The 54675-nt window shown below is 55.4% G+C and carries 50 protein-coding genes and 1 pseudogene (1 of these 51 running past the window's edge); 39 read left to right on the forward strand and 12 right to left on the reverse strand.

Going from position 1 to position 54675, the window contains the following annotated elements:
* The 25 genes and pseudogenes from mnmE to RTI28_RS19750 all read left to right on the forward strand — a co-directional run.
* Positions 1–529 carry the end of a tRNA uridine-5-carboxymethylaminomethyl(34) synthesis GTPase MnmE gene (gene mnmE / locus RTI28_RS19630; RefSeq protein WP_316921988.1) on the forward strand. It extends 842 nt beyond the left edge of the window, so 529 of the gene's 1371 nt are visible here — the last part of the coding sequence; its start codon lies beyond the left edge, outside the window; it ends in the stop codon at positions 527–529.
* 520 nt (positions 530–1049) lie between these two features.
* On the forward strand, positions 1050–2942 hold the full coding sequence (mnmG, locus tag RTI28_RS19635; RefSeq protein ID WP_316921989.1) for a tRNA uridine-5-carboxymethylaminomethyl(34) synthesis enzyme MnmG: 1893 nt from the start codon (positions 1050–1052) through the stop codon (positions 2940–2942).
* Positions 2939–3583, forward strand: a complete 645-nt coding sequence (rsmG, locus tag RTI28_RS19640) for a 16S rRNA (guanine(527)-N(7))-methyltransferase RsmG (RefSeq protein WP_316921990.1) — start codon at positions 2939–2941, stop codon at positions 3581–3583. Before mnmG ends, rsmG begins: the two co-directional genes overlap by 4 nt.
* Before the next feature lie 18 nt (positions 3584–3601).
* Positions 3602–4393, forward strand: a complete 792-nt coding sequence (locus tag RTI28_RS19645; protein ID WP_042121653.1) for a ParA family protein — start codon at positions 3602–3604, stop codon at positions 4391–4393.
* A 9-nt stretch (positions 4394–4402) separates the two neighbouring features.
* Entirely contained in the window at positions 4403–5275 is an 873-nt protein-coding gene (locus RTI28_RS19650) for a ParB/RepB/Spo0J family partition protein (RefSeq protein ID WP_316921991.1), read from the forward strand.
* A gap of 149 nt (positions 5276–5424) precedes the next feature.
* A complete protein-coding gene (locus RTI28_RS19655; RefSeq protein ID WP_009402534.1) occupies positions 5425–5832 on the forward strand; it encodes a F0F1 ATP synthase subunit I in 408 nt (135 codons plus the stop codon).
* 16 nt (positions 5833–5848) lie between these two features.
* On the forward strand, positions 5849–6718 hold the full coding sequence (gene atpB / locus RTI28_RS19660; protein ID WP_316921992.1) for a F0F1 ATP synthase subunit A: 870 nt from the start codon (positions 5849–5851) through the stop codon (positions 6716–6718).
* 145 nt (positions 6719–6863) lie between these two features.
* Positions 6864–7121, forward strand: coding sequence for a F0F1 ATP synthase subunit C (gene atpE / locus RTI28_RS19665; protein WP_003097235.1), 258 nt, complete (start codon positions 6864–6866; stop codon positions 7119–7121).
* A gap of 57 nt (positions 7122–7178) precedes the next feature.
* On the forward strand, positions 7179–7649 hold the full coding sequence (locus RTI28_RS19670; RefSeq protein ID WP_028942553.1) for a F0F1 ATP synthase subunit B: 471 nt from the start codon (positions 7179–7181) through the stop codon (positions 7647–7649).
* Positions 7650–7661: 12 nt separating this feature from the next.
* Positions 7662–8198, forward strand: a complete 537-nt coding sequence (locus RTI28_RS19675) for a F0F1 ATP synthase subunit delta (protein WP_042121650.1) — start codon at positions 7662–7664, stop codon at positions 8196–8198.
* A gap of 21 nt (positions 8199–8219) precedes the next feature.
* Positions 8220–9764, forward strand: coding sequence for a F0F1 ATP synthase subunit alpha (atpA, locus tag RTI28_RS19680; RefSeq protein ID WP_316921993.1), 1545 nt, complete (start codon positions 8220–8222; stop codon positions 9762–9764).
* Between the two features lie 50 nt (positions 9765–9814).
* Entirely contained in the window at positions 9815–10675 is an 861-nt protein-coding gene (atpG, locus tag RTI28_RS19685) for a F0F1 ATP synthase subunit gamma (protein WP_316921994.1), read from the forward strand.
* A gap of 27 nt (positions 10676–10702) precedes the next feature.
* Entirely contained in the window at positions 10703–12079 is a 1377-nt protein-coding gene (atpD, locus tag RTI28_RS19690) for a F0F1 ATP synthase subunit beta (RefSeq protein ID WP_316921995.1), read from the forward strand.
* A gap of 44 nt (positions 12080–12123) precedes the next feature.
* Positions 12124–12543 carry a F0F1 ATP synthase subunit epsilon gene (locus tag RTI28_RS19695; protein WP_316921996.1) on the forward strand — a complete coding sequence of 140 codons (420 nt, stop codon included), beginning with the start codon at positions 12124–12126 and terminating at the stop codon, positions 12541–12543.
* 123 nt (positions 12544–12666) lie between these two features.
* Positions 12667–14034 carry a bifunctional UDP-N-acetylglucosamine diphosphorylase/glucosamine-1-phosphate N-acetyltransferase GlmU gene (gene glmU / locus RTI28_RS19700; RefSeq protein ID WP_316921997.1) on the forward strand — a complete coding sequence of 456 codons (1368 nt, stop codon included), beginning with the start codon at positions 12667–12669 and terminating at the stop codon, positions 14032–14034.
* 195 nt (positions 14035–14229) lie between these two features.
* Positions 14230–15006: a DeoR/GlpR family DNA-binding transcription regulator gene (locus tag RTI28_RS19705; protein ID WP_316921998.1), complete on the forward strand. Its 777-nt coding sequence runs from the start codon at positions 14230–14232 to the stop codon at positions 15004–15006.
* A 3-nt stretch (positions 15007–15009) separates the two neighbouring features.
* Positions 15010–16845 (forward strand): glutamine--fructose-6-phosphate transaminase (isomerizing), encoded by a 1836-nt coding sequence (glmS, locus tag RTI28_RS19710; protein WP_316921999.1) that lies wholly within the window; start codon positions 15010–15012, stop codon positions 16843–16845.
* Between the two features lie 283 nt (positions 16846–17128).
* Positions 17129–17983 carry a TnsA endonuclease N-terminal domain-containing protein gene (locus tag RTI28_RS19715; RefSeq protein WP_037061886.1) on the forward strand — a complete coding sequence of 285 codons (855 nt, stop codon included), beginning with the start codon at positions 17129–17131 and terminating at the stop codon, positions 17981–17983.
* On the forward strand, positions 17980–20148 hold the full coding sequence (locus RTI28_RS19720; protein WP_043860658.1) for a Mu transposase C-terminal domain-containing protein: 2169 nt from the start codon (positions 17980–17982) through the stop codon (positions 20146–20148). Before RTI28_RS19715 ends, RTI28_RS19720 begins: the two co-directional genes overlap by 4 nt.
* Complete coding sequence (locus tag RTI28_RS19725; protein WP_009405347.1) at positions 20145–21614, forward strand: ATP-binding protein; 1470 nt, start codon at positions 20145–20147, stop codon at positions 21612–21614. Before RTI28_RS19720 ends, RTI28_RS19725 begins: the two co-directional genes overlap by 4 nt.
* Before the next feature lie 15 nt (positions 21615–21629).
* Positions 21630–23321: a TnsD family Tn7-like transposition protein gene (locus tag RTI28_RS19730; RefSeq protein WP_075804325.1), complete on the forward strand. Its 1692-nt coding sequence runs from the start codon at positions 21630–21632 to the stop codon at positions 23319–23321.
* 102 nt (positions 23322–23423) lie between these two features.
* Positions 23424–23792 carry a histone-like nucleoid-structuring protein, MvaT/MvaU family gene (locus RTI28_RS19735; protein ID WP_009405343.1) on the forward strand — a complete coding sequence of 123 codons (369 nt, stop codon included), beginning with the start codon at positions 23424–23426 and terminating at the stop codon, positions 23790–23792.
* A gap of 324 nt (positions 23793–24116) precedes the next feature.
* Complete coding sequence (locus RTI28_RS19740) at positions 24117–24935, forward strand: hypothetical protein (RefSeq protein WP_009405342.1); 819 nt, start codon at positions 24117–24119, stop codon at positions 24933–24935.
* A gap of 322 nt (positions 24936–25257) precedes the next feature.
* Positions 25258–25680, forward strand: a pseudogene (locus RTI28_RS19745) (TniQ family protein); the annotation flags it as partial.
* 405 nt (positions 25681–26085) lie between these two features.
* Positions 26086–26925 carry a transposase gene (locus RTI28_RS19750; protein WP_082405802.1) on the forward strand — a complete coding sequence of 280 codons (840 nt, stop codon included), beginning with the start codon at positions 26086–26088 and terminating at the stop codon, positions 26923–26925.
* A gap of 51 nt (positions 26926–26976) precedes the next feature.
* Here RTI28_RS19750 and RTI28_RS19755 read toward each other — a convergent pair whose 3' ends face one another.
* Entirely contained in the window at positions 26977–27114 is a 138-nt protein-coding gene (locus RTI28_RS19755) for a hypothetical protein (protein WP_009405341.1), read from the reverse strand.
* On the opposite strand from RTI28_RS19755, the gene RTI28_RS19760 reads away from it, so the two are divergent.
* Positions 27113–27709, forward strand: a complete 597-nt coding sequence (locus RTI28_RS19760) for a TraX family protein (RefSeq protein WP_009405340.1) — start codon at positions 27113–27115, stop codon at positions 27707–27709. The two genes, RTI28_RS19755 and RTI28_RS19760, sit on opposite strands and share 2 nt — an antisense overlap.
* A gap of 72 nt (positions 27710–27781) precedes the next feature.
* On the opposite strand, the gene RTI28_RS30420 is transcribed toward RTI28_RS19760, so the two are convergent.
* Positions 27782–27913 (reverse strand): YHYH domain-containing protein, encoded by a 132-nt coding sequence (locus tag RTI28_RS30420; RefSeq protein WP_095158879.1) that lies wholly within the window; start codon positions 27911–27913, stop codon positions 27782–27784.
* Positions 27914–28115: 202 nt separating this feature from the next.
* On the opposite strand from RTI28_RS30420, the gene RTI28_RS19765 reads away from it, so the two are divergent.
* Positions 28116–28328: a hypothetical protein gene (locus RTI28_RS19765; RefSeq protein WP_037061891.1), complete on the forward strand. Its 213-nt coding sequence runs from the start codon at positions 28116–28118 to the stop codon at positions 28326–28328.
* A 54-nt stretch (positions 28329–28382) separates the two neighbouring features.
* Positions 28383–29468, forward strand: a complete 1086-nt coding sequence (locus RTI28_RS19770) for an IS630 family transposase (RefSeq protein ID WP_043859632.1) — start codon at positions 28383–28385, stop codon at positions 29466–29468.
* A gap of 258 nt (positions 29469–29726) precedes the next feature.
* Here RTI28_RS19770 and RTI28_RS19775 read toward each other — a convergent pair whose 3' ends face one another.
* Positions 29727–30590: a DUF5677 domain-containing protein gene (locus RTI28_RS19775; protein WP_009395008.1), complete on the reverse strand. Its 864-nt coding sequence runs from the start codon at positions 30588–30590 to the stop codon at positions 29727–29729.
* A 298-nt stretch (positions 30591–30888) separates the two neighbouring features.
* Between RTI28_RS19775 and RTI28_RS19780 the strand changes: the two genes are divergently transcribed.
* A complete protein-coding gene (locus RTI28_RS19780) occupies positions 30889–31323 on the forward strand; it encodes a hypothetical protein (RefSeq protein WP_037058650.1) in 435 nt (144 codons plus the stop codon).
* A gap of 399 nt (positions 31324–31722) precedes the next feature.
* On the opposite strand, the gene RTI28_RS19785 is transcribed toward RTI28_RS19780, so the two are convergent.
* Together RTI28_RS19785 and RTI28_RS19790 are read right to left on the reverse strand one after the other, a co-directional pair.
* On the reverse strand, positions 31723–32397 hold the full coding sequence (locus tag RTI28_RS19785; RefSeq protein WP_009395004.1) for a heavy metal response regulator transcription factor: 675 nt from the start codon (positions 32395–32397) through the stop codon (positions 31723–31725).
* Positions 32398–32883: 486 nt separating this feature from the next.
* Positions 32884–34227: an OprD family porin gene (locus tag RTI28_RS19790; RefSeq protein WP_009395002.1), complete on the reverse strand. Its 1344-nt coding sequence runs from the start codon at positions 34225–34227 to the stop codon at positions 32884–32886.
* Positions 34228–34632: 405 nt separating this feature from the next.
* On the opposite strand from RTI28_RS19790, the gene RTI28_RS19795 reads away from it, so the two are divergent.
* From RTI28_RS19795 to RTI28_RS19815, 5 genes are all read left to right on the forward strand, one after another.
* On the forward strand, positions 34633–35904 hold the full coding sequence (locus RTI28_RS19795) for a TolC family protein (protein WP_143502135.1): 1272 nt from the start codon (positions 34633–34635) through the stop codon (positions 35902–35904).
* Between the two features lie 66 nt (positions 35905–35970).
* Positions 35971–37221, forward strand: coding sequence for an efflux RND transporter periplasmic adaptor subunit (locus RTI28_RS19800; RefSeq protein WP_009394999.1), 1251 nt, complete (start codon positions 35971–35973; stop codon positions 37219–37221).
* 24 nt (positions 37222–37245) lie between these two features.
* On the forward strand, positions 37246–40407 hold the full coding sequence (locus RTI28_RS19805) for a CusA/CzcA family heavy metal efflux RND transporter (RefSeq protein ID WP_009394998.1): 3162 nt from the start codon (positions 37246–37248) through the stop codon (positions 40405–40407).
* A 155-nt stretch (positions 40408–40562) separates the two neighbouring features.
* The gene (locus RTI28_RS19810) at positions 40563–40886 is read left to right on the forward strand and encodes a DUF2790 domain-containing protein (RefSeq protein WP_009394997.1); all 324 of its coding nucleotides are present in this window, start codon (positions 40563–40565) and stop codon (positions 40884–40886) included.
* Between the two features lie 199 nt (positions 40887–41085).
* Positions 41086–43083 carry a heavy metal translocating P-type ATPase gene (locus RTI28_RS19815; RefSeq protein ID WP_037058648.1) on the forward strand — a complete coding sequence of 666 codons (1998 nt, stop codon included), beginning with the start codon at positions 41086–41088 and terminating at the stop codon, positions 43081–43083.
* A 65-nt stretch (positions 43084–43148) separates the two neighbouring features.
* Here RTI28_RS19815 and RTI28_RS19820 read toward each other — a convergent pair whose 3' ends face one another.
* Together RTI28_RS19820 and RTI28_RS19825 are read right to left on the reverse strand one after the other, a co-directional pair.
* Complete coding sequence (locus tag RTI28_RS19820) at positions 43149–44456, reverse strand: OprO/OprP family phosphate-selective porin (RefSeq protein WP_009394993.1); 1308 nt, start codon at positions 44454–44456, stop codon at positions 43149–43151.
* A gap of 210 nt (positions 44457–44666) precedes the next feature.
* Positions 44667–45635: a LysR family transcriptional regulator gene (locus RTI28_RS19825; protein ID WP_037058644.1), complete on the reverse strand. Its 969-nt coding sequence runs from the start codon at positions 45633–45635 to the stop codon at positions 44667–44669.
* A gap of 259 nt (positions 45636–45894) precedes the next feature.
* Here RTI28_RS19825 and RTI28_RS19830 point away from each other — a divergent pair, with 259 nt between their 5' ends.
* From RTI28_RS19830 to RTI28_RS19840, 3 genes are read left to right on the forward strand one after another with little or no spacing between them, the layout of a single operon-like run.
* Positions 45895–46314: a GtrA family protein gene (locus RTI28_RS19830; RefSeq protein ID WP_009394988.1), complete on the forward strand. Its 420-nt coding sequence runs from the start codon at positions 45895–45897 to the stop codon at positions 46312–46314.
* A complete protein-coding gene (locus RTI28_RS19835; RefSeq protein WP_009394987.1) occupies positions 46280–47263 on the forward strand; it encodes a glycosyltransferase family 2 protein in 984 nt (327 codons plus the stop codon). Before RTI28_RS19830 ends, RTI28_RS19835 begins: the two co-directional genes overlap by 35 nt.
* Positions 47257–48711 carry an ArnT family glycosyltransferase gene (locus RTI28_RS19840; protein WP_009394985.1) on the forward strand — a complete coding sequence of 485 codons (1455 nt, stop codon included), beginning with the start codon at positions 47257–47259 and terminating at the stop codon, positions 48709–48711. Before RTI28_RS19835 ends, RTI28_RS19840 begins: the two co-directional genes overlap by 7 nt.
* An 82-nt stretch (positions 48712–48793) precedes the next feature.
* On the opposite strand, the gene RTI28_RS19845 is transcribed toward RTI28_RS19840, so the two are convergent.
* Positions 48794–49015, reverse strand: a complete 222-nt coding sequence (locus RTI28_RS19845) for a hypothetical protein (protein WP_009394983.1) — start codon at positions 49013–49015, stop codon at positions 48794–48796.
* Between the two features lie 267 nt (positions 49016–49282).
* Between RTI28_RS19845 and RTI28_RS19850 the strand changes: the two genes are divergently transcribed.
* Positions 49283–49870, forward strand: a complete 588-nt coding sequence (locus tag RTI28_RS19850) for a hypothetical protein (RefSeq protein WP_009394982.1) — start codon at positions 49283–49285, stop codon at positions 49868–49870.
* A gap of 47 nt (positions 49871–49917) precedes the next feature.
* On the opposite strand, the gene RTI28_RS19855 is transcribed toward RTI28_RS19850, so the two are convergent.
* Together RTI28_RS19855 and RTI28_RS19860 are read right to left on the reverse strand one after the other, a co-directional pair.
* On the reverse strand, positions 49918–51345 hold the full coding sequence (locus RTI28_RS19855) for a heavy metal sensor histidine kinase (protein WP_009394978.1): 1428 nt from the start codon (positions 51343–51345) through the stop codon (positions 49918–49920).
* Entirely contained in the window at positions 51342–52016 is a 675-nt protein-coding gene (locus tag RTI28_RS19860) for a heavy metal response regulator transcription factor (protein ID WP_009394976.1), read from the reverse strand. Before RTI28_RS19860 ends, RTI28_RS19855 begins: the two co-directional genes overlap by 4 nt.
* A gap of 661 nt (positions 52017–52677) precedes the next feature.
* Here RTI28_RS19860 and RTI28_RS19865 point away from each other — a divergent pair.
* Positions 52678–53004 carry a DUF2790 domain-containing protein gene (locus tag RTI28_RS19865; protein ID WP_009394973.1) on the forward strand — a complete coding sequence of 109 codons (327 nt, stop codon included), beginning with the start codon at positions 52678–52680 and terminating at the stop codon, positions 53002–53004.
* A 116-nt stretch (positions 53005–53120) separates the two neighbouring features.
* On the opposite strand, the gene RTI28_RS19870 is transcribed toward RTI28_RS19865, so the two are convergent.
* Together RTI28_RS19870 and RTI28_RS30425 are read right to left on the reverse strand one after the other, a co-directional pair.
* Positions 53121–54026: a cation diffusion facilitator family transporter gene (locus tag RTI28_RS19870; protein ID WP_037058636.1), complete on the reverse strand. Its 906-nt coding sequence runs from the start codon at positions 54024–54026 to the stop codon at positions 53121–53123.
* 54 nt (positions 54027–54080) lie between these two features.
* Entirely contained in the window at positions 54081–54473 is a 393-nt protein-coding gene (locus tag RTI28_RS30425; RefSeq protein ID WP_080604706.1) for a zinc ribbon domain-containing protein, read from the reverse strand.
* Positions 54474–54675 lie beyond the last annotated feature (202 nt).

Genomic DNA, 54675 nt, shown 5'->3' on the forward strand with positions numbered 1-54675 from the left:
GGAAAAGATCGGTGTGGAACGCGCGCTGAAGGCGATCGGCGAGGCGGACCGGGTCCTGCTGGTGGTGGATGCCACCGCGCCGGAAGCCGCCGACCCGTTCGCCCTGTGGCCGGAATTCCTCGACCAGCGCCCGCGACCGGACAAGGTCACCCTGATTCGCAACAAGGCCGACCTCACCGGTGAGTCCATCGCCATGGAGGAAAGCGAGGATGGCCATGTCACCATCACCCTCAGCGCCAAGGCTCCCGACATGGGCCTGAACCTGCTACGCGAGCACCTGAAGGCCTGCATGGGTTACGAACAGACCGCGGAAAGCGGCTTCAGCGCCCGTCGGCGTCACCTGGAAGCCTTGCGTCAGGCCAGCGCCAGCCTGGAGCACGGCCGTGAACAGCTGACCCTGGCCGGCGCTGGCGAGCTGCTGGCCGAGGATCTGCGTCAGGCGCAGCAGGCCCTGGGTGAAATCACCGGCGCGTTCAGTTCCGACGACCTCCTGGGTCGCATCTTCTCCAGCTTCTGCATCGGCAAGTAAGCGTTCTTATCCACAGCCGGGCCTGATCTGACAGGCTCGGTTGTCACATCCCGCAGCAAATCTCCCTTTTCCACACGCGAAACCTCCGGCTTGGGTCCGGGGCTTGCGCCTGTCCGCTTGTCCACGGATCGGTGAAATAAGCCCTGTGGAAAACCCGCCTTCAGCTCCGTTGATAACTACCCTTCGAGACTGGAGATAAATCCGCCTGTGGGTAAACAGTATTTTAATCCACAGGCTTAAGGCGCTTATCCAGACCCCTCATGGCCAGTGAGTAACAGGGTTATGAATCTCTGTACACAGCGTAAAACAAGGGCTGTATAACCTTATCCACAGAAGGTCGGGAGACTAAGAATAAACATAAAAACAAAGCTTTTATAAATCTTCCTTTCGTTATTTCTATTGCCGGCCATTCATCCACAGGCTGGTTAAATTTTGTGCAAAAGGTTCCTTTAGGAGGGGGGAAGTCCCTATACTTGGCAGCTATCCCTTTTTTATTCCCGAAACAGGCACGAGGTGCGTGGTGGATTTCCCTTCCCGTTTTGAAGTGATCGTCATCGGCGGCGGCCATGCCGGTACCGAGGCTGCGCTTGCATCAGCACGCATGGGCGTGAAAACCCTGCTGTTGACCCATAACGTGGAAACCCTCGGGCACATGAGCTGCAACCCGGCCATCGGTGGCATCGGCAAGAGCCACCTGGTCAAGGAAATCGATGCACTGGGCGGTGCGATGGCACTGGCCACCGACAAGAGCGGTATCCAGTTCCGCGTTCTGAACAACCGCAAAGGCCCGGCGGTACGCGCTACCCGTGCGCAGGCCGACCGCGCCATCTACAAGGCGGTGGTTCGCGAGATCCTGGAGAACCAGCCCAACCTGTGGATATTCCAGCAGTCCTGCGATGACCTGATCGTCGAACAGGATCAGGTCCGCGGCGTGGTGACCCAGATGGGTCTGCGTTTCTTCGCCGATTCCGTGGTACTGACCACCGGCACCTTCCTCGGCGGACTTATCCACATCGGTCTGCAGAACTACTCCGGTGGCCGCGCCGGCGATCCACCCGCGATCGCCCTGGCGCATCGTCTGCGTGAGCTGCCGCTGCGCGTCGGTCGCCTGAAAACCGGTACGCCACCGCGTATCGACGGACGCTCCGTGGATTTCTCGGTGATGTCCGAACAGCCAGGCGATACGCCGATCCCGGTGATGTCGTTCATGGGCACGAAGGAAATGCACCCGCGCCAGGTCAGTTGCTGGATTACCCACACCAACGCTCGGACCCACGAGATCATCGCGTCCAACCTGGATCGCTCGCCGATGTATTCCGGGGTGATCGAGGGCATCGGTCCGCGTTATTGCCCGTCGATCGAGGACAAGATCCATCGCTTCGCCGACAAGGAAAGCCATCAGGTGTTCATCGAGCCGGAAGGCCTGACCACCCATGAGCTGTATCCGAACGGGATATCCACATCCCTACCGTTCGATGTGCAGTTGCAGATCGTCCGTTCGATCCGCGGCATGGAAAACGCCCACATCGTGCGCCCCGGCTATGCCATCGAGTACGACTACTTCGATCCGCGCGACCTGAAATACAGCCTGGAAACCAAAGTGATCGGCGGCCTGTTCTTCGCTGGCCAGATCAACGGCACCACCGGTTACGAAGAAGCCGGCGCGCAAGGCCTGCTCGCCGGGACCAACGCCGCACTGCGCGCGCAGGGCCGTGAAAGCTGGTGCCCGCGGCGCGACGAGGCGTACATCGGTGTGCTGGTCGACGACCTGATCACCCTCGGCACCCAGGAGCCGTACCGCATGTTCACCTCGCGCGCCGAATACCGGCTGATCCTGCGCGAGGACAACGCCGACCTGCGCCTGACCGAGAAAGGCCGCGAACTGGGTCTGGTGGATGACGCGCGCTGGGCTGCTTTCAGCGCCAAGCGCGAGGGCATCGAACGCGAGGAACAGCGCCTGAAATCCACCTGGGTGCGCCCGGGTACCGAGCAGGGCAGCGCCATCGCCGAGCGTTTCGGCACCCCGCTGGCCCATGAATACAACTTGCTCAACCTGCTGAGCCGGCCGGAAATCGACTACGCCGGGCTGGTGGAAGTGACCGGCGGCAGCGATGCCAGCGACCAGGTCGCCGAGCAGGTCGAGATCAAGACCAAATACGCCGGTTACATCGACCGGCAACAGGAAGAAATCGCTCGCCTGCGCGCCAGCGAAGATACCCGCCTGCCGGAAGACATCGACTACGCTTCGATCTCCGGTCTATCCAAGGAAATCCAGGGCAAGCTCGGCCAGACCCGGCCCGAGACCCTGGGCCAGGCGTCGCGTATTCCCGGTGTGACCCCGGCGGCGATCTCCCTGTTGCTGATTCATCTGAAGAAACGCGGCGCTGGCCGCGGTCTGGAGCAAAGCGCTTGAGTTCACTGGTCACCGCAAAACATGCCGAAGAGTTGTCCACAGGCGCGCGCCAGCTCGGTCTCGAACTGACGGGCGCACAACAGGAACAACTGCTGGCTTACCTGGCCCTGCTGATCAAGTGGAACAAGGCCTACAACCTCACCGCGGTGCGCGATCCGGACGAGATGGTGTCGCGCCACCTGCTGGACAGCCTGAGCGTGATGGCATTCATCCACGGCCCGCGCTGGCTCGATGTCGGCAGCGGTGGTGGCATGCCCGGGATTCCATTGTCTATCCTGCATCCGGACAAGCAGGTCACGGTGCTCGACAGCAACGGCAAGAAAACCCGTTTTCTGACCCAGGTGAAACTGGAGCTGAAACTGGACAACCTGACGGTTATCCACAAGCGGGTGGAAGAGTTCCAGCCGGCGCAGCCGTTTACCGGAATCATTTCCCGTGCCTTCAGCAGCATGGAGAACTTCACCAACTGGACGCGGCACCTGGGGGACTCCCAGACACAGTGGCTGGCAATGAAAGGACTGCATCCGGCCGATGAGCTGGTAGCATTGCCGGCGGATTTCAAAGTGGATAGCGAGCAGGCCTTGACCGTACCCGGTTGCCAAGGCCAGCGCCATCTGCTGATACTGCGCCGCACGGCATGACTGGGAACACAAGCAAGAATGGCTAAGGTATTCGCGATCGCGAACCAGAAGGGGGGTGTGGGTAAAACCACCACCTGTATCAATCTCGCGGCGTCGCTGGTTGCGACCAAGCGCCGCGTGCTGTTGATCGACCTCGATCCACAGGGCAACGCCACCATGGGCAGTGGTGTGGATAAACATGTCCTGGAACACTCGGTCTACGACTTGCTGATCGGCGAGTGCGATCTGGCCCAGGCCATGCATTTTTCCGAGCACGGCGGTTATCAACTGCTGCCGGCCAACCGCGACCTGACCGCCGCCGAGGTGGTCCTGCTGGAAATGCAGATGAAGGAAAGTCGCCTGCGCAACGCGCTGGCGCCAATCCGCGAGAATTACGACTACATCCTCATCGATTGCCCGCCCTCGCTGTCGATGCTGACGCTCAATGCGCTGGTCGCCTCCGATGGCGTGATCATTCCGATGCAGTGCGAGTACTACGCACTGGAAGGTCTCAGCGACCTTGTGGATAACATCAAGCGGATCGCCGCCCGGTTGAATCCGGAGCTGAAGATCGAGGGCCTGCTGCGGACCATGTACGACCCGCGCCTGAGCCTGAACAACGATGTTTCGGTGCAGCTCAAGGAACACTTCGGCGAGCAGCTCTACGACACCGTGATCCCGCGCAACATCCGTCTGGCCGAGGCTCCGAGTTTCGGCATGCCGGCACTGGCCTATGACAAGCAATCACGCGGCGCCCTGGCCTATCTGGCCCTGGCTGGCGAACTGCATCGCCGTCAGCGCCGTCAAACTCGCACTGCACAGACAACTTAAGGAATCCGCATGGCCGTCAAGAAACGGGGTCTCGGACGTGGGTTGGATGCACTGTTGAGTGGTCCGACCGTCAGCGCGCTCGAAGAGCAGGCTGTAAAGGTCGACAAGAAAGAACTGCAACACCTGCCCCTGGACCTGATCCAGCGTGGCAAATATCAGCCTCGCCGGGACATGGACCCGCAGGCGCTGGAAGAGCTGGCGCAATCGATCAAGGGCCAGGGCGTCATGCAACCCATCGTGGTGCGCCCGATTCAGGGGGACCGCTACGAAATCATCGCTGGCGAACGTCGCTGGCGCGCCAGCCAGCAGGCCGGCCTGGACACCATCCCGGCGATGGTCCGCGATGTACCCGACGAAGCCGCCATTGCCATGGCACTGATCGAGAACATCCAGCGCGAGGACCTCAATCCGGTCGAGGAAGCCATCGCCCTGCAGCGCCTGCAGACCGAGTTCCAGCTGACCCAGCAACAGGTCGCCGATGCGGTGGGCAAGTCGCGGGTCACCGTGGCCAACCTGCTGCGCCTGATTTCCTTGCCGGACGTGATCAAGACCATGCTCTCCCATGGTGATCTGGAGATGGGACATGCCCGGGCACTGCTCGGATTGCCTGAAGAACAGCAGGTGGACGGGGCGCGACATGTTGTCGCACGCGGTTTGACCGTGCGCCAGACTGAAGCACTGGTTCGCCAGTGGCTCAATGGCAAGCCGGAACCTGTCGAAGCGGTCAAACCGGATCCGGACATTACCCGTCTGGAACAGCGTTTGGCAGAGCGTTTGGGGTCTTCCGTGCAGATTCGCCATGGCAACAAGGGCAAGGGTCAACTGGTTATTCGTTACAACTCGTTAGATGAGTTGCAGGGCGTACTTGCCCACATCCGCTGAAACAATTCCCTTTGTAGCGTGTAGTCGGAAATCACTACCCGGCAGTTGAATAGGGGTTAAACCGCCCCTATACTCTGCGCGCATTTTGTCGGCACAAATTATGCCAAGTCATAGTTGACTGGTTGGCCGACTTCGGGGGAGCAGTTTTGATGGAAACCCGCACGCCAAACCGCCTGCCTTTCCATCGCTGGGCGGTTTTCCCGGTACTGCTGGCCCAATGTGTCGTGTTTCTGTTGGCAGCTTTGGCTTTGTGGCAGTGGCGCGGGACAGTCAGCGGATATTCAGGCCTCTGCGGAGGACTGATCGCCTGGCTACCGAATGTGTATTTCGCCTGGAAGGCCTTCAGGTTTACCGGGGCCAGGGCAGCGCAAGCCATCGTCAAGTCGTTCTACGCAGGCGAGGCGGGCAAATTGATTTTGACGGCGGTGCTGTTTGCACTGACGTTCGCAGGAGTGAAGCCATTGGCGCCATTAGCAGTATTCGGCGTCTTCTTGCTGACCCAACTGGTCAGCTGGTTCGCGCCCCTGCTGATGAAAACAAGACTTTCGAGACCTTAGGGCGTTTGAGGCAAACATGGCAGAAACAACGGCTTCGGGCTATATCCAGCACCACTTGCAGAACCTGACCTTCGGTCAACTTCCAGACGGCGGCTGGGGCTTTGCCCACAGCGCAGCAGAAGCCAAGGCAATGGGCTTCTGGGCGTTCCACGTGGACACCCTGGGTTGGTCGTTCGGCCTGGGTCTGATCTTCATCCTCCTGTTCCGCGCCGCGGCGAAAAAAGCGACTTCCGGCCTGCCCGGCGGTCTGCAGAACTTCGTCGAAGTGCTGGTCGAGTTCGTCCACGGCAGCGTGAAGGATTCCTTCCACGGCCGTAGCGCGGTCATTGCCCCGCTGGCGCTGACCATCTTCGTCTGGGTGTTCCTGATGAACGCCATCGACCTGGTACCGGTGGACTGGATTCCGCAACTGGCGGTATGGATCTCCGGTGATCACCACATCCCGTTCCGCGCCGTATCCACCACCGACCCGAACGCCACCCTGGCCATGGCCTTCTGCGTGTTCGCCCTGATCATCTTCTACAGCATCAAGGTCAAGGGCCTGGGCGGTTTCCTCGGCGAGCTGACCCTGCATCCGTTCGGCAGCAAGAACATCTTCGTGCAGATCCTGCTGATCCCGGTCAACTTCCTGCTGGAATTCGTGACCCTGATCGCCAAGCCGATCTCGCTGGCCCTGCGTCTGTTCGGCAACATGTACGCCGGCGAGCTGGTGTTCATCCTGATCGCCGTGATGTTCGGCGCCGGCCTGCTGTGGCTCAGCGGTCTGGGCGTGGTGCTGCAATGGGCGTGGGCGGTGTTCCACATCCTGATCATCACCCTGCAAGCATTCATCTTCATGATGCTCACCATCGTCTACCTGTCGATGGCTCACGAAGATAACCATTAAGACCGCCTGGCGTGTCTGATGACCCTCTTGTCGGTGTGAGAGAGGGTCGAAAAAGTCCGCAAGGGCATCGTTGTACCAAACGATTTTGTTTTACCGCTTCAAACTAAAAAACCTAACCAATACGACGTAAAAGTCGGGAGGAAAGATGGAAACTGTAGTTGGTCTTACCGCTATCGCTGTTGCTCTGCTGATCGGCCTGGGTGCTCTGGGTACCGCCATTGGTTTCGGCCTGCTGGGCGGCAAGTTCCTGGAAGGCGCTGCTCGCCAGCCAGAGATGGTTCCAATGCTGCAAGTTAAAATGTTCATCGTTGCCGGTCTGCTCGACGCCGTAACCATGATCGGTGTTGGTATCGCTCTGTTCTTCACCTTCGCGAACCCCTTCGTTGGTCAAATCGCTGGCTAATCACTCGATTTTTCGAGTGGTTGGATGTGATGGACAAAGACCGAGCGAGGTGTTGGCGTGAACATTAATGCAACCCTGATTGGCCAGTCTGTTGCCTTCTTCATCTTTGTGCTGTTCTGCATGAAGTTCGTGTGGCCTCCGGTCATCGCGGCTCTGCAGGAGCGTCAAAAGAAGATCGCGGACGGACTGGACGCTGCCAACCGAGCAGCTCGCGACCTGGAGCTGGCCCAAGACAAAGCGGGTCAGCAACTGCGCGAAGCGAAAGCTCAGGCAGCTGAAATCATTGAGCAAGCCAAGAAGCGCGGTGCGCAGATCGTCGAAGAGGCCCGTGATCAGGCCCGCGTCGAAGCTGACCGTGTGAAGGCCCAGGCTCAAGCCGAGATCGAGCAGGAAATTAACAGCGTCAAAGACGCGCTGCGCGCCCAAGTGGGTAGCCTGGCCGTTGGCGGTGCTGAAAAGATCCTTGGCGCCACTATCGATCAAAACGCGCATGCGGAGCTGGTTAACAAACTGGCCGCTGAAATTTAAGCGAGGGCGATCATGGCAGAACTGACCACGTTGGCCCGACCTTACGCTAAGGCTGCCTTCGAGCACGCCCAGGCCCATCAGCAACTGGCCAATTGGTCAGCCATGCTCGGCCTGGCTGCTGCGGTGTCGCAAGACGACACCATGCAGCGCCTGCTCAAGGCCCCGCGACTGACGAGCGCAGACAAGGCCGCCGCGTTTATCGACGTGTGCGGTGACAAGTTCGATGCACAGGCACAGAATTTCATTCATGTTGCCGCGGAAAACGACCGTCTCCAGCTGTTGCCGGAGATTTCGGCTCTGTTCGACCTGTACAAGGCCGAACAAGAGAAATCCGTGGACGTGGAAGTCACCAGTGCTTTTGCGTTGAACCAAGAACAGCAAGACAAACTCGCCAAGGTTCTCAGTGCACGGCTCAGCCGGGAAGTGCGCCTGCATGCGACGGAGGACGCCTCCCTCATCGGTGGTGTCGTGATCCGCGCCGGCGACCTGGTAATCGATGGCTCGGTTCGCGGCAAGCTCGCGAAACTGGCCGAAGCATTGAAATCTTGAGTTTGAAGGGGCAGCAGAGCAATGCAGCAACTCAATCCTTCCGAAATTAGTGAAATCATCAAGGGCCGCATCGAGAAACTCGATGTAGCCTCCCAAGCCCGCAACGAAGGTACTGTCGTCAGCGTTTCCGACGGCATCGTGCGGATTCACGGTCTGGCCGACGCTATGTACGGCGAAATGATCGAGTTTCCAGGCGGCGTCTACGGTATGGCCCTCAACCTGGAGCAGGACTCCGTTGGTGCGGTAGTACTGGGCGCCTACGACACCCTCGCCGAAGGCATGAGCGCCAAGTGCACCGGCCGCATCCTGGAAGTTCCTGTTGGTAAGGAACTGCTGGGTCGCGTCGTTGACGCACTGGGCAACCCGATCGACGGCAAAGGTCCGCTGAACAACACCGAGACCGACGCGGTCGAGAAAGTTGCTCCAGGCGTGATCTGGCGTAAGTCGGTAGACCAGCCTGTACAGACTGGCTACAAGTCCGTCGACGCCATGATTCCTGTCGGCCGTGGCCAGCGCGAGCTGATCATCGGTGACCGTCAGATCGGCAAGACCGCCATGGCCATCGACGCCATCATCAACCAGAAAGACTCCGGTATTTTCTGCGTTTATGTCGCTGTCGGCCAGAAGCGTTCCACCGTTGCCAACATCGTTCGCAAGCTGGAAGAAAACGGCGCCCTGGCCAACACCATCGTGGTCGTTGCCAGTGCCTCGGAATCCGCCGCACTGCAATTCCTGGCGCCATACGCCGGTTGCACCATGGGCGAGTTCTTCCGTGACCGCGGTGAAGACGCGCTGATCGTCTACGATGACCTGTCCAAGCAGGCCGTTGCCTACCGTCAGATCTCCCTGCTGCTGCGCCGTCCACCAGGACGTGAAGCGTACCCAGGTGACGTGTTCTATCTCCACTCCCGTCTGCTGGAGCGTGCATCGCGCGTTTCCGAAGAGTACGTCGAGAAGTTCACCAACGGTGCTGTAACTGGCAAGACCGGTTCCCTGACCGCACTGCCGATCATCGAAACCCAGGCTGGCGACGTTTCCGCGTTCGTTCCGACCAACGTGATCTCCATCACCGACGGTCAGATCTTCCTGGAATCGGCCATGTTCAACTCGGGCATCCGTCCTGCAGTGAACGCCGGTGTTTCGGTATCCCGTGTGGGTGGTGCCGCTCAGACCAAGATCATCAAGAAGCTCTCCGGTGGTATCCGTACCGCTCTGGCTCAGTACCGTGAACTGGCGGCATTCGCCCAGTTCGCTTCTGACCTGGACGAAGCCACCCGCAAGCAACTCGAGCACGGTCAACGTGTTACCGAGCTGATGAAGCAGAAGCAATACGCTCCTATGTCCATCGCTGACATGGCGCTGTCGCTGTATGCCGCTGAGCGTGGGTTCCTGACCGACGTTGAAATCGCCAAGATCGGCAGCTTCGAACAAGCGCTGATCGCTTACTTCAACCGTGATCACGCCGACCTGATGGCGAAGATCAACGTGAAGGGTGACTTCAACGACGAAATCGATGCTGGCATCAAGTCCGGTATCGAGAAGTTCAAGGCCACCCAAACCTGGTAAGCCGCAGCGGGGGCTTTGCAGCCCCCGCTTGCTAACCTGATAGGTGTTACATGGCAGGCGCAAAAGAGATTCGCAGTAAGATTGCGAGCATCAAAAGCACGCAAAAAATTACCAGCGCCATGGAAAAAGTGGCGGTCAGCAAGATGCGCAAGGCTCAAATGCGCATGGCTGCTAGCCGTCCCTACGCGGAGCGCATCCGCCAGGTGATTGGTCATCTTGCCAACGCCAACCCGGAATACCGTCACCCGTTCATGATCGACCGCCCTGTGAAGCGCGCCGGTTATATCGTGGTGAGCAGTGACCGTGGTCTGTGCGGTGGCTTGAACACCAACCTGTTCAAGGCCCTGGTCAAGGACATGTCGGTAAACCGCGAACAAGGCGTCGAAATCGATCTGTGCGTAATCGGCAGCAAGGGTGCGGCATTCTTCCGCAGCTTTGGCGGCAATGTCGTCGCTGCAATCAGCCACCTGGGCGAAGAGCCGTCGATCAATGATCTGATCGGCAGCGTCAAGGTCATGCTGGACGCTTACCTGGATGGTCGTATCGATCGTCTGTCGGTGGTCTCGAACAAGTTCGTGAATACCATGACGCAAACTCCAACGGTCGAGCAGTTGATTCCGTTGGTGGCAACCCCGGATCAAGAACTCAAGCACCACTGGGACTACCTCTACGAACCTGACGCCAAGGAGCTGCTGGACGGCTTGATGGTGCGTTACGTGGAGTCGCAGGTCTACCAGGCGGTGGTCGAGAACAACGCAGCTGAACAAGCTGCCCGGATGATCGCAATGAAGAACGCCACCGACAACGCCGGTGATCTGATCAGCGAATTGCAGCTGATCTACAACAAGGCGCGTCAGGCTGCGATCACCCAAGAGATCTCGGAAATCGTCGGCGGCGCTGCCGCGGTTTAACGGTTCAAATATTCAGAGGATCCAGCTATGAGTAGCGGACGTATCGTTCAAATCATCGGCGCCGTCATCGACGTGGAATTTCCACGTGACGTCGTGCCGAATGTCTACAGCGCGCTGAAAGTACAAGGCGCGGAAACCACTCTGGAAGTTCAGCAGCAGCTGGGCGACGGCGTCGTTCGTACCATCGCGATGGGCTCGACCGAAGGCCTGAAGCGCGGTCTGGACGTGATCGACTCCAAGGCTCCTATCTCCGTACCGGTCGGTAAAGCGACCCTGGGCCGGATCATGGACGTCCTCGGCAACCCGATCGACGAAGCTGGCCCGATCGGTGAAGAAGAGCGCTGGGGTATCCACCGCGCCGCTCCTTCCTTCGCTGACCAGGCAGGCGGCAACGACCTGCTGGAAACCGGCATCAAGGTTATCGACCTGGTTTGCCCGTTCGCCAAGGGTGGTAAGGTTGGCCTGTTCGGTGGTGCCGGTGTCGGCAAGACCGTAAACATGATGGAACTGATCCGTAACATCGCCATCGAGCACAGCGGTTATTCCGTGTTCGCCGGCGTGGGTGAGCGTACTCGTGAGGGTAACGACTTCTACCACGAGATGAAGGATTCCAACGTACTGGACAAGGTTGCCCTGGTTTACGGCCAAATGAACGAGCCACCAGGAAACCGTCTGCGCGTAGCGCTGACCGGCCTGACCATGGCCGAGAAGTTCCGTGACGAAGGTAACGACGTTCTGCTGTTCGTCGACAACATCTACCGTTACACCCTGGCCGGTACCGAAGTATCCGCACTGCTGGGCCGTATGCCTTCGGCAGTAGGTTACCAGCCGACCCTGGCTGAAGAGATGGGCGTTCTGCAAGAGCGCATCACCTCCACCAAGGAAGGTTCGATCACCTCGATCCAGGCCGTATACGTACCTGCGGACGACCTGACCGACCCGTCGCCAGCGACCACCTTCGCCCACCTTGACGCCACCGTCGTACTGTCCCGTGACATCGCTTCCCTGGGTATCTACCCAGCGGTAGACCCACTGGACTCGACTTCCCGTCAGCTGGACCCGCTGGTGATCGGTACCGAACACTACGAGACCGCTCGTGGCGTTCAGTATGTTCTGCAGCGCTACAAGGAGCTGAAGGACATCATCGCGATCCTGGGTATGGACGAGCTGTCCGAGACCGACAAGCAACTGGTTGCCCGTGCTCGTAAGATCCAGCGCTTCCTGTCCCAGCCGTTCTTCGTGGCAGAAGTCTTCACCGGTTCTCCAGGCAAATACGTTTCCCTGAAAGACACCATCGCTGGCTTCAGCGGCATCCTCAAAGGTGACTACGACCACCTGCCAGAACAAGCGTTCTACATGGTCGGCAGCATCGACGAAGCGATCGAGAAAGCCAAGAAACTGTAATCCCGGCGCCCCGAAAGGGGCGCTAATCAGGTCGAGGCAAGCAAATGGCTATGACAGTCCATTGCGATATCGTCAGCGCGGAAGGAGAGATCTTCTCCGGTCTGGTCGAGATGTTGGTTGCACACGGCAACCTGGGTGATCTTGGTATCGCCCCGGGTCACGCGCCGTTGATCACCAACCTCAAGCCGGGTCCGATCACGCTGACCAAGCAAGGCGGTTCGCAGGAGGTGTTCTACATCTCCGGTGGCTTCCTTGAGGTCCAGCCGAACATGGTCAAGGTTCTCGCCGACACCGTGCAGCGCGCTGGTGACCTGGATGAAGCTCAGGCGCTGGAAGCAGTGAAAGCTGCTGAAAATGCCCTGAATGCAAAAGGCGCGGATTTCGATTATGGTGCCGCCGCCGCACGTCTGGCCGAGGCCGCAGCCCAGCTGCGTACCGTCCAGCAACTTCGCCGCGGGAAGTAACTGGCATCAAGCCGGTCATTTCCGAAGCGATTGAGTTAAAGGGTAGCCTCGGCTACCCTTTTTCTTTTTCCGCTGTATTTCTTCCGGTCACAGCGCTGACCACCCAGGATTGGTAGCCAGTCAATGTCTCTCGATATCGTTATCCTCGCTGCGGGCCAAGGCACGCGCATGCGTTCCGCGTTGCCCAAGGTTCTTCATCCGGTCGCCGGTGATTCCATGCTCGGGCATGTTATCCACAGCGCTCGTCAGCTTCAGCCGCAAGGTATTCACGTCGTGATCGGCCATGGTGCCGAGCTGGTGCGGGACCGTCTCGCCGCGGACGATCTGAATTTCGTTCTCCAGGACAAACAGCTGGGCACCGGTCACGCGGTTGCCCAAGCACTGCCGGCGCTGAGCGCCGATACCGTGCTGATCCTGTACGGCGATGTGCCGCTGATCGAGGTCGAGACCCTGCAGCGCCTGCTGGCCAAGGTCAACGATCAACAGCTGGGCCTGCTCACCGTCACCCTGGACGACCCGACCGGCTACGGCCGCATCGTTCGCGACGCCGATGGCAAGGTTTCCGCCATCGTCGAGCACAAGGACGCCAGCGAAGCGCAGAAAGCCATCCGCGAAGGCAACACCGGCATTCTCGCGGTACCGGGCAAGCGCCTGGCCGAGTGGCTGGGCCGCCTGTCCAACGACAATGCCCAGGGCGAGTACTACCTGACCGACGTGATCGCCATGGCGGTGGCCGATGGCCTGGTGGTCGCCACCGAGCAACCGCACGACCCGATGGAAGTGCAGGGCGCCAACGACCGTCGCCAGCTGGCTGAACTGGAGCGCCACTACCAGTTCCGTGCAGCTCGCCGTCTGATGGCCCAGGGTGTGACCCTGCGTGATCCGGCACGCTTCGACGTGCGCGGTGAGGTCACCGTCGGTCGCGACGTGCTGATCGACATCAACGTCATTCTCGAAGGCAAGGTGGTCATCGAGGACGATGTGCAGATCGGTCCGAACTGCGTGATCAAGAACAGCACCCTGCGCAAGGGCGCAATCATCAAGGCCAACAGCCATATCGAAGGTGCCGTGCTGGGCGAGGGCAGTGATGCCGGTCCGTTCGCGCGCCTGCGTCCTGGCAGCGTGCTGGACGCCCGGGCCCATGTGGGTAACTTCGTCGAGCTGAAGAACGCCCATCTGGGCGAAGGCGCCAAGGCCGGTCACCTGACCTACCTGGGCGATGCCGAGATCGGCGCGCGCACCAACGTCGGTGCCGGCACCATCACCTGCAACTACGATGGCGCGAACAAGTTCAAGACCATCCTCGGTGAAGACGTGTTCATCGGCTCCAACAACTCGCTGGTCGCCCCTGTGGATATCCAGGCGGGTGCCACCACTGCGGCCGGTTCGACCATTACCCAGAACGTCGAAGCTGGCCAACTGGCGGTCGGTCGCGGGCGTCAACGCAACATCGACGGCTGGAAGCGGCCGGAGAAGATCAAGAAGAGCTGAGATATCCACAGCGTGAAAAAGGGCCGACTCGTGCTGTGCAGGAGTCGGCCTTTCTCTTTCTTGAATCGCTGTGGAAAAGGCCAGGCTGGGGATAATGTTATTCACAACGCCTTTTTTTCGAATTGTGTCTTGACCCGATGAGCACTTTGAGTTTTGATTGCCGCCATTATCTTTCGAACCGAAACTTAAGCGCGAATGTCGAAACGAAACACCCCTCAGCGTCGCCACAATATCCTCGCCTTGCTCAATGAGCAGGGCGAAGTCAGTGTGGATGAGCTGGCCAGGCGTTTCGAAACGTCCGAAGTGACCATCCGCAAGGATCTCGCTGCGCTGGAGAGCAATGGCCTGCTGCTGCGTCGCTATGGTGGCGCAGTCACCCTGCCGCAGGAACTGATCGCCGATCAGGCCCAGCGGGTGTCCCAGTACAAGAAAGCCATTGCCCGCGCCGCGGTTTCGCGGATTCGCGAGCATGCGCGGATCATCATCGACAGTGGCAGCACCACGGCCGCGATGATCCCGCAACTGGGCCAGCAGCCGGGCCTGGTGGTGATGACCAATTCGCTGAACGTCGCCCGCGCCCTCAGCGAACTGGAGCACGAGCCGGTGCTGTTGATGACCGGTGGCACCTGGGACCCGCATTCCGAGTCCTTTCAGGGCCAGGTCGCCGAGCAGGTGTTGCGCTCCTACGATTTCGACCAGTTGTTCATCGGTGCCGACGGCATCGATCTGGTCCGCGGCACGACCACCTTCAACGAATTGCTCGGCCTGAGCCGGGTGATGGCCGAGGTGGCTCGCGAAGTGATCGTGATGGTCGAGTCGGACAAGGTCGGGCGCAAGATCCCCAACCTCGAGCTGCCTTGGGGCAGCGTGAATACCCTGATTACCGATGAACGCCTGCCCCGTGAGGCACGCGAACAGATTGAAGCCCGCGGCATCAACGTGATTTGTGCCGCTATCAGCCAGGAGCATTAACTTATGTGTGGAATCGTTGGCGCCGTCGCCGAGCGCAATATCACCGCCATTCTGATCGAAGGACTGAAGCGTCTGGAGTACCGCGGCTATGACAGCGCCGGTCTGGCCGTCTACACCCAGCAGGGCGCCCTCGAGCGTCGCCGTCGCATCGGCAAGGTCAGCGAACTGCAGGCCGCCGTGGTCGCCGATCCGCTGGCTGGCCAACTGGGCATCGCCCACACTCGTTGGGCCACCCACGGTGCGCCGACCGAGCACAACGCTCACCCGCACTTCTCCGGCGATCAACTGGCCGTGGTGCACAACGGCATCATCGAGAACCACGAAGTGCTGCGGGAAAACCTGAAGTCGCTGGGTTACGTGTTCAGCTCGGAAACCGACACCGAAGTGATCGTGCACCTGCTGGATCACACCCTGAAGTCCATTCCCGACCTGGCCGACGCGCTCAAGGCCGTGGTCAAGCAACTGCATGGTGCCTATGGCCTGGCCGTGATCAGCGCCAAGCAGCCTGATCGCCTGGTCGCCGCGCGCAGTGGCAGCCCGCTGGTGATCGGCCTGGGCCTGGGCGAGAACTTCCTGGCCTCCGACCAACTGGCCCTGCGCCAGGTCACCGACCGCTTCATGTATCTGGAAGAAGGCGATATCGCTGACATCCGCCGTGAACAGGTGAGCATCTGGGACGCCAGCGGCGCTGTCGTGCAGCGTGAAGTGGTGCAGTACCACGAAGGTGCCGAAGCCGCCGACAAGGGCGAGTACCGCCACTTCATGCTCAAGGAAATCCACGAGCAGCCAACCGTGGTCCAGCGCACCCTGGAAGGCCGTCTGGGCAGCGATCATGTGATGGTCCAGGCGTTCGGTCCGAAAGCCGCCGAGCTGTTTGCCAAGGTCCGCAACGTCCAGATCGTCGCCTGCGGCACCAGCTACCACGCTGGTATGGTCGCCCGTTACTGGCTGGAAGAGCTGGCCGGTATTCCGTGCCAGGTCGAAGTCGCCAGCGAGTTCCGCTATCGCAAGGTGGTGGTGCAGCCGGACACCCTGTTTGTCTCCATCTCCCAGTCCGGCGAAACCGCCGACACCCTGGCTGCCCTGCGCAATGCCAAGGAGCTGGGTTTCCTCGGCAGCCTGGCGATCTGCAACGTCGGCATCAGCTCGCTGGTCCGTGAATCCGACCTGACCCTGCTGACCCTGGCCGGTCCGGAAATCGGTGTCGCTTCGACCAAGGCCTTCACCACCCAGCTGGTTTCGCTGATGCTGCTGACCCTGGCCCTGGGCCAGGTGCGTGGCACCCTGGGCGCTGGCGTCGAAGCCGAACTGGTCGAGCAACTGCGCCGCCTGCCGGTGCGCCTGGGCGAAGCCCTGGCGATGGATGCCACCGTGGAGAAGATCTCCGAGCTGTTCGCCGACAAGCACCACACCCTGTTCCTCGGCCGTGGCGCGCAATTCCCGGTAGCGATGGAAGGTGCCCTCAAGCTCAAGGAAATCTCCTACATCCACGCCGAAGCCTATCCTGCGGGCGAGCTGAAGCATGGTCCTCTGGCCCTGGTCGATGACGACATGCCGGTGGTGACCGTGGCGCCGAACAACGAACTGCTGGAGAAGCTCAAGTCCAACCTGCAGGAAGTCCGTGCCCGCGGCGGCCAGCTGGTGGTGTTCGCTGACGAGCAGGCCGGCATGAGCAATGGCGAAGGCACCCACGTCATCGCCATGCCGCACATCGCCGATGCGCTGGCGCCGATCCTCTACACCATCCCGCTGCAACTGCTGTCGTACTACGTTGCCGTGCTCAAGGGCACCGACGTCGACCAGCCGCGCAACTTGGCGAAGTCGGTTACCGTTGAGTAAGTAACTGACCTTCAGCACTCAAAGCTGGCTTTGAATAATAAAGATTGACACAAAATAATAAAGTTTGACACAAGCTATTAAAGTTTGACACAACGCGCAAACCCCCGTATTTACGGGGGTTTCCCGTTTCTGGACCACGCCATTGGTCCGGATTAGCTGCTTCGCTTTTCAGCCGGAGTAGTCTAGGTACGACCCTCTGAGCAGCTCCTCGTGGGCGGTGTTTTCCTAGAACTATTTTTTTGAATGTGAGGTACAGCGCTTCGTTTGGTCTGAGGAGGCAGTGTTGCGCGGTCGTAGGTTTGCTTCGAAGCAGGATATTGAACGGCACATTGCCAACGGATTTGGTGCCGGAGCCGGAGCCAGTTACGTGCCCTGGTTGCGTGTACAGGACGTCCCGTCGCGGGGGCGGTCTCACAAAATCCAAGGCGTGAAAATCGATCGTATACATCACTTTTTGTCCGATCTCGAACGCGCCTTTTTCCTGGTTTGCGAATTCTCTGAAGACGTCGTGGACATCCGTGAGCAGTATCCGCTGCTCCAGGTGGAAAGCACCCAAGCAATTGCCCGGGCAATTGGTGTCCGATATCCGAGATACAAAGGAACCACCCTCCCGCTAGTCATGACGACAGACTTCCTTTTGACCGTGAAGCAGCCGAATGGGGATTTCAGGTCCGTCGCAAGGACAATCAAGTATCAGCAAGATCTCGTCGGGGAGGACTCTGTCCGGACATTGGAGAAATTGGAGATTGAGAGACGATTCTGGATGAGCCAGGACGTGGACTGGAGCATTGTCACCGAGGAGTTGTTCACACCTAATCTGATTAAGAATCTCGGGCTGTTGAGACAATATGCACGGCTACCCCGGCCTCTGATGAGTTCATCTCTGCACTCCGATTTTCTCGAAATCCTTGAGGCTAGTAAGGCTTACCCTTGGTCGACATCTGAGTCTTTGCGAAAAATCGCAACCCGTTTGTCTATACCGTATACCGAGGCGCGGGACATGTTCTTCCATCTTATCTGGAGCAAGATGATTCAGGTCGATTTGAGCAGCGCTCCGCTTCACCTCAAATCGCCGTTACCAGATCTCAAGGTAGTTTATCCCGCCGAGATGACCTCATTCATTGAGAAATTATCATGAATATTTCAGTGAATGAGGTGTTTGAACCTGTAACGGAACACTCTGTGATCTCGTCCATGGTTAGAGTTCTTCACCTCATTGAGGCTCAGGACGCCGTAATGGTGATAGCTCTGACCGAGCCGCCAGGTAAACCTTATCCTTTGGGCCTTGAGGAGCTCAGGCTGTCGTTAGAGTCTGGCGACACCAAGCCGGTAGTGACTGCCGTGCCTGAGTTTCTGCTCGTTCTGGAGGATGACCTCGATGACAGCACTAAGCGTGATCGAGATGAGAAGTGGGCAATTATCGAGCCTCTCCTAGACCCGGCTTATCCAGGACAGATTTTCGTGCAGGGCGAGATGGGCCGGCTGGTTGGGAACAGGGCCGCTGAGCTGGGTATCCAGCGAAAGACCATTTACCGCTTACTGTATCGATACTGGTTTTATGGTCAGGTAAGAAATGCGTTTCTTAAGAACTATTCGGCTGTAGGAGTGGCGAACAGAAACTACTCGCCTGGCGTACGACCAGGACGGAAACCAAAATTTCAGGGGGTACTTGTATCCCCTTGTAAATTGCTCAGTGCTATTGATAAGCGATGCATAAAAGTAGGTTATGCGCTTTATGCAAAAAATAAAACATCATCTCTTCGTATTGCTTACGACAAGATGCTTAAGAAATTTTATTCTGTAAAGGATCTTTCGAAAAACTCGGAAAATCGGGTACGACTTCTTCCGGAATCGGAAATTCCAACATTCACTCAGTTCGACTACTGGGGAAAGCAGTTTTTTGATGAAATTGAAACTGATCGTGGGCGTAAAGGGTTGACGAAGTGGCTTAAGGATTGCCGCCCAATCGCAGGCACTGTTCGCGATTGGCTTCGTGGCCCGTGCCACCAGTTTGAGATCGACGCGACGATTGCGGACATCTACCTGGTTAACAGCTACTCGCGGCGGATGACTATCGGTCGTCCGGTGGTATACGTCGTTGTGGACAGCTTCTCGGGAATGATTGTTGGTCTCTATGTCGGCCTGGAGGGGCCTAGCTGGAACGGCGCTCGGCAGGCATTGTTCAACGCCTTTACCTCCAAGGTGGAGTTCTGTGCGAAGAACGGTGTCGAGATCGCCCCCGGTGATTGGGACTGTCATCATTTGCCACATCAGATCTACGCCGACCGGGGCGAGATGCTGTCCCTTGCAGCAGAAGGGCTGGCAAGCGGCTTGGGCATCGAGATGGGTACGGCACCTCCGTACAGACCAGATTGGAAGCCCATGGTCGAAAGTCGATTCGGTATCCTCAATGATCTAACCGATATCAGGTGGCTTCCAGGCGGCGTTGCCGCACGAGATAAAGAGCGGGGCGAGCGGGACTGTCGACTCGATGCCACGCTGAACCTGAAGGAATTTACCCAGATCGTCATTGAGTCCGTTCTTCATTACAACCGTTTTCATCGGCAGCCGGATCGCCTCACACAGGCGATGATGAACGATGGCGTCGAGCCTACTCCGACGGGCATATGGACCTGGGCTTTGGAGAATGACCTGATTCACGCCAATAACCGGCCTGACGAATTGATCTATCTCCACCTGCTGCCTCGCGAACGAGCCACCGTGCAAAAGGGCGGCATGCTCTTTCGCGGAATGCACTATGTTTGCGAGCTCGCCATCAAAGAGAACTGGTTTGCCAAGGCTCGACGTAATGGTGTCTGGTCGATTGACTGTCGGTTTGATCCGAATTCCGCGGCGCATATCTGGATTCAGGGTGAGAACAAGCAGTTCGTCCGCTGTGACCTTCGAGGCTCGGACTTCAAGTACGCCGACTACCGTTCGGATGAAATCTACGATCTTTTGGAAGCGTATCGACAGTTGCCCCCATCTCATAAACGCGCGGAGCTGGAGAGCCGTGTGAGCTTGGTCGACACGGTCGAACAAATCATCAGCAATGCGCGGGCCGAGCGAAAGGATGAACCAGCTGCCAGCACCAAGGCTGAGGCGGTGGGTAATATCCGCCAAAACCGGTCCGAGGAACGGGAGCGTGAGCGCGAGAATGCGTTTGTTCCTGATGGCGTCCGTGCCGAGCCTGCAAAACCCGCTGCCGACACACCTTTAATTACGCATGATTCGTATGCGGGACCTCGCCGCGCGCAGGTGATCGATCTCCTTAAAAGAACGCGGCCGGGGAAAACTCAATGAAAGGCGCACAAATTTTTGCGAGCTATACCAAACAAGCGATCGCTGAGTACGCGGGAAACCCCTTGATCGAAGCTCTGCCGCCGATTCTTGTTGATACGGATGCTATCGATTTGATATCGAATTTCCCCGAGCCAGTTACACCCGCAGAGCTTGATCTCGACGGTGCAACACGGGTTCACTGCATCGAGCGCTTGAGGACAGTCGTTCAACCTTTCCTGCTGCATTTGGAGCTGGAGTCCATGATTTCCCTGCTGATCCGCCGGGGATACGTTGGACGCAACCCAACCTCACCTACCACGGTAAGGCATCTACATTCCCTGTCAGGGGCCCAGCGTTACCATGACTCATTCAAGTCGACCGCTGACTCGTTCAGTGTTGTAGGCTTGAGTGGAATTGGGAAGTCCACTGCTCTGCACGCCATTTTGAGCCTTTATCCACAGACGATTCGGCATGAGCGTTTTGAGGGCAAGCAGTTCGTCCAAACACAAATCACGTGGCTCAAGCTGGATTGTCCGCGAGATGGCTCGCTTGCTGGATTTTGCCGACAGTTTTTCCATGCCGTTGGTAAGGCACTGGGAGATGCGGATTATCACAAGCGACATCGGTACAGGAACATCGACGATGCGCTGCAGCAGATGGAGCAGGTCGCCAGCACGTTCTACATTGGTGCTTTGCTTATTGATGAGCTTCAGAACCTTCACTTGGCGAAGACGGGTGGGAAGGACAGCATGCTCAACTTCTTCCTCCACCTCGTAAACAATATCGGAATTCCTGTCGTGTTCATCGGTACGAATTCGATGATCAGCCTGTTCTCTGACGTTATGCGTGTTGCACGGCGCAGTTGCGGTGGCGGTATGGTCGAATTCAAGCGATTCGAGAAAGATGATGAAGAGTGGCAGTTTCTGGTTCAGAACCTCTGGAGTTATCAATGGTGCAAGCAGCAGGCTGAACTCACTCCCAAAATTTTCGACGCGCTGTACGAGCACACCCAAGGCGTAACGGACTTTTTGGTTAAGATTTTGGTACTTAGCCAGCGATATGCTATTCAGAGCGGTGTTGAGTGTCTGACTGCCGAGATAATTACCCAGGTCAGTAATGCCAAGATGCAGATTCTCAAACCGGCTATCTCGGCTTTACGCAGCCGCAACCCTGCACGTATGCGGCAGTTCGACGACTTGCTTCCTATCGAGGAGCAGCTGATAGCCATGATGGCGTTTGACGGACTCCCTCGCTCAGAGCGTATTGCATTGCTGCGTGGTGTGACGCCGCACTCTAAGCCGGAGACCCAGGCTCCCACAGCTGTAGAGAGTAAGCCTACAGCTCCTACCGCGCCCGCAGCTGTTGCTGTGGAATCATCGGAGGCAAAGGCCTTGAGTCAACAGCCTGACACCCTGGCAGCGCTGAAGTCAGCTGGTTGGATCTCTACGGACCTCTTTGAGTTTTCACCAAGCTACCGTAAATCATGATTCGAGGGTATGGAGATGGGGCTCAAATTCCATTTCTTCCCAGCAGCTTTTCTCGACGAGACACTTCACAGTGTCCTCTCTCGATACGCCCGGCTTTGTGGAGGTAGCCGTAAAGCTGCCTTCGCTGGCGAGCTCGCCGCGGCCTCGTTTACGCAGAACGTGGCGTTTCCGAGTCGGTTGGCTGATTTGGCCGAGTTACTTCCCCACGGCACTGATCTCTCCGTTGCTCGAATCATCGAGCTGCATACCGTGTTGCCTTACTACGCACCCTTCCTCACCCATGACCAAATGCAGCACGCTCAGGGCGTGATGGCGGTAGATGGTAAAGGACTGATGCTGAAATTGGGCATCAATGCCAGTCGGATCGAGGGCGCTTCGAGAGTGCGGTTTTGTCCCCTGTGTATCGACGAAGATATCGCTCGGGATGGGGCGGCCTACTGGCATCGAACCCACCAACTACCCGGTGTTTTGGTATGTCCCGACCATTGCCAGTTGCTAAAGGTAGTGGATCACGGCTGGCATAGCCGAAACTCACGACAGCTCAATCTTCCAGACGATGACGAAGTACAAGGCCATTCAGTCCAACTGGAGGTTGCCCAAGAGTACGTCCCCAGGTTGCACCAGGTCGCATTGAACTCACAGCAATTGCTCCGTTCACGTCTAGGTCCGCTAGCCGCTACTGTAGTGCAATCCTTTCTCCTGCAAGGCGCTGCAGCTCTTGATCTGGCTTGCGGTGAAGCGCATCGGTTGGATCTGTGCCGTTTGGCTGCGCATATGAACAGTTTTTTCAACGAACTCCCGGTCGCAGGGGAGTATTCGATTCTTCGTGAGGCCTCTCCAGGACTGCCTGCGACTTGGGTTACCAAGCTGCTTCGAAGGCCCAGAGGCACCCACCATCCTCTCAAGTACATCTTGCTGGCCAGCGCTTTGAAAGTTGAACTGGCAAGCATCCCACACACTGGGGAGCTGCTATTGCCCAGGGAGGGGAGAGCACTGCCAATTGAGGTCCGCTCATCACACCTGAGGGTGGCGAGTCCCAGAGTTGAAGAGCTGGATGGTCTGCCAGCGGCAGTTTGGAAGCTAGCGCTTTCCGGACACGATGCATTGAGGATCGCCGACTCGCTGAATGTGTCCGTGGTTTACGTTTATCGGGCCATCCGCGCCGTGGAAGGTGGTCCGAGCGCCTGGCGAGAAGCGAGATTTTTAAACGAGCGCCGGCAGCGGCGAACAGCCTTTGAGGAGGCTCATCGTCGGCTCCAGGCTCGCGAATGTCGTGATTATGCGTGGCTCTATCGATGCGATCGCGCATGGCTTACGGACTGCATCGCGGAGCATCGCAATGCCCACGGAGGCCGGGCGCATAGTGCCGGCGTATTCGTTGTCCTCGACGCGGAACTTGCTGAGCAGATCAGAAGTTGTGCTCAGAGGCTTCGAGCAGTATCTGGAAAACCCGTTCGAGTATCGCGTACCAGGATTGGTAGGGAGCTCAACGCACTGTCGCGGTTCGAGAAGCAACTCGCCAAACTCCCACTCTGTGCGGGAGCATTGGAGCAGGAATGCGAGTCTGCTGAGCAGTTTCATCGTCGGCGTCTGCAATGGGCTCAGGAGAAACTGTTGTCGGAGCAACGAAGCGTGACTCAATCGTCGTTGTACCGCACTGCCTGCATAAGGCCGAGGGTGTCGTCCAAGAAGGGTAAAGGCTTTTAGCCGGCAGGTACCGCGCGAGCTTCAAGCTGACGGGCTCGGCCCACCTGTCCACCTGATCCATAGTGTTACGATGTCAGCCAATCCCAAAAATGGAGTCATCAAATGTCGCGCTTGGCGGAGTTTCGTCAACTTGAACAACAGCTTGCAGCTCAGCTGGCTGAACTAGAAGCATTGAAAAACGATGAGGGCCTTAAACGCGAGATCGAGTTTGAGACAAAGCTTCGAGCCCTTCTGGCCGAACATGGCTTTGGCCTGCCGCAGGTGATTGAGTTGCTGGATCCGAAAGCCACGATCGTACGCCCTGTCAGGGAGCCCAAGATTAGAGCGGAGCGTAAGCAGCGCGCGCTGAAGGTCTACCTCAATCCTCACAGTGGTGAGGTCATCGAGACAAAAGGGGGTAACCACAAGCGCCTCCAGTACTGGAAGTCAGAACACGGCGCTGACACGGTCGAGTCGTGGCTTCAGCGATGAATGAAAGGAGACTGATCCTTGATTGGTCTCCTCCCCCCCGATTTGGGCTCTGAATCTGAACTCAAATGAACTATAAATTTTTCCTGAAAGCCACGTATTACATGGGCTAGAGAAGGAAAATCGGTATGCCTCCATCTAGATAAGGCGGCGCGAGATCTTCACAGTTGAGCCTTGATCAGTTTTCGGAGCTGCAACAGTGAAAAACCTACTTAGTTTTTTTGAGAAAGCGCTTTCCTCCAATCCAGTTAATCTTGCGTTATTTTGCTTAATGATCAGCCTTGCGCTGATGTTCTATGTTGTCTGGCTTGCATGGGGGAAGGCGTGATGGCGGCCAAGAGTGAGTGGGCGAAGCTGCCGATCAGATGGATCCACGAGGGAGCTCTTGTAGACTTCCGCGGCCGATCAACCAGGCCAAGCAGCCGATTGTTTTTGCACCTTGTGCAGCCAGAGGTCGATGCTCCTGCACTGCGCAACGAGAGCCTGGCAGCGCTCAAGCTCTTTCTGGTGCTGTGCTGCCGCGCGGACTTCTCCACAGGAATGGCCAAGGTCACCTATACGGAGTTGTGCAAGCTTGGTGTGATGTCTAGAGCGGTGGTAGCGCGGTCCCTTCTCAGACTCGAAAATGCCGGATTGATCGCTCGCGAGACGCGCGCCCTCAAGAGTGGGTCCTTGATCAAAATCGAGAAATGGAATGATGACTACGGTTGGGGGAAAATCCCGAAGCTGTGGCTATACGACGGCAACCTCGGACGTATGCTGCGTTTGAGCGAATTCAACTTTACGCAGCTGTCATTTCACGCCATGAAGATCTATCTGGCGATCTTGGCATTCCGAGATCGCCGCGGAATAGCGACCATCAGCTACGACCGTCTGGCGAGCTACACAGGGGTTCCCAGACATCACATCGCCGATACGATCACGCAGCTGTATGCCATGGAGCTGGTCTCGTTCCGCCCTGGTGAGTTTCACAACGAGCATCAATTTGACCGGACGAACCGATATTTAGTGCGAGGTTTCGATACGCGGTGGCCGGCGCTCGAAGAGGAGGACAAGCCGCCTGTCCGAAGCGCCGCTGCGCCTCAGCGCCCTTCCCAGGAGAATGTTGCCTCTGCCTTGGAATTCGTAAAGCCGAGCGAAAACTGAGTTTGTGGGTGGTGGTCAGCTCGCCATGTGATGCACACATTTTTTCAAGAAAGTGTTAAAGAATTTGAGAGTGGCACTGCCCTCAACCCCCCGAAAATCATGGCGCGCACTTGATATTTGCCGAGCAGATGCACACAGCCATATTGGCAAAAAAGTGTTGAAAGTATACTGGCTATGCGCCATCACACTTTTGTAAATTTCTAAAAGTCCTGACCCTGATACAGGGTTTGGTGTGATACAAGTGTACCGATCACGGAATGAGTGTTCTTCCCGAACCTAATTTGTAAGTCGGTAACCGATGTCTGATCTTCTATTTTTTCCCATGACTATGCCGGGCGAGATGCTGCACTCTCGTATAACTCGCTATCACTTCCTTTCAGGTAACAAAACCGTTGGGGAAACTTTTCGTGACCTTTTTGGCTCGGACGTTTTCTCCATAGGTACGCTACCCAAGCGGCTAGAGGTGCTCGCTGCCAGGCTACCTGGCGATGCAGAGGCCAACCTCGAGGAGCTGATTTCCACGAACACCACTTTCCCTTTGTACAGACCTTTTCTAGGCATCGCTCAAGAGGGGAATGATGGGGCGACAGGGCTCAGTTTTTGCCGGGTTGCGCGTGTTCCCCGTCGCGAAGGATCCGTCCACGGCAAGGCTAAACTGTGCCCCAGCTGTGTGCAGCAGGATCTACTTGAACTGGGTTATGCCTATTGGCACCGGTCCCACCATATACCGGGTGTCTCCGTCTGTTGGCGTCACGGTGACTTACTGATGCATGTTTGTCCCGAATGCACCCATCCGTTCTTCCGAAAGCTTCGGTTGCTTCCGAGTCTTACCGAGCCTTGCGCATGCGGTTGGAGTGCTCTCTCTCCAGCGGCGGCAAAGAAGGGAAGTCATCTTCAACAGAAGTTCGCGGAGTTCGCACACGAACTGCTTCAGCGAAATATACAGACGATGAGTAGTGAGGCCTTGTGTTCTTGCTATCTGCGCCAATGCAGAAAGCGCGGGTTTATACACGGTAGATTTACAGGCACTTCAAAGCTATTCGACAGTATCCAATCTAAATATGGTGATGAATCTCTATCGGAAATGGACAAAGCCTATGGAGCAGGTAAGCGTTCGCAGTGGCTTAGGTTTACTTCTCATCGAGGTCAGATGGATATGCCGCTCGCGCGTCATCTAATTATTGCGCTACATCTTTTTGGAACAGTAGATGAATTTGAGAGCGCATTGAGGCAAGAACTAATTCTTCAAAGTATTTCAGGTGCAAGATCTCGTTCGAACTTGGAAAAGCCAAAAGTCGGTAAAAAAGAACAGTGTCGGCAAAAAATCGAGACGATTCTAGCAGCACGAACAGATGTCAGTCTGGAGTATCTTTGGAGAAAGGCTTACCAAGCCACACGGTGGCTTAACGAAAACGATAACACCTGGCTGATGGCGAAGCTTAGTGGATCGAAGCCCGAATCGCTTAAGGTCGAGGACGTCAGCGATAAGCGAGACAGCGCGTTCGCCGCCATTCTGAAAGCGAAGGTTGAGGATCTTTACCTGATTTCTAAAGAACAGAAACGGGTGAACCTCGCCAATCTGCAAAAACTACTTCCTGTTCGCCTGCCTCCGAGTCCATCAGTACGTAAGAGCAGATTCCCGCTCACCGTGCAGCAGATTGAACTTCATTTGGAGTCTGTTTGGCATTTTCGACTGAGAAGGTTGATTTGTGCGATTGCGGATATGACAAGACTAAAGCTGCCACTTAACACCGGCGGTCTAAATTTGGTATCCACGGTACCTAATCCGGTCTTCTCTGTTCTTGTCAGTTTTTTTGAGTGGGATTTAGACAGCTTTTCCAGGAACGGTGTTGACCCCGAAGCACTTCTCAAATCAACCGGTGTTCTTAGGGATTGGCAGGGGCCCCCAGGATTCGACTTTTTGCTTGGGGGGAACGCGTACTATCGCAGAAAGTCATCAAGCGGGCCCTCAAGCAACGTGCTGAGCTAACAGTGGAGCAGAGTAATCGCTGCCGTCACCGCGATCATCGCGGAAGGCCAATCAAATGCCCCCACTGAAGCTCTGTGGCCAAAGCACGTGAGAGCCGAAGAACATGGCGAGGATGATGGCGTCCACCAGCACGATCAGCGGGAACGGCACGTTGAGGGCGAAGATCACCACGAACGAGGCGCCGGCCATGGCCCACAGCCAGCCATTCTTCAGGGCTCGCGAGCCGAGATTGTCTTTTCCCCAGTTCTGTCTGGCAGTCGTGATCAACGTTTTACGCAATCAGCCAGGTGAGTTATTCACTCAGAGCAATGGTCGGTACCTCGCATTTTTGGTGCTGTTCGCTGCTCTTTCTGAAGTCCCTTACCGGATGGTCAGCACCTCGGGCACCTTCAATGTCCTGGTCACGTTGGCGCTAGGGCTTCTGGTCGCTTGGAGAGTTCAGCACCGGACGCTCGAAAGCCTAGTAATGGCTGGCGGTGCAATTCTGGTGGGTTATCTGCTGAGCGAGCCGCTGATGTACTGCTTCTACGGGGTGTTCGTGCCGGCGGCTCTGGTGCTTGCCATCAAACGCCCCGAACTAATCGTCAACTCTCGTACTGGCCTATTCGAACAGGCGGCGCAGCTTGAGCCGTTCGCTGTTCTGGCGCTGCTGATCGCGGCTTTGGCTCCTTTGCTCGGTTTGGTTCTGTTCTGGGCCCGGCTGCCATTCAAGATCTTGCCAGTCACACAGTGGAGCTATTGGTTCTACCCGTCAGGGCTTCTGGGAATTCACAACCTGCTTTAGCTGCGGGCTTTGCTTTAACGCTGGCATCCCCTGGGTCAAGAACGCCAGCGCTGAAAGAGCCCACGCACTGCCTTAATGGCAGTGGCGCTCGCCCGTTTTGTGATTGGTGTGGCAACCCTTGGAGTCAGTACCACCGCTGTGTGCGAAGGCGGCTATCGAGGAGAACGAAAGGACGGCAGCAATCACGAGGGAAACGATTTTCATCAGGCTACTCCATGCTCAGCGTTGTAGTGGCAAATTGCCTTGGCGAGCATATGGCCAAGTGCCTCCCGTTAACAATCCTAATTGCCGCGAAGCCGATGAAAGGAATGACTGGTATGGGTCGTTAGCTGTCGTTCATGACGGGTATCTAACGGAGTGATCTGCTATGCGTCCTATACTCCCGTTGGCAAAACCGGAGGACGGCATGGACGATTTACGGAAAAAGATAGAGGCGGGTGAGCCACTGATGCAGCAGGCCATTGAGGCATTGCGAAGGTACCACGAAGCCAAAGCTGCGGGGCGCCCATCCGATGAGACCGAGCACCTGAGAATTCTGGCGGAGTCGTTACTTGAGGCCGTTTCGGAGTACCAACTTCAAGTATTTGGAGGCCCAACTAGTGTGGTGTTTCACAAGTAACACTCATATTTTGGTCTAGGCTTTTCAGCATCAGAAATGCCTCGGAGCAACGATATGAAAACCGGCCGACCTGCTGCCCTGATTGAGTTGAGCGACGAAGAACACCTCGAACTGCTTCGCCGCTCCCGGCAACGTAAAGGCCCCGCCGAATCCCGAATTCGGGCCGAAATCATCTTGGCGTGTGCAGGTGGAGAGTCAGGCACCTCGATCGCCCACAGGCTCGGTATTGGCGTGCACACGGTTTCACGTTGGAGGGTGCGATTCAGTCGGTTGCGGCTTGATGGTTTGAATGACGAACATCGCTCAGGTCGGCCTCGCAGCATTACCGATGAACAAGTACAGGACGTGGTTAATCAGGTACTGCAATCCAAACCCGAAGATGCCAGCCACTGGAGTACTCGCTCGATGAGTCAGGCAACCGGTATTTCTCCAGCCAGCGTCATGCGGATATGGCATGCCTTCGGACTCAAGCCTCACCTTGAGAAGACGTTCAAGCTTTCGACCGATCCTCTGTTCGTCGACAAGGTCCACGACATTGTTGGGCTCTATCTCAACCCGCCCGACAAGGCTCTGGTGCTCTGTATCGACGAGAAAAGCCAGATTCAGGCGCTGAACCGTACCCAGCCAAGCTTACCTCTTGCCCCCGGCAATCCCGTCACTCGCACACACGACTACAAACGCCATGGAACCACATCGTTGTTCGCGGCGCTGGACATTGCTACGGGTGAAGTCATCGGAAGATTGAAGCGTCGACATAGAAGCACGGAATTTCTTGCCTTCCTCAAAGAGGTGGACGCCAACGTACCAGAGGACATGCCTGTTCATCTGGTGATGGACAACTACGCGACACACAAGACCGACAAAGTGAAAGCATGGTTGGCAGCGCATCCGCGCTACCAAGTGCATTTCACACCGACATCGGCATCCTGGTTGAATCTGGTGGAGCGCTTTTTCTCGACGCTGAGCGAGAAGTGGATCAAGCGCCAGGCACACACCAGCGTGAAGGATCTGGAGGAGTCGATTGAGTACTACTTGTCCACTTACAACGCCAACCCTCGACCGTTTCGCTGGTATCGAAAGGCCGAGGACATTTTGGCGAGCGTCGGCCGGGCGGCCGAGGTATTAGGCCGAAAAATATGAATGTTACTTGTGAAACACCACACTAGGCCTCTTCATTAAAGGTTTATGTCTACAGCTTCTCTTGCCCCTCTGGACCCAAAGCTGCCTTTTATGGAGGGCTGCTGGGGTCATTAGCAGCCTTCCGCCAAGAGCAGCTTTGGGTCGTTAGCTCTCAATCGTCGATGGATACTTTCGCCGCTCAGCTATGCAAGCGACTGGTCAGATCGAACGCCAATCGATGGTCACATCGAATGCAAACAGGTGGTCACGTGGGTGCAATTACACATGGCTGTCTGGCTTGTAAACGTAATCCATATCCTCTGCGCGGATATTCCATTTTTCAGCAGTTTCCCGGGCACCTTCAGCATTGAGCAGTACCTCACGAGCGGGAGGAAACAGGCTTGAGTAGTGATGGGAAAAATGCCCGATCAGCATCAGAATTACCTGCAAGTTGGCCGACCCTAGCATGTATTGATCTGCGAGGTTTCTCGCTTGGCTACTTTGGAGGGTACCGATGAAATCGCTGTGTGCGTGGCCACTTAGAAACGGGTAGTAGGAGGTGAAATAAGTCTTGTGTAGCCCCGCATCCACCGCTAGGTCGTTCCAATGCCACCCTACGTCCCAGCTGCCTTTGCGAAGGCGGTCTTGCTGGGGAGCAGCATATTTTTGGAAGTGCGGTGAGCTTTGAATAGAGGGCCATAGTGCTGCTGCATCGGTCTCTGCCTTGTTTCGGGCTACTCTGGCGTCATCGATGGTTGCTGCTATTTTGCTTCGTTTCTTCCAGCCGCAGTATTCCCAAACGTTATGCCTAAACTCTCGCAGCGAATCATCCCCGCCGCTAAGGAGCCACGTCATTACCAGGTAATTTTCAAGCGCCGAACGGGTCAGAACTGCCATCGAAGAGTGATCAATGAAGCTGCCCGCAGGGATTGTCTCGTTCCTGAATGGAGACGGTTCGAGCAGTGTCCTCACTGAGCACATGTGCCGAAAGAGTTTCTTGGCCAAATCATGTTGACTGAACATCCACGCTGGGGTGTCGGCTGCCGGGTCGGATTGTTCTGCCTGGGCTGTGATCATTTCAGCCATCAACCCGATGAGGACCTCGAACTCTTTTTCCAGCCCGGTCTCTCGCTTGTACTGCATACACATCCTCCTTATCGCAACGTTCCAGTACGCTGAGTCTAGGCTGAGCGTGAACGCTCAGGGAGCCGTCAACGACTGCACAGGCCAACCCTGGATCTGCGAGACGGTGCAAGCCCGGAATAGCGCCTTTGCTCGCTTCGCGGAAGCATGTCGAAACCACCTATCGGATAGCGGTCGTATCTGCTCGTGGATTGGTAAATTTTGAATCAGTCTGAAGACGGGCATGAGCTGCGAGCTCATTGCGCGTACGGATTTGGTGTGGATCTGATTGCGGGGTCTGGCGAGGGGGGAGGCGATGATGGACAACGATGAGATTCGACGTAAGACGCGTCTGAGAGAGGCTCAATCCCTTGAAAGAGCTGTATCCAGGATCCTTGGCAGCGGCGATCTTCTTTGCTTTGAAGATTTAGCTAGTCGCATCCATTTTCAACCCAACCTATCCCGATCAATCCTCAGTACCTGGGAAGCCGAGAACCGTGTGTTCTCGATCATTGTGGATCATGAGGCCCTGTATCCACTCTACGCATTTTCACCCGAAGGTGAGTTGCTGCAATGCATGAACGATATCATCCTGACGTTATCCCCCCGGAAAACTGGCTTAGGAATGGCGCTCTGGTTCGGTAGTTCCAATAGCTATCTCGCGGGTAAGAAGCCACTCGAGCTCTTGCTTCTCGATCCTGCGCTCGTCTCCTCAGCGGCTCGTGCCGAGGTCTGTAGCTTCCTCCAAGGTTAGTTCAGGTCTACATTGGAGGCGCTTTTGGATAGTAGGCGCTCCCTAAACCCAACCTGATCCGAAATAGGTAGTTCGAGAAGCGATGCGATTGTCGGATGCAGTTCCAAGACAGGAGTGCTTAGCGCCGCCTGCAGCCGGCGTTCCAGCGCGCGCCTGGGGGCTCCGCCAAGCGGCTACCCTCGTGGCTAAAACTCGCAAAAAATTATTTATCGAGAAATAGGAAAGAATCCTTTTGGGATAAGCCGGGGCTAAAAACCGATCGCCAAGTCCACGGGAAAATAATATCGGCGTCGTAGTATTACCCCCGAGAAAAAGCAAACCCAACCAAGCAGGAGGTTGGTATTCGCAAGTGACAAAAGTTTACGTGAGATCTACTTAAATATGCTGGTTGCTGGAGCTTTAGCGCTTCTCCAGTACATACCCAACCCCTCTAAGTGTATGGATTAACTTGCTTTCAAAGGGGTCGTCTATTTTCGCCCTGAGCCTACGGATAGAAACCTCAACTACATTGGTGTCGCAGTCAAAGTTCATATCCCAAACTTGAGATATTATCTGCGTACGGCTAAGCACCAGTCCGGTGTTGCGCATCAAATAATGCAGAAGCGCGAACTCTTTAGTCGTCAGGTCAATTCGTTGCCCGTCCCGGAATGCTCTGTGGCGGCTCTGGTCGAGTTCCAGATCAGCTACTCGAATTGTTTCTGTAGACGATGGGTGATCGGACCTACGCATCAAGGCGCGGACGCGAGCAAGCAGCTCAGGGAACTCAAATGGCTTGATCAGGTAGTCATCTGCGCCGTTCTCAAGACCTCTGACCTTGTCGACCAAGCGGCTCCTCGCGGTGAGCATCATGATGCGCGAAGGGCAATTTTTTCGCCTTAGTAGCTCGAGAACCTGCCAACCATCCATATCTGGAAGGTTTATATCGAGAATGATCACCTCGTATTCGTGTTGTTTGGCCAGGAATAGACCATCTGGACCGGTATGTACGCAATCAACGACATAACCACACTCTGTTAGGCCTTGGCGCACATATTCCGCAGTTTTAACCTCATCCTCAATTACCAGAATTCGCATTTGATTTTGTCTCGATATCACTGAGCCATTAACCGTGCGCTTGCGCCGGTGTTACTGAACGGATGATAAATCATAACTAACGTATTAGGGCTCAAATTACATATTTGTAATTTGTAAGCAATGCGCCTGATAACCTTTCGGTATACTGTGTCGCAGTTTTCGTCACCATGATCCCTTTGACTAGAAGGTGATTTAGCCTTATGAAATATTTGGTTGTTTTCTTCTTTGTTTTGATCTCGTTTCGTTCAGATGACGGAGAGGTTCCTCACATTGAAGAGACCGAGCACTGGTGCAGTCATGAGCTACATCGACATGCGATGCATGTACTCGAACGAATATTTAAATTTTAGGTGAAAAAAAGGCGCCCAAAGGACGCCAAATATCCACCTTTTACCAAAGGAGCAATTAAGCTACTCAAGGTGAATTCTTGATGTTAAGTCTTTGGTTGATTCGGATATTTATTAATATCCGAATCAACCGGTGCGATTACAGAATCGAGAGTGGGTACTCCACGATCACACGAGTTTCATCCAGATCCGATTCAAACGCAGTGGCGCGAGTAGTGGCCTGGCGCAACCGGAAGGACAGGTCTTTGGCTGGACCTGTTTGTACGACGTATTTGACCTCGACATCACGCTCCCAACGCTTCTGATTGGTGAGTGGATCGCCGTTATTGTCAGTGCGCATGTAGAACTGGTTGGCGTTCGAGTAGTCTGCGCCTGAGCCTCTGGCGTAGCGGGTCATGAACGAAAGTCCAGGAATGCCGTAGCTAGACATGTTCAGGTCATAGCGCAGCATCCAGGAGCGTTCCTTCGGAGAGTTGAAGTCGCTGTATTGGATCGAGTTGTCGACGAAAATGGAATCCGACTGACGCAGATAATCGAAGTCGTCATCGCCGTTGTTGCGCTGGTGCGACAGTGCGAGGGTATGAGCACCATAACGTACTCCGACCTTAGCACTCCAGATGTTGTTATCGAACTCACCCAGGCGTCGCTTGCCCTCATCTACAGCCTTGTAATAATTGAAGCCACCGAGCAGCGCGAGGTTGTCGCTCAGTGGGTAAACGACGCTGGTGCCAGCGTAGTATTGATTCCAGACATCTTTCAGTTGACTGGCGTATACGCTCACGGTGACATTGTCGTTGACCTGATAGTCGCCACCACCGTAACCGATCCAAGGCGAGTTTACCGGGCCGCCATAGAAGGTAACGAAGTTATCGTTCAGGTTGCTGGAAACCGGCTGGCTCATCGCATGCAGTCGACCCCCCTGCAGGGTGAGGCCCTGGATGCTGGTGTTTTCAACCGTCACACCACGGAAACTCTCTGGCAGCAGGCGAGAGTCGCCCGATGCAACCACGGGCGTCGATGGAAAAACATCACCCACCTTCACCACGGTATCGAACAAGCGGACTTTTGCTGCGCCACCAACCTTGGTGTACTCATCGCGAGCTTCGCCCTTGTTATCAACGGGAAGCACGTCGAAGGAGCTTCGGCCGCCGTTGCGTCCGTCGCCGGTATCAAGCTTGAGGCCGATCATAGCGAAGGCATCAACACCAAATCCGACTGTACCTTGGGTAAACCCGGAGTTGAATTTGGAAATGATCGCGTGTGCCCAGGCTTCGGAATAGCCATTGGTATTGCCCTTGCCGCTATTATAGGTAGGGGCAGAACCATCGCGATTATCACGATTGAAGTAGAAGTTTCTGTTCAGGACAGTGAGGCTACTGCCTTCAATAAAGCCTTCCGGCTTTTCTTCAGCTTGTGCCGAGATAGCATAGCTTCCAGAGAGCGCAGAAACTGCGGCCAGATAAAGTGGTACCTTAATTCTCATTCGATGCTCCTTTGATTTATGGCAGCTTTTATTATGTTTTACTTGCGCGGGCGTCTTTATATGTTCTAACCCGGCAGCGCGCCTAGCGTAGCGCCGAGCTAATATTTGCAGGGCAAAGATAACGAGAGGGTGATAGATCAATTACAATTTCGTCATCTGTTCGTTATCTTTCTCGGTTTTACGCGTGCTACTCATTTGCCTGGTCTGTAATAAAATCCGTCACATGGGCCGATTTCTTCAGTGTTTACAGGTGATACCGGCATTTCTTACGAAATTGTAATTTTCTAGCCACCCCTCTGATAGCTGCCGCTGATTAGAGTGCCATCACCTAATCCAGTGGGGCTTGGCAGCTGATTCCGCGTTCTCGCCAAGCTTTATCAAAGTTTGTGCACGAGGACTATCAAAGTGCCCCGGTATAACCGCAATATTTTAACCAAGACCTCTGTCTCGCCCTGGAAGATCGCTGCGCTCTGTGTGGCTATCTCCGGATTGATGGCACCTGGTGCATTTGCTCAAAGCATCAGCTTGCCGCAAGCACTCTCCACAGCAATGGATGCCAACCCAGATCTCGCTGCAGCTAGACAGGAGATTGGGATAGCGGACGGCGCCCGCAAGCAGGCTGGGCTTATCCCCAACCCCGAAATTTCGTACGACGTTGAGGACACTCGTCGGAGCAACAGCCAAACGACCGTTACGCTTAGCCAGACGCTCGAGCTTGGTGGTAAGCGGGGTGCCCGCGTTGAAGTCGCCACCTACGGCCAAACTGTCGCGCAGTTGGAGTTAGATCGTCGTGTAAACGGACTGCGGGCTGACGTCGTTCAGGCTTTTTACGCAGCCCTGCGGGCCCAGACTGGGTTGGATTTGGCTAAACAATCTCTGGAGTTGACTGAGCGTGGCCTTCGGGTTGTCGATGGACGCGTCCGCGCAGGTAAGTCTTCCCCTGTGGAGTCCACGCGTGCCCAGGTGCAACTGGCCGAAGCCAAGCTGCAGGTTCGCCGCGCTGAAACGGAGAAAGCGAACGCCTACCAGCAGCTCAGCCAAATTACTGGTAGCTCGGTGACCGTATTTGATCGTCTGGACTCTCCGACCCTGTCTCCGGGGGTGCCTCCTCAGACGGAAGAACTGCTTTCGAAACTCGATCAGACTGCCGAGATGCGTCAGGCAGTAGTGCAGATCGACAAGAGCGACGCCTCGCTTGGTGCAGAAAGAGCACAACGTATTCCGAACCTAACGGTGAGTGTGGGTAGCCAATACGACCGCTCCGTGCGTGAGCGTATCAATTTGGTTGGACTGTCCATGCCACTACCTCTGTTTGATCGTAATCAGGGCAACATTCTTTCCGCTTCTCGACGTGCAGATCAGGCCCGAGACCAGCGTAACGCTGTGGAACTGCGACTTCGTTCGGAAACCCAGACCGCACTGAACCAGTGGACCACCGCCATGCAAGAGGTTGAGTCCTACGACAAGACCATTCTGCCGTCTGCCCAGCAGGCTGTGGAAACCGCAACCCGCGGATTCGAGATGGGCAAATTCGGCTTCATCGAGGTGCTGGATGCCCAGCGCACTTTGATCCTCGCGCGTGGCCAGTACCTCGACTCGCTGGCAGCTGCGACCAATGCGCGTGCGCAGGTGGAAAGGGTTTATGGCGACGTTGGTACGAGTGCCGGCGTTCGCTGAACAGGACACACAATTCTTGAGCACTGGTTTTGAAAAACGCGGTGCCTACGATCAGCAGGAGTAGCAATGGATAACAAACGCAAGATCGCCCTCGCGGTTGCCGCTGTGGCAGCCCTCGGATTTGGCAGCCTTGCCTGGGATAGCAGTTCCGAGTTGCAGGCAGCCGGCGCTGCCGAGCACGGCGCTAACGATGGCCATGGCGACGAAAAAAAGACCACTTCATCCGCCCAAAAGGCTGGTGATGAGGGGCATGGTGAAGAAGGCCATAGCGAAGAGGGTGGAGAGGAAGAGGGCAAGCTGACGCTCAGTGCCGAGCAGATCAAAGCAGCCGGTGTCGTCTTGGAGTCTGCAGCTCCTCGTGACCTGGGCACAATTGTGAGTTTCCCAGGCGAGATTCGCTTCGATGAAGACCGCACTGCACACGTTGTTCCTCGTGTACCGGGTGTTGTGGAAACTGTTCAGGCCAACTTGGGCGAGACGGTCAAGAAGGGCCAAGTCCTCGCTGTGATCGCTAGCCAACAGATCTCTGATCTGCGCAGTGAGCAACAAGCCGCACAGCGTCGCCTAGAACTGGCCCGCGTGACCTTCGACCGTGAGAAACAGCTGTGGCAGGACAAGATCTCTGCCGAGCAGGATTACCTCCAGGCACGCCAGGCGCTGCAGGAGGCCGAGATCTCGCTGGCCAACGCCAAGCAGAAGGTCGGCGCGATCGGTGCCTCGGTCAATTCCGTTGGCGGTAATCGCTACGAGCTTCGCGCCCCCTTTGACGCTGTGGTGGTGGAGAAGCATCTGACCATGGGTGAAGTCGTCAGCGAGGCGACCAACGCCTTCATTCTCTCCGACCTCAACCAAGTCTGGGCCACCTTCGCAGTTCCTCCTACCGACTTGGGCAAGGTCGTGACTGGCCGCGCCGTGAAGGTTTCTTCGCCTGACATGAACGTCTCGGTCGACGGCAAGGTGGGTTATGTCGGCAGCCTGTTGGGCGAGCAAAACCGTGCAGCGACCGTCCGCGTGACCCTGACCAACCCTAGCGGCGCTTGGAGACCAGGTCTGTTCGTGAACATCGCGGTCACCTCTCAGACTGATCGAGTCGCCGTTGCAGTTCCTGAAAGCGCCGTACAGACCGTGGAAGACAAACCTTCGGTATTCGTGCGTACCCCAGAGGGCTTTGACACTCGCCCGGTAAAAACCGGCCGCCGCGACAATGGGTATGTGGAAATCACCGACGGCATCGAAGCCGGCGCCCAGGTTGCAGCCAGTGGCAGCTTCACACTCAAGTCCGAGCTTGGCAAAGCATCTGCCGAGCACGGGCACTGATGCGAACTGACAGGATGATTTCTCATGTTTGAACGTATCATCAGATTTGCCATTGAGCAGCGCATCGTCGTAATGATCGCTGTTCTGATCATGGCCGGCATCGGCATTTACAGCTATCAGAAGCTGCCGATCGATGCGGTACCCGACATTACCAACGTCCAGGTGCAGATCAACGCTTCAGCGCCTGGCTATTCGCCTTTGGAAACCGAACAGCGGATCACGTTTCCTGTTGAAACGGCCATGGCCGGTCTCCCGGGCCTTCAGCAGACCCGTTCCCTGTCTCGCTCTGGCCTGTCTCAGGTCACCGTGATCTTCAAGGACGGCACGGACATCTTCTTTGCTCGCCAGTTGATCAACGAGCGATTGCAGGTTGCGAAGGAACAGCTGCCAGAGGGTGTAGAGGCCGTAATGGGTCCGGTATCCACCGGTCTTGGCGAGATCTTCCTGTGGACCGTCGAAGCCGAAGATGGCGCAGTCAAAGAGGACGGTACACCGTACACGCCCACCGACCTGCGGGTAATCCAGGACTGGATCATCAAGCCTCAACTGCGCAACGTCCCAGGTGTGGCCGAGATCAATACCATTGGTGGCTACGCCAAGCAGTTCCTGGTCGCGCCGGATCCGAAGCGCCTTGCTACCTACAAGCTAACCCTCAACGACCTGGTCGCAGCGCTGGAGAGCAACAACGCCAACGTTGGCGCCGGTTACATCGAGCGTAATGGTGAGCAGTTGCTCATCCGTGCGCCGGGTCAGCTAGGCAACATCGAAGACATCGCCAACATCGTGATCTCCAGTGTGGATGGCGCTCCTATTCGCATCAGCAACGTCGCTGATGTCAGCATCGGCAAAGAACTCCGTACAGGTGCTGCCACTGAGAACGGCCGCGAGGTCGTGCTCGGTACCGTATTTATGCTGATCGGTGAAAACAGCCGTACCGTGTCCCAAGCTGTCGCTGCCAAGCTGGCTGACATCAATCGCACCCTGCCAAAGGGCGTGGTCGCCGTAACTGTTTACGACCGTACCAACCTGGTTGAAAAAGCTATTGCGACGGTGAAGAAGAACCTGGTGGAAGGTGCGATCCTGGTAATCGCCATTCTGTTCCTGTTCCTCGGTAACATCCGTGCAGCACTGATCACCGCGATGGTGATCCCGCTGTCCATGCTGTTCACCTTCACGGGTATGTTCAACAACAAGGTCAGTGCCAACCTAATGAGTTTAGGGGCGCTCGACTTCGGCATCATCGTAGACGGTGCCGTGGTTATCGTGGAAAACGCGATCCGTCGCCTGGCTCATGCACAGCACAAGCATGGCCGCATGCTAACCAAAGCCGAGCGCTTCCATGAGGTCTTCGCTGCCGCGGGTGAAGCTCGCCGGCCACTGATCTTCGGCCAGTTGATCATCATGGTGGTTTACCTGCCGATCTTCGCCCTCACCGGCGTCGAAGGCAAAATGTTCCACCCCATGGCCTTCACCGTCGTGATGGCGCTTCTGGGTGCAATGATTCTTTCCGTCACCTTCGTACCTGCGGCCATCGCCATGTTTGTCACTGGCAAGGTCAAGGAAGAGGAAGGTGTGGTGATGCGCACTGCGCGGCGCCGTTATGAGCCGGTTCTGCAATGGGTACTTGGGCATCGGAATATTGCTTTCTCGGCCGCAGTAGTCTTGGTCGTGCTGAGCGGTGTGCTTGCAAGTCGTATGGGTAGCGAATTCATCCCTAGTCTGAGTGAGGGGGACTTTGCTATGCAGGCCTTGCGTGTGCCTGGGACGAGCTTGAGCCAGTCTGTTGAAATGCAACAGCGCCTTGAGAAGGCCGTGATTGAACAGGTGCCGGAAGTAGAGAGGATGTTTGCGCGTTCGGGCACGGCAGAAATTGCATCTGACCCGATGCCGCCCAATATCTCCGACGCCTACATCATGCTCAAACCTAAGGACCAGTGGCCCGACCCCAAGAAGCCTCGCGATGAGCTGATTGCTGAAGTGCAGAAAGCTGCTGCCAACGTTCCAGGCAGCAACTATGAGTTGTCCCAGCCCATCCAACTGCGTTTCAACGAGTTGATTTCCGGCGTTCGAAGCGACGTCGCTGTGAAAGTTTTTGGCGACGACATGGGTGTGCTCAACAGCACGGCTAACAAGATTGCCTCAGCGCTCAAGGCGGTACCGGGCTCTTCGGAGGTCAAGGTTGAACAGACCACCGGCCTGCCGGTGCTGACTATCAACATTGATCGTGAGAAAGCCGCACGCTACGGTCTGAACATTGCGGATGTTCAGAACTCGATCGCCATCGCTGTCGGTGGCCGTACGGCCGGCACGTTGTATGAAGGTGACCGTCGCTTCGACATGGTGGTGCGCCTGCCTGAGGCCGTGCGTACCGATGTAGCAGGTATGTCCAGCCTTCTGATCCCTGTGCCGGCCAATGCCTCTCAAGGCGCCAATCAGATTGGATTCATCCCGTTGTCGCAGGTCGCCAACCTGGACCTGCAACTGGGTCCGAACCAGATCAGCCGCGAGAACGGCAAGCGTCTGGTGATCGTCAGTGCCAACGTCCGGGGCCGCGACCTTGGGTCGTTCGTTGAAGAGGCCAGCGCGTCCCTGGCAACGAATGTGGAGATCCCCGCCGGCTACTGGACCAATTGGGGTGGTCAGTTCGAGCAGTTGCAGTCGGCTGCCAAACGTCTGCAGATTGTCGTTCCGGTCGCTTTGCTGCTGGTCATGACCTTGCTGTTCCTGATGTTCAATAACCTCAAAGACGGCATGCTGGTCTTTACCGGCATTCCATTCGCTCTCACTGGTGGGGTCATGGCGTTGTGGCTGCGGGACATCCCATTGTCGATCTCCGCAGGTGTTGGCTTCATTGCGCTCTCAGGTGTGGCGGTGCTTAACGGCCTGGTGATGATTGCTTTCATCCGAGGCCTGCGAGAGGAAGGACGCACGCTCAGACAAGCCGTCGATGAGGGCGCTCTGACTCGACTTCGCCCCGTTCTGATGACTGCCTTGGTTGCATCACTGGGCTTCATCCCGATGGCCTTGGCCACTGGTACCGGGGCAGAAGTTCAGCGGCCACTGGCGACGGTGGTGATCGGTGGGATCTTGTCTTCCACGGCGCTGACCTTGCTGGTACTTCCCGCCCTGTATCATTGGGCGCACCGCAAGGATGAAGACGGCGATGAGGTCGAAGTCGTCAACTGATACTCGTTAAGAAAAAGCCCACAATATGCATTGTGGGCTTTTTTCTATCTGAACTAGTTTAGCCAACCTTACAAAATTGTAAGTCTCTCGTCATGCCGGTGATGTCTGTAGGTTGCTAGAGTTACATCCGAGAAAGTCTTACATTGAGAGGATGTATGAAGAAAATTATTGTTGCTGCTGCACTTGTTATTTTTTCAATAGCTTCGCAAGCCAGCACTTTTTCGGAGAAAAGACAGCTGCAATATATCCAGGAGCATCAGACTGCTGTTGCAAAGTACGCGGAGAAAAATGGCAAACCTATGCCGGAGATACAGGACTATAAATACGGTATGAAAATTGATGTAGCAAAATTTGTTCGTCAATCTCAAGACCCCCGTACCTGCAAGGTTTACTCGCGGTTGATGACCTTCGAAGACTCCCAGGGTACGCTAAAGACAGTCCGTTATTCTCTGTATTCGCAGTGCGTAAATGATAAGTAGTGTTCGTTTTTCTTCGAAAAATAATCGATTTTATAAATGCCAAGCAATGCTTGGCATTTTTTATTTTCTCTGCAGCTATTTGGTAACGGCTGGTCTTGTTTTTCGGCGCCTGCGAGTACGTAGTGGAATAAATATCAGGTCACCAGACACGATGCCCAATAACTGCCCCCAAAGGTAGTAGCCTCAGAAAGGACGAGTTATGAAAGTTTTGCTTGAACACCCAGACGAAAAAGTAGGGTCTGGAAGCCATAGTCATGAGCATGGTGGCATATTTGGTATGAACACCGAACTGGTCTTCGCGCTAATCTGTGGCACTCTCCTGGGAGCCGGAGCTCTCGCAGGGAAACTCGGCCTGATTGATAGACTGCCGCTGATACTCTACGTATCTGCTTATGTCTTCGGTGGTTGGTTCACAACCAAGGAAGCTATCACCAACCTTCGCCAAAAACGTTTCGAGATCGATACGCTAATGCTTTTTGCGGCCGTAGGGGCTGCAAGCATGGGGGCTTGGGCAGAGGGGGCTCTGCTACTGTTCCTCTTCAGTCTGGGGCATTCCCTTGAAAGCTATGCGATGGGCCGGGCGAAAAAAGCTATTGAGGCGCTGGCCAAACTCGCACCTGCAACCGCCATCGTACGACGCTCCGATGGTACGCAGGAAATGCCAGTGGATCTTGTGGTGCCCGGTGACGTTGTCATCGTACGCCCAAATGATCGCCTGCCAGCCGATGGTTTTGTGGTCGTAGGGTTCTCGAGCATCAACCAGGCTCCTGTGACCGGTGAGAGCGTCCCAGTGGACAAAAAACCAGTCGCTAGCGCAGCTCTCGCGCGCAGTAAGCCGGATGCTGTAGATGCTGCATCCAAGGTTTTCGCGGGCACCATCAACGGCGAAAATCTGATCGAGATCGAGGTGACACGGCGCTCCACGGAAAGCACCCTGGCGCGAGTCATCAAAATGGTCAGTGAAGCAGAGGTCCGGAAGTCGCCGACCCAGCGATTCACGGATCGCTTCCAGCGGATTTTCGTCCCTTTGATCCTGCTCTTGGTGGCAGGCCTGGTATTTGCCGGCATTTTTCTCGACGAGCCTTTCCGAGATTCGTTCTATCGCGCCATGGCCGTTCTGGTAGCCGCAAGTCCCTGTGCGCTTGCGATAGCAACACCCAGCGCCATTCTTTCAGGTATCGCCAGAGCTGCTCGGGGTGGGGTGTTGATCAAGGGTGGTGCACCGCTTGAAGAGCTTGGCTCATTGAGCGCCATGGCATTCGACAAGACTGGTACCTTAACCGAAGGACGCCCTCGTATTACCGATGTAGTACCCGTGGGCGGTACCAAGATCGAAGACCTTCTGACTGTTGCAATCTCCGTAGAGTCGATGAGCGACCACCCGCTCGCTGTAGCCATTGTGCGCGACGGTGAAGAGATGATTGGAACCAGAAGTAAACCCCAAGCAACGAATGTGAGGAACCTGGTTGGTCGGGGTGTCCAGGCTGAGCTAGATGGTCAGCAAGTTTGGATCGGCAAAGTTGAGATGTTTGGTGCTGATGGTATTCCCTCCCTCACCGAACCTGCTCTGGAAGCTGTGGAGCGACTGCGTCAATCAGGTCGCACAACGATGATTGTGCGCCGTGGTGATCGTGATCTGGGAGCGATTGGATTGTTGGATACGCCCAGGGAAGGAGTGAAGGAGGCGCTTCAGGAGCTCAAGCAAATGGGCATTGAACGCATGATCATGATCTCAGGCGATCACCGTCGCGTTGCAGAAGCTGTCGCCAAACAGGTGGGCTTGGATGAGGCGTGGGGGGATCTAATGCCGGATGACAAGGTTCAGGCTATCAAGAACCTGCGCATCACCTCCAAAGTAGCGATGGTAGGGGATGGTGTGAATGACGCCCCGGCCATGGCCAATTCTAGCGTGGGGATTGCAATGGGTGCGGCAGGCTCCGATGTTGCCCTGGAAACGGCTGATATTGCGCTTATGGGCGACGATATTCGACAACTTCCATTTGCGGTCGGGCTAAGCCGCCATACGAAATCCATCATCCGCCAGAACCTATTCGTCAGCTTAGGGATCGTCGCGATACTGGTCCCCTCCACAATGATGGGGTTAAGCATCGGTGCTGCCGTCGCTATTCATGAGGGGTCCACGCTTCTGGTCGTGTTCAACGCCTTACGCCTGCTGGGTTACCGCAGGAGCACTTGATCTCTGAACATAAACAAAGGGGGCGCATTGAGCGCCCCCTTTGTACACGACAGTCTGAAAGTGGATCAGAAGACGTATTGCAGGCGGGTTACGAGAGCGTTGCCACTGTCGTCTCCGGCCGCGTTCTCGGCATTGTCAGTGCGCACGTTGATGTAGTCGGCACTCACCTTCACGGCCTCGTTGACATACCAGTTCACACCGATTGTGTGGCTCTTTGCTTTGCGCTCATCTGACTGAGCCGCAGTGGTGACCAGGTTACCGTCCTCGACCTTGATGTCGTCAAAGCGATAGAAAACTTCCCAGGCCCCCAGATCTTTGTTCTGTGGTTTGATGGTGTCAAACTTGGCACCGTCGAGTTTGTAGATGCGGGGCTCGCCAGTCAGCGTATACGCCATTTGTGCGTAGTAGCCCGATGCTTTCAGGTCATTGGTTGCCTGGTCAGCTTGCAATTTGCGGCGAAGGTATTCAGCTTGCACAGAGAACGGGCCGGTAGCCCAAGCACCTTCAACACCCCAGACCGAATCGTCGCTCCACAGGCCTTCTTGCGCCGTGGCGCCGCCAAACAGCATGCGATTGCCGTTGGTACCCGCATCACCACCGCCATTGGTATCCACACCACGAACGCCGAGACGTGAGCGGATCCGGGTGTCTACTGAACTGTCTTTGAGGTCGCGATAGGCATACTGGGCACCGATGTGCAGGACGTTGCCATCAGAATGCAGCGGTGCGAAGACACCGCGCACGTTATAGCGTTTCGTGCTGTCGCCATCGTTATCATTGTTGGTTTCGCTAAAGACGCTACCCGACAGGTAGGCCATGTTCGCGATGGTGCTGGTGGCTTGAACGCCCATGCCAGCGTTGTCGTTGATCCAGTCTGCTACATCGTAGGAAAGGTTTCGCTCCATCCCGGTTGTCCACTTCGAGCTGGTCGCCTTCTCAAGACCGAAATCGGTGTAGAAGCGGCCGAATCGCAGTTGGACTGGAGCGAAGCCCGTGTAGGTCAGGCTCGCTTCGTCAAAGTAGCCATCGGCGTCGTTACCGGTGTTGCGGGACAGGTCGTAGCTAACCTGGTACTTCCAGTCACGGTACAAGGTACCGCCGAACTCGATGTAGGCGCGACGGAAGTAGGCTGCGTCAGCAGTATCGCCATTCTTGGTGAAGACACCGTCGAACCGTCCGTAGTCGGCCTGAACCCTGCCGCCCAGTTTGAAACTGAACTCCTTATCGGTAGTAGAAAGTTCAAGACCGCCCTTGGTTTTGAGAACGATATCAGCTCCGTCGCTAGTGACTACTCCGGAGAATGCTTGCGAGGAAAATGTGCCTATTATTGCGGCAGCCAAAAGCTTCACTCGCATGTTCGAAGAACGGATCATTGCTTGCCTCTCGTGTGTTAAGTGCTAAGGCGTCGACGGGATGTTTGCCCTCCGTCGGGCCTAATAGATCTGGCAGATGTGAGCAGGTCACGTTCGTCACCTGCTGCAACAAGATGCCTTTGTTCTAAGCACTATGGCTAGATCGCAAGCAAAAATGACAGAAGTGTTTCTGTAATGTTAAAGAAAGACTTCTGAAAAATAACGAGCTTGTCATTTATCAAGCCAGTCACTTTTGTCCAAGAAGCTTTTTTTAATCAGTCGACGGATATCCAAGGCCTGAGGGTTGCGTGTGAGCGTTGACTTTATAACAAGATAGACATCTTTATCTTCCAAGTCTTCGAGAAATCCTGGCACGAGCGTGATGTTTCTGTCCATTTTACGGCTGTAATCTGGCAACACACCAATGCAGGCCCCCCCAACCACCAGGCCGCGGGAGAAATTGTAGTTCTTGGCTCTGGTCGTCCCTCCTCGGTGGCCGGAAATTATAGAGGCCCAATTTTTGGAACCCGAGAGAATGTCATCGTCCCAAGGAAGAACGAGCATAAAATTCTGTAGGTCATCACTCGCCACTGGGACCGTGACACTTCTTGAGTAGCGGCTTGAGATAAATAACGCGTGTCCGATCCGGCCAAGCCGTTCGAACCTGTACTCGGGGTAGCGATCGAAGGCATCGTCATCAGATGGTGTCACGAGAACAATACCCACATCGACGTCACATCCATTGAGCATTTTCGGGGTGCACTCAGAGTGGATCTCCAGTTGCATTTCAGCATGATCCCGAACGTAGGCGACGAGATCTCGATTGACGATATCGCTGAGTACCGGTTCTGTGATCGCAAGCGTGAGCCCCGGGATGCCCGTGTCGCCGGCTTTTCCAAGGCCCTCAGGGCCAAAAAGTTGCGAAAGGTAATGGCTGACCTTGTCGCCTATTCGAGTCAGAGCAAGCTTGTTGTTTTTATAGACGAATACAGGAGAACCGATGTGCTCCTCTAGCTTTTCCAGGCGCCTCCGAAGGCCTACTACAGGTAGGTTGAGCGCCCTGGCTGCCTGTTTAAAATTTGCACAACGTACGGTTGAGAAAAATTCTAGCGCTAACTGTTTATCAATTGGCAGATCATCCAATATGTCAGGAATGCAAGAAACAGTAATGCCAGTAGATGTTTCATTTTGTGTAGCCATTTATTCCCCCTTGTGCGGGGAGAATTTATCTCAATGTGGATCTGCAGTTCCCGATACTATCAATATTGTAATTTCCGCGTAATCTAATTGTTATTTGGCGAGGTTGATTTCAATAAAGTAATTATGAGGAAATCTTTTTGATATTTTGGCGTGCTAGGTTTTCCGTAAAGTTTTAACCCTATAATCGGCATCTGCTCCCCAGTTTTCTACCGACATTTGATTCACTTTTTTTTCACCTTTGCTTCCATAGTCTCAGCACATGGAAACCAAATGCCCGCCTCTTGTATTTTTGCTGTTCCGATATTTAGGCGTCGGATCAATAGCGACAGCGATACATTATGCAATCTTCTTGGCGCTTATCGAAGCGGAGCTTGCTGATCCCGTGTCGGCCAGTATATGTGGCAGCATGGTAGGTGCTATTGCAAGCTTCATCGGTAATCGAGCGCACTGTTTTAAGGCAGATGGTTCTCGAGTGCTCCAGCCTATTAGGTTCACACTTGTCGCTCTGGCAGCAAACCTAGGTAACGGAGTGGGTATTTGGGTACTCATTAAATTAAGTTTCTCACCGCTTATCGCCCAGGCCTTAGTGACTATAGCCCTTACGGCACTTGGATTCATTGCACATCGTTTCTGGACATTCAGCCATGCAGACATTAAATCGGTTTCCCGAGCGCCCTGATCCCTTGTTGACCATTGTGGTTCCCTGCTTTCAAGAAGAAGACACCATTCCAGAGTTCCACCAACGCGTTACCAAAGTTGTTAAGCGGCTACCTGTTTCTTGCGAGATTCTCTACATCGACGATGGCAGCAATGATGGTACTGCAGAGCTGCTGCGTGAGTATCAGGATGGCTCGGCTGTTCGATGCCTTTTCCTGAGTCGAAACTTTGGAAAGGAGGCCGCGTTGAGGGCTGGGATAGATCATGCTCGCGGCAGCGCGCTCATCTTCATTGACGTCGACTTGCAAGATCCGCCTGAGCTCATTCCCGGCATGGTGGAGTTCTGGCAAAAGGGTTATGACGTGGTGAACATGCAGCGCAATCTGAGAACCGGCGATTCGCTTTTCAAGCGCATGAGCGCTCGAGCCTACTATTGGGTCATGCAGCGTCTGGTGGATAAAGTGGATTTGCCCGCCGATGTCAGCGATTTTCGCTTGATTGGACCCGCTCCGCTTGCAGCTATTCGAGCATTGGATGAGCGTTCCAGCATCCTTAAGGGCATGATCGGCTGGGTAGGCTTTCGCACCTTTGAACTACCCTATAATCGCGCTGTTCGTCATGCAGGGAGCAGCAAGTGGAACGTGGCTGGACTAATCAATCTTGCCATCGAGAGCATTCTCAGTTTTTCTCGCAAGCCGCTGCGTATCTTCAGTCTCGCTAGCTTTGCACTCTTCGTTTCCAGCTTCTGCTACATGCTCGCAGCCCTCGTGGCTGGTAGTTTCGATGTCCATCATCTGCTCGTCGGAATGGCCTCATTTATGTGCGTCGGTGTCGCCATGGTGGGGGAGTACCTTGGCCTGACACTCGCAGAGGTTAAGCGCCGCCCCCAGTATTTCTTGAAAAACAGTCCCAAAGCGGAGTGCGCGTCTATCCACCCTTCGGTCTCATCGTTCGAGGGTAAGAAATGCTGAGTTTGAAGAGGGAGCAGACGTTATGGCGGATATTGGGCGCTATTTTGGTCCTACGTTTATCAGGATTGGGTGTCTACCCCCTGATGGACACATCGGAGGCCCGTTATGCCGAAATGGCGCGAAAAATGGTCGAGCTGAATGACTGGATCACGCCCATGTTCGATTACGGGGTACCGTTTTGGGGCAAACCACCACTGTCTTTCTGGACGCAAGCCGCGAGCATGACGATCTTCGGGGTCAATGAGTTCGCTGCTCGATTCCCTGCATGGCTGCTGCACCTGGCTAGCTGTTTCATCATCATCAAGCTCGGTACGCAGCATTTCTCGCGTAACGCGGGCATTTGGGCGGCAATAATCTTTTCCAGCACAACGCTTGGCTTGGTCTCCAGCGGAGTCGTACTGACCGACCCCGTTCTATCGTTCTCAATTTTGCTGGCCAGTTATGGGTTCTGGCGTTGGATGCAATGCGCCGACAAAGCGTACGCCTATCTGATGTTCGCAGGTTTGGGGCTAGGTCTGCTTGCTAAAGGCCCGCTGACCCTGGTGCTAGTAGGGGCGCCGGCATTCCTCTGGATCGTGATTTACAAGGAATGGAAACGGGTGCTAAGGCTACCTTGGGCTGGCGGCCTGGGTCTTATGCTCGGCATCTCTGTGCCTTGGTACGTCTTGGCTGAGATGAAGACACCAGGCTTTATGGAGTACTTTTTCGTTGGTGAGCACTGGAGCCGTTACGTCGTTAGCAACTGGGCTGGTGATCTTTACGGCAGCGCCCACGCCAAGCCATACGGGACCATCTGGCTACAGCTCGGGTTAGCGCTTCTTCCGTGGGTATTCTTCCTTCCATTGCTGATCCGTAGGCGTGCGTCGCTGCAGCGGTTTGAGGCCTACCTCTGGCTCTGGGCGCTGGCTACTCCGGTCTTCTTCACGTTCGCCGGCAACATTCTGTGGACCTACCTGCTTCCTGCGCTCCCAGCCTGGGCTTTGCTGCTGTCGGGCCGGGTCAGCGATACCGGCCCGAAGACTACATGGGCTGCTGCTATGAGTGCTTTGATATTGCCAATGATAGGAGCGGGCATAATTTACGCTGGCGCAATGGAAACGCGGCCTCAGAATCAGCGGGATGTGATCCAGGCTTGGCTCAATGCTCAGTCTACTCAGCCGGGCCCCCTGATCTATCCGGGACGCCGGTCGTACTCATCCGAGTTCTACAGCACTGGCAAATCCGAGCACATCAAGGATCCTGCCAAATGGCCAAGCAGTGGCTTGTTTTATCTATCGAGGCGCTTGCGCGACAGCAATGCTGAGCTGCCTACCGGCCTGGAGTGCACCAAGATCACAGAAGCCAACGCCAGCCAACTACTGCTATGCCGTTGGAACGCCGACGAGAAAAATGCCCAAAGCCTCGCCATAGAAAGCAGCACGAAAACTTATCAGAAGAACGAGGGCTAAATTTAGGATGAAAAAAAGCCAGGTATTAACCTGGCTTTTTTGTTGACTGCTACCCTCATCAGAGTTCCTAGTTTATCGTCGATCAGTTATCGGACTTTTCCTTGGCATCTTTGCGCTCTTTTTGTTTCTCTTGAGCGACCTGCTGCTTTTTCTGATCCGATGAATCATCGCTCCATATGCGTGCCTGCTCAGCCCGGAAATTTTCGTTGAATTTTTTCGCTCGATCAAATCCGTCTTCAGCATGGGCGGTAGTCATCAGACCGAACAGCAAGCTTCCAAGAGCGATAGATTTTACAAATTTCATGTTGAACCTCGGTATTTACTAGACCTCCCTGACTAGGGGTCTTTGTTGTTTTGTAGTTTAGGGAAGCGAAGCTAACGACAAGGTGAGGTATTAATTACAATTCCGTAATTTTAGCGTGCGGCAGGATGCGTTCTAAGTCTGGATCTGGAAGGATCAGACCTATCGCCGGAATTGCTGAAAGAAAATTTCAGTTATCCAGTAAATTACAATTTTGATATCTACCACCGTAGTTTCGTGCGGCATTGCAGTCCGCACCAGGAGATAGCTATGAATGAAATTGAGCCTTGGGCAGTTGCCATGAATGATTTTCGCCGCTGCGCTGAAAATCTTTCTGCCCAGGTCGATGAGCTGACATCTCAGACACGGCTTTCTAGCGCTGTCTTGGAGAGGTCGAACGAGATGGTGGAGCAGGTAGAGGCTATAGGTCGGCAGATTCACGGGGAGGTTCGGAAGGCTGAGAAGGCTTGGTCCGATGGTGAAGAGGTCGCCTTACGCGCCGCGACAAAAGCGTACTCTGCCGCTTACCGTGGAGTCGACAGTGCCATCCAGCCTCTCATTTCAGAGCTTTCGATCGCTACCAGTGCCGCGAATGCTTCGCTCGCAGAACTCAAGCGTGCACCGGCACTGGCCAAGCGTTACGTAATGGTGGTGGCGACAGCATTTTTCATCCTGGCATTGATCTGTTCGTACTCGACCATGCGTCTGATTGATGCAGCCGGCCGTGTGAGCGCTCAAGAAAAGGTCAACGCTCAATATTTCTCACAGCTTTGGAAAAACGCCAACCCAGAAGAGCAACAGATCATAAAGTCAGTGATTTTAAGGGCCCCGATGGATCCTGTGGTCCTTAGGGACTGATGCTCTGGAATAAAGCAAAAGGCCCGTCTATTGACGGGCCTTTTTGATCACGCGATCGAGGCGGCGCTCATCGTAGAGTGGTTGAGCTGGGGTTGAGGAAAGTTAAGGTGAAACCAGGTGAAGTTTTCATCAGTCACTTCCACACCCGCCGAACCTTGGTGCAGGCTCATAATCGATTGAACGATGGCCAAGCCAAGCCCTGTACCACCTTCACTCCGTGCTCGGCTCTTGTCCACGCGGTAGAACCGTTCAAACAAATGGGCATGGTGTTCTTTAGCAATCCCGCGCCCCGGGTTGCCCACGCTTAAAGTAGTACCGTTTGCACTGCGGTGTACCTTCACGTAGACCGTGCGACCTCGGGGGCAGTATCGGATAGCATTTGATAGCAGATTCGAGACGGCACGCTGAATCATCAGACGATTACCGCGCACGGCGTCGTCGCTGCCCGAAATCTGGAGTTGGATCTCGCCGTCTTCAGCCGAAATACTGAAGAGATCGCAAACACGCTGAATCTCATCGACCAAGGATACGGTTTCGAACTCAACCATGGATGCAGGATGACTGACCTGCGCTAGGAACAACATGTCGGAAACCATACGGCTCATCCGATCCAGTTCTTCTGTGCAGGACTCGAGAACCTCGCGGTACTCGGACAGCGACCGCTCTCGGGTCAGGGCAACCTGGGCTTTCCCCATCAGATTGGACAATGGTGCTCTGAGCTCATGGGCAAGGTCATCAGAGAACTGCGAAAGCTGCTGAACCCCATCGTCCAGTCGAGCCAGCATGATATTGATTCCGTCTGCGAGCTCTTTGAGCTCTGCCGGCATTCCATCTGCCGGCAGGCGATGCTCGAGGCTCTCGGTCGAAATTTTGGAGGCAACCTTCAGGAACTTTGTTAAGGGCAGCAGGCCACGTCGCACAGTCCACCAGCCAATAGCTAGGATGAGCAAGAGAATAACGGGGGACATCATCAGAGCCCAGGTAAGCAGTGCGTCGAGCAGAGCCTCATTGGATGACTGGTCCATAGTCATGTAGACGCTTACTTCGGTGCCATCATCCAAGCGCATTACGCGGGACGTGCTGAGTAGTGGGCGGCCCTGGGTGTCGCGCCACTCATGTTCTTGCGCCGTCGCTCCAGCGTTGAATTTGCGTACCTCTAGATTCACCTGCTTCGAGCCGATCGAGAGCAGCGGCTGTCTGCTCGTTGTTGAATCGAAGATGCTCACATACAGATTATTGTGGCCCATGACCAGATCAACGAGCTGGTGCGCGTCTGCATTGACCCCGGAGATATCCGAGATGGTAGAAAGGTTGTGAGCCATTCCTTCCATTTTCACTTCGAGGTCAGTTCTGGCGTTTCTTTCAAGAGCTTGACCCACCATCAGGTACCCGAAGGTGGCGAACAGAAGCAGCAACCCTGCGCTCATCAATCCAACTTTTAATCCTAGCTTCGCAGCCAGGCTGAAAGGCCTCATGCGCGCTCCTCAAAAACGTACCCAACGCCTCGAAGCGTATGAATTAGCTTGGTTTCAAATGGATCATCAATCTTCGAGCGTAAGCGCCGAATAGCGACATCGATGACATTGGTGTCGCAGTCAAAATTCATGTCCCATACCAACGAGATGATCTGTGAACGGGTCAGCGCTTCGCCCGCTCTGCTCATGAGCAGATGCAGGAGGGCAAACTCCTTGGTGGTGAGGTCGATGCGTGTGCTGCCGCGAAAGACTCTATGCCGTACGGAGTCAAGCTCCAGGTCGGCAATTTTAAGTAGGGTCTTCTCGACCAACTCATCACCGCGCCTCTGCAATGAGCGAATACGGGCTAACAACTCTGGAAACTCGAACGGCTTCACGAGATAGTCATCAGCCCCGCCGTCCAAGCCTTTGAGCTTGTCATTTATGCGCCCGCGGGCAGTCAGCATGATGATGCGCACTCTACTGGTTTTCCGGATGGTCTCCAACAAGTCCCAGCCATCAATACCTGGGAGGTTAACATCCAGTAGAACGAGCGAGTAGTCGTTGGTATAGAACTGGTGCAAGGCGTCAACGCCATTATGCACGATGTCTACGATGTATCCGCTTTCGGATAGGCCCTGCTGAAGATATTCAGCAGTTTTAATTTCGTCTTCCACTATTAAAATGCGCATAACCTATCTCAAAGTATGGGAAGGAGTTGGCCTAATCCACAAAAAGCTTTCATTTTTTGAAAGTTTAGCCGAGGGCATATAGTGTGGTATTCGCTACTTCTGTGCGTACGCCTTGGTCACCTGATTGCACTCGAATCTTAACGCGAAGAAGGTAGCTGCGGCGAAATCCTACAAATTTGTAATGTAGTAGCAAGACTGCTGACAGTCACGCTGACTTACCTTCCTCAGCATAGCGGATCCTGCGGCTTCCAGCGGCTTTCTGCGCTGGTGGTTGAGGAGGATTCGGCCGTTCACGGACAGCATTTCTGCCAGAACAGTTGGGGCCTGCGCGCGGCACCCAATGACACCTTGGCAGGCGTCGCTAATTTGACTCAGCGATCAGGGCCTCTCTGCATTAGACGTGCTTGTCTTTTCATCCCAAGTAGGCAGGGAATCTACTCTGCAATTACAATCTGTTACATGTCCAAATTGTAATTGCACCATCATCTTGTCGTCAGCCGCCTTTGTTATTTTGACCGCAGCACGCAGGCAGCGCTGCTTTGGGGCGTTATGCTCCGAAAATCTGCTCACGCCGATGCATTCGCCTTAGAACCATCTGCTCCTTTGGTAAGGTGAATTTTAGCGCCCTGTTTAGGGCGCTTTTTTTATTAATGGACTTATCATGAAAACAACTAGATCTGCTATCGCCGTGTTCATGCTTTTTTCCGCGCTGTCGACAAATGCCCACAGTAGTATGCAGGCCAATGAGGAACTTGAGCGGTCTGCCAAAGACGCTACCGCGCGCTACGCACAGAGCACGAAGAAGCCTATGCCTGAAGTTGAAGACTACGCTTACGGTATAAAGTTGGACGTTAGTAAGCTAGTGTACGTATCGCCTAACGTTCGTCAATGTGGCAGCGTCAATAGCATGATGAGCTATGAGGATTCTAAAGGTGAACTACACATGGTTCGCTACTTGGTGAATGGTGAGTGCATAAATAGTCGGTGAGCAACCACAACTGGGTGCTCCCAAGCATTGGCTCACAGGTGTTCGCAAATTACTCCCGCTCATTGACACTTTCGACTTGGAAGGTGTCAATGGCGGTCAGAAGTTACCGACTGATGTCAGTGGGTCGGCGATGGAGTACTTTCGTGGAACGATTCGCGCTCGATCTGAATGGTGCAGTGGTGTATTTCAAATGCACTGCTGACAGCGTCGACGACAGCCGCCAGTACAGTGTCTGCATCTGCTGAGTCCCGCACTACAACGTGCGATGTCAGTACGTTACTGCCACTACTCACCGCCCAAACGTGCAGATCATGGACGCCAGTCACCCCCTCGACACTGAGGATAGTGGACTCGATTGCCTCAACTTCCAGGCCTCTGGGAACCCCTTCCATAAGAATGCCCAAGCTCTCGCGAAGCAATTGCCATGTGCGCGGCAATACCCATAAGCCAATTGCAACGGCGACAATCGTGTCTACCCAGCCCCACCCCGTGAACCGGATAATGAGAGCTGCGATGATCACGCCCACCGAGCCGAGCATATCGCTCCAGACTTCGAGGTAGGCCCCCTTGACGTTGAGGCTCTCATTGCTGGCAGATGCGAGTAGTCGCATCGAAATGAGATTCACGATCAATCCAGCGATCGCGATCCACATCATCGCCCCGGTGGCGATCTCCGCGGGCATGAAGAAACGCTGGTAGGCCTCATACAAGATGTACATTGCCACCAAGAAAAGCAGCACGGCGTTAAATGTGGACGCGAGAATCTCCAGGCGCGCATAGCCAAAGGTTCTTTTCTGGTCCGCGGGACGCTTGGCAATCTGAAGTGCAATCAATGAGATCGCCAAAGCGGCGGTGTCCGTAAACATGTGAGAAGCGTCCGACAAAAGCGCTAGGCTGCCGGTTATCCACGCGCCAATTACCTCTGCGATCATGAAGCTGCCAGTCAAGGCTAGCGCCATGACCAGCTTTTTCTGATGCCCTTCACGCACCGCAGCACTACCATGATCATGATTTGACCCCACGTATTTCTCCTTGTGTAGAGCTCTAGTCGCGTTGTCTTTTCTGGCTAGCTTGCCTTAGAGAGCTGCTTGACCACACTGGCTGCAGAATCTTGCTCCGGCACTCATTGGAGAGCCGCAGGCGGAGCAACCATTTGTTAGTGGTACTCCGCAGTTTAGACAAAAACGCGCTGACGGTTCGTTTGTGGTCCTGCACTGCCTACAGTTCTGTGGAGCTTTGATTGAGGATTGGGCTGCCGGGGGTGTGCCGTCGATTGAATGATTGCGACTTTCGCAGTTTTGAGGATCATCACGCCGCTCGTGTCGAGCGCTTCCATGCCCCCTGTCGTGGTGTTTGCCGCCGCTGTGGCTCCCTCGACCGTGATTGCTACCCAAGAGATCTTTGAAAAACTTCATGACGTTCGCCCTCATTAATGGGTGATCTACGAGCGGTGTCGGATAAATGATCATCCGCTCAAGAACATGGACTTCTAATTAGTGATCTAAGTTCAAATGTAACGCGCGATAGATCTAGGGATTCTCCGATCAAGTCAGCACAGACCATCTGAGCTGTGCTGAAATAGCCCTCCGCCCAACTGCCCCCCGAGCAAGCCTCCACCCCATGAGTCAGATGAGTTTTTCCGATTTCGAGTACGCCGGTAAGCGCAAGCAA

The sequence above is a fragment of the Pseudomonas sp. zfem002 genome, assembly GCF_032621685.1.
In the GTDB taxonomy this organism is placed as follows: Bacteria; Pseudomonadota; Gammaproteobacteria; order Pseudomonadales; family Pseudomonadaceae; genus Aquipseudomonas; species Aquipseudomonas japonica.

Bases quoted from the DNA above. Each gene is read 5' to 3' on its own strand.
- RTI28_RS19865 (WP_009394973.1), top strand. From the start codon at position 52,678: ATGAAAACAACTAGATCTGCTATCGCCGTGTTCATGCTTTTTTCCGCG.
- RTI28_RS19850 (WP_009394982.1), top strand. From the start codon at position 49,283: ATGAATGAAATTGAGCCTTGGGCAGTTGCCATGAATGATTTTCGCCGC.
- RTI28_RS19775 (WP_009395008.1), bottom strand. From the start codon at position 30,590: ATGCAGTACAAGCGAGAGACCGGGCTGGAAAAAGAGTTCGAGGTCCTC.
- RTI28_RS19655 (WP_009402534.1), top strand. From the start codon at position 5,425: ATGGAAACCCGCACGCCAAACCGCCTGCCTTTCCATCGCTGGGCGGTT.
- RTI28_RS19835 (WP_009394987.1), top strand. From the start codon at position 46,280: ATGCAGACATTAAATCGGTTTCCCGAGCGCCCTGATCCCTTGTTGACC.
- RTI28_RS19675 (WP_042121650.1), top strand. From the start codon at position 7,662: ATGGCAGAACTGACCACGTTGGCCCGACCTTACGCTAAGGCTGCCTTC.
- RTI28_RS19845 (WP_009394983.1), bottom strand. From the start codon at position 49,015: ATGAAATTTGTAAAATCTATCGCTCTTGGAAGCTTGCTGTTCGGTCTG.
- RTI28_RS19695 (WP_316921996.1), top strand. From the start codon at position 12,124: ATGGCTATGACAGTCCATTGCGATATCGTCAGCGCGGAAGGAGAGATC.
- RTI28_RS19770 (WP_043859632.1), top strand. From the start codon at position 28,383: ATGAAAACCGGCCGACCTGCTGCCCTGATTGAGTTGAGCGACGAAGAA.
- RTI28_RS19760 (WP_009405340.1), top strand. From the start codon at position 27,113: ATGGCCCACAGCCAGCCATTCTTCAGGGCTCGCGAGCCGAGATTGTCT.
- RTI28_RS19755 (WP_009405341.1), bottom strand. From the start codon at position 27,114: ATGGCCGGCGCCTCGTTCGTGGTGATCTTCGCCCTCAACGTGCCGTTC.
- RTI28_RS19740 (WP_009405342.1), top strand. From the start codon at position 24,117: ATGGCGGCCAAGAGTGAGTGGGCGAAGCTGCCGATCAGATGGATCCAC.
- atpB (WP_316921992.1), top strand. From the start codon at position 5,849: ATGGCAGAAACAACGGCTTCGGGCTATATCCAGCACCACTTGCAGAAC.
- RTI28_RS19840 (WP_009394985.1), top strand. From the start codon at position 47,257: ATGCTGAGTTTGAAGAGGGAGCAGACGTTATGGCGGATATTGGGCGCT.
- atpE (WP_003097235.1), top strand. From the start codon at position 6,864: ATGGAAACTGTAGTTGGTCTTACCGCTATCGCTGTTGCTCTGCTGATC.
- RTI28_RS19780 (WP_037058650.1), top strand. From the start codon at position 30,889: ATGGACAACGATGAGATTCGACGTAAGACGCGTCTGAGAGAGGCTCAA.
- RTI28_RS19750 (WP_082405802.1), top strand. From the start codon at position 26,086: ATGGATATGCCGCTCGCGCGTCATCTAATTATTGCGCTACATCTTTTT.
- RTI28_RS19800 (WP_009394999.1), top strand. From the start codon at position 35,971: ATGGATAACAAACGCAAGATCGCCCTCGCGGTTGCCGCTGTGGCAGCC.
- RTI28_RS19830 (WP_009394988.1), top strand. From the start codon at position 45,895: ATGGAAACCAAATGCCCGCCTCTTGTATTTTTGCTGTTCCGATATTTA.
- RTI28_RS19725 (WP_009405347.1), top strand. From the start codon at position 20,145: ATGAAAGGCGCACAAATTTTTGCGAGCTATACCAAACAAGCGATCGCT.
- RTI28_RS19815 (WP_037058648.1), top strand. From the start codon at position 41,086: ATGAAAGTTTTGCTTGAACACCCAGACGAAAAAGTAGGGTCTGGAAGC.
- atpA (WP_316921993.1), top strand. From the start codon at position 8,220: ATGCAGCAACTCAATCCTTCCGAAATTAGTGAAATCATCAAGGGCCGC.
- atpD (WP_316921995.1), top strand. From the start codon at position 10,703: ATGAGTAGCGGACGTATCGTTCAAATCATCGGCGCCGTCATCGACGTG.
- RTI28_RS30420 (WP_095158879.1), bottom strand. From the start codon at position 27,913: ATGAAAATCGTTTCCCTCGTGATTGCTGCCGTCCTTTCGTTCTCCTCG.
- RTI28_RS19820 (WP_009394993.1), bottom strand. From the start codon at position 44,456: ATGATCCGTTCTTCGAACATGCGAGTGAAGCTTTTGGCTGCCGCAATA.
- RTI28_RS19825 (WP_037058644.1), bottom strand. From the start codon at position 45,635: ATGGCTACACAAAATGAAACATCTACTGGCATTACTGTTTCTTGCATT.
- RTI28_RS19765 (WP_037061891.1), top strand. From the start codon at position 28,116: ATGGACGATTTACGGAAAAAGATAGAGGCGGGTGAGCCACTGATGCAG.
- glmU (WP_316921997.1), top strand. From the start codon at position 12,667: ATGTCTCTCGATATCGTTATCCTCGCTGCGGGCCAAGGCACGCGCATG.
- RTI28_RS19730 (WP_075804325.1), top strand. From the start codon at position 21,630: ATGGGGCTCAAATTCCATTTCTTCCCAGCAGCTTTTCTCGACGAGACA.
- glmS (WP_316921999.1), top strand. From the start codon at position 15,010: ATGTGTGGAATCGTTGGCGCCGTCGCCGAGCGCAATATCACCGCCATT.
- RTI28_RS19790 (WP_009395002.1), bottom strand. From the start codon at position 34,227: ATGAGAATTAAGGTACCACTTTATCTGGCCGCAGTTTCTGCGCTCTCT.
- RTI28_RS19735 (WP_009405343.1), top strand. From the start codon at position 23,424: ATGTCGCGCTTGGCGGAGTTTCGTCAACTTGAACAACAGCTTGCAGCT.
- RTI28_RS19720 (WP_043860658.1), top strand. From the start codon at position 17,980: ATGAATATTTCAGTGAATGAGGTGTTTGAACCTGTAACGGAACACTCT.
- RTI28_RS19785 (WP_009395004.1), bottom strand. From the start codon at position 32,397: ATGCGAATTCTGGTAATTGAGGATGAGGTTAAAACTGCGGAATATGTG.
- RTI28_RS19805 (WP_009394998.1), top strand. From the start codon at position 37,246: ATGTTTGAACGTATCATCAGATTTGCCATTGAGCAGCGCATCGTCGTA.
- RTI28_RS30425 (WP_080604706.1), bottom strand. From the start codon at position 54,473: ATGATCATTTATCCGACACCGCTCGTAGATCACCCATTAATGAGGGCG.
- RTI28_RS19860 (WP_009394976.1), bottom strand. From the start codon at position 52,016: ATGCGCATTTTAATAGTGGAAGACGAAATTAAAACTGCTGAATATCTT.
- RTI28_RS19650 (WP_316921991.1), top strand. From the start codon at position 4,403: ATGGCCGTCAAGAAACGGGGTCTCGGACGTGGGTTGGATGCACTGTTG.
- RTI28_RS19645 (WP_042121653.1), top strand. From the start codon at position 3,602: ATGGCTAAGGTATTCGCGATCGCGAACCAGAAGGGGGGTGTGGGTAAA.
- RTI28_RS19855 (WP_009394978.1), bottom strand. From the start codon at position 51,345: ATGAGGCCTTTCAGCCTGGCTGCGAAGCTAGGATTAAAAGTTGGATTG.
- RTI28_RS19705 (WP_316921998.1), top strand. From the start codon at position 14,230: ATGTCGAAACGAAACACCCCTCAGCGTCGCCACAATATCCTCGCCTTG.
- RTI28_RS19810 (WP_009394997.1), top strand. From the start codon at position 40,563: ATGAAGAAAATTATTGTTGCTGCTGCACTTGTTATTTTTTCAATAGCT.
- atpG (WP_316921994.1), top strand. From the start codon at position 9,815: ATGGCAGGCGCAAAAGAGATTCGCAGTAAGATTGCGAGCATCAAAAGC.